This is a genomic window from Chlorobium sp. (assembly GCF_036528655.1).
Taxonomy (GTDB): domain Bacteria; phylum Bacteroidota; class Chlorobiia; order Chlorobiales; family Chlorobiaceae; genus Chlorobium.
The window spans coordinates 111,618-155,738 of the sequence record NZ_JAIGND010000045.1 but is presented as its reverse complement, the minus strand read 5'-3'; the positions used below and the strand labels follow the sequence as shown (position 1 = coordinate 155,738).

Here is a 44,121-nt window from a genome sequence, read left to right as displayed (position 1 = left end):
TCTCTCTGTCTCGCTGAGCATAACATCCTCCTTTTTATAGGGTTACAAAAAGCTGTTCTCCCATTTATTACAACACCAGGATGTTAGTGTTCTTACTCCCTTCTGATTCTCAATTACTATATAACGTTCCTGAAATCATGAACTTGCAATGACCACATTGCAGCGTTAACTTTCTACGATTCTAACCAATCATCAGAGGCATGCCGAGAGGTCCAAGACTCGATTCGCCGGGCACGTTGCATCATGTGATTATCCTGGGGATCGAAAAAAGAGAGATCGTTGCAGACGATAAGGATCGGGGCATATTCGTATCTGCAATGGGGTCGGTTGTCGTGGAGGAGCTTCTCGATCAGGGGATCAATTTCTACCGGGAGTTGTTGATTCAGCATTGGCGTCTTCTATACCGGATTGCTGAGGATCGAGTTTTTATTCTTTCAATCATCGATAGCCGCAGAAACGTCGAGGATATTCTCCTGCATCGTTTTCTTGGTTTGTGACATAGTGCCGGAATACCTGGATGGAGGTGAGGCGGTGGAAGAGGACTTTTTCCCGGCTCTTAATTGCCAGTTGGTGGTACAATTTCCCCGGAATATTCTCAAAACGCGCTCTGATGCAGAAGATGCTGACGGGAAAGTAGCGCGCAAAAAAGGAAGTGGTGAAAAGCTATGAGTGACACCCCTGGGAGCGCGGAGCCCCAGCTCCGCAATAACAACGAATGGAGGTCTCGTGGCTATCTTTCTCATCGGGACCGTATCGGGTTGCTGCAATCCATTACCTTTCGTTTGGCTGACAGCCTGCCACAGGAAAAGCTGCGGGAGTTGGAGGAGGGGATGGAGAGGATGAAAATGAAAGAGGAGGAGGCGGAGCTGGGGCTCCGCGTTCCCGGGAAAGAGGAGGAGGCGGAGCTGGGGCTCCGCGTTCCCGGGAAAGATGAGGAGGCGGAGCTGGGGCTCCGCGATCCCGGGAAAGAGGAGGAGGCGGAGCTGGGGCTCCGCGATCCCAGGGAAGAGGAGGAGGCGGAGCTGGGGCTCCGCGATCCCGGGAAAGAGGAGGAGGCTGTGCATATGCATTGACTGTGAGTTGCAGGAAGGGCGGGTTCTGAAAATGAGGGCGTGTTACCGAGAGGTTGTACCGGGTGCGAACCGGCAGAAGAAGCCGGCAACGGGAACAGCTGACTGAAATGCCGATTCAGCGATGAGTTTGTCTTCGGATTGGGTCGGGGATGTGTGACTGTTATAGATGTTTTTTTTATCCGATAATTTTCTTAACATTGCAAACTGTTCTTTTGTTGTAGCTGGTGCCGGTTTAAAAGCCGGAGAATAGGGAAGTACGTGAGATTCGTACACTGTACCCGCAACTGTACAACGGTATACTGCTGAAGTCGTTCATGGCCACATGCATGAGGGCAGCAGTCGTTTCAGGTCACTGCATCGTTTTCCTCCCGGGAAAACAGCGGGAAGGCCGGAACGGAGACAAGCCGTAAAAGTCAGGAGACCTGCCAGTTATTTTTTGCATTACAAGATCGGACTACGGGTTATAGTCGGGGCAAAGCTGTACTTCATTTGCATTGCATACCGTTTTGATCTTTTTTTGCAGGAAATCGTGATGGATCCGGCTGAAACTTCGCAAGGGGTTTCATGGCTTGCCGTTGTGTTCCGATTACCGGAAACGATTCCTCGAAAGGTCGGTTTGCTCTGCTCGAACTGTTCTGCAGTGCCTTTTTAACCCCTGTCAGTTTATTATTTCTCAAACTGAAAACAGGAAACACATCGATGAACAAAAAAGTATGCCTGCTTGTGATGGCGGGGCTGCTTTGCAGCAAGGGGCTTTTTGCCGAAGAGACGACAAAAACGTATACGACCGGCGAAGTTGTGGTGACGGCCACCAAGACGCTCAATTCCATTGCCGATGCGGGGGGGAGTTCGGTAACGGTGATTACCGCCGAGGAGATCCGGCAGTCGGGTCAGCACTCGGTTGAAGAGGTGATTAAAGGTACCGTAGGCGTTGACATTGTGTCGAACGGGGGTATAGGCACGACGACCAGTGTTTTCATGCGCGGAGCGGATTCCCAGAATGTGCTTGTCATGGTCGACGGGGTTCCGGTGAACGATCCCAGTTCCGCAAACCGGACGGGAAATCTTGGAAACATGATGGTGGACAATATTGAACGGATCGAAGTTGTCCGTGGTCCGGTCAGCGTGCTCTACGGCACCAACGCAATGGCTGGAGCCATCAATATCATTACGAAAAAAGGGGGTCTGAAGCCCGAGGTTCATGCTGGTCTTGAAGGCGGTTCGTACGGTACATCGAGGGTGTATGCCGGCGCAAGCGGCAGGAAAGGATTGCTGAACTACGCTCTTGAGGTGTCGAAGCTGAAAACCGATGGGTTTTCAGCTGTGGATGAAGATAACCACTGCATCAATCCTTCCGGCAGCTCTTATGAAAAAGATGGCTATGAGAACACGACTGCCTCGGGAAGTTTCGGTTTCAGGTTCAATGATCATATCTCGCTTGAAACAACGCTTCGCTATACCGACTCGGTTCTCGAGTATGACAGCGGAGCGATGGACAATCCAGGCACCACGCAGGACTCCGAACTTTTCAGCGGTCGGGCAGCGCTGAAGCTGGATTATGAGCCGTTCGTCTCGACGCTCTACTACCAGATGACCGACCAGGACAGGGTCTATATGGAAAATGGTTCGAAGTCGAGCATCTACAACGGTTATCTCTATGAATTCGGCTGGCAGGGCGATCTTGAAGTCGCAAAAGGCAACACGGTTACCGCCGGGCTCAATTTCCAGCATGAGAGCGCGGAAAACGAGAGTTTTGGAGCTTACGCATCGTCATTTGACGAAGAGGTTGCTTCGCACAGTTTTTTCCTGCAGGATCAGTGGCGTATCGGGGGGCTCAAGCTTGTTGGGGGTATCCGTTATGAGGACAACGAGAAGTTCGGCGGGAAAACAACCTGGCGCGTAGCGCCTTCCTATACCTTTGGCGATACGGTACTGAAATTCAGTTATGGTACCGGTTTCAGGGCTCCTTCACTTTACGAGCTCTATTCGCCTTACGGCAACGAGTCTCTGAAAGCTGAAACCACCAGGGGCTGGGATGCCGGAATCGAACAGCGGTTTGTCGATGGATTGAAGGTGGGGGCAACATACTTCAGAACCGATTACGAGGACCGGATCGACTTCGACCTTACGGATTGGATATATGTTCAGGTTGACGGGACGACAAAAACCCGGGGTGTCGAAAGTTTCATCGAATTGCGTCCGGCAGACGGGCTGTCGCTGACCGGAACCTATACGTATACCTACACTGAGGATGCCGATGGCAACGAGTTGAAGCGGAGGCCGAAACACAAGGCCGGCCTGAACGCCTCGTATGCTGTTTCAGACAAGGCGACTGTGAGCACGAACATGCATTGGGTCGGTTCGCGGAGGGATACCGGTGCGAAGAGCGAGGAGTGTGAGGCGACCGGAAAACTCGACAGCTATTTTCTTGTCAATCTCACCGGGTCATATCGGCTGAACGATCATGTGGAGCTGTATGGCCGGATCGATAACCTTTTCGATGAATTTTATGAAGAGGCCTGGAAGTACGCTACGCCCGGCAGGTCTGCGTATGCAGGTGTCAAATTAACCTATTGAATTTGTTCGGGTCACCGGAAATCTCCGTTTTTCCGGATGGCTCGTCCTTTGGAGCGCAGCTGTGTGTGTGCTGCGCTTCTTTCTCGAATTATAAAGAGAGGGTGCTTACATGAATATGCCAATCACCGAATTGGAACGAGACGCGCTTTACAAGGTCATTTACAGCCGTCGCGACGTGCGGGGGCAGTATCTGCCGGATCCGGTACCGGACGAGGTGGTCGGGCGTCTGCTCGATGCGGCGCACCACGCTCCGAGCGTGGGGTTCATGCAGCCGTGGGATTTCATTGTCGTCAGAGACCCTGCAACCCGTCAGGAGATCAAAGAGGGGTTCGAGATCGCCCACAGGGAGGCTGCCGAACAGTTTAACGCAGAAAAACGAAAACAGTATTGTGGCTTCAAGCTCGAGGGCATCATGGAGTCTCCGCTTGGCATCTGCGTGACCTGCGACCGGTCGAGGAGCGGCGATGTGGTGATAGGGCGCACGGCTAACCCCGAGATGGATCTCTACAGTTCGGTCTGCGCGGTGCAGAACCTCTGGCTTGCCGCACGGGCTGAAAATCTCGGAGTTGGATGGGTGAGCATCATCCATCACGATCATGTGCGCAGGGTGCTCGGCATTCCGGAGCATATCGTCCCGGTTGCCTGGCTGTGCGTAGGCTACGTGAGCTTTTTTCACGAGACTCCTGAACTTGAACAGGCCGGGTGGCTGCCGCGCCTCGAGCTTGAAACGCTTGTCCACCACGAAACATGGTGAACGGCGGGTCGAAGGCCATAGCTGTGTTCGGTACTGCATCGGACGTTGGCAAGAGCGTTATCGCTACGGCGTTGTGCAGGATTTTTCGGGACGCGGGGATCGACGTGGCGCCATACAAGGCGCAGAACATGTCGAACAACTCGGGCGTCACGCCCGACGGCTTCGAGATCGGGCGGGCGCAGATCGCGCAGGCAGAGGCGGCGCGCGTGGTGCCGACGGCCGACATGAATCCCGTGCTGTTGAAGCCGAACTCCGATACCGGAGCCCAGGTGGTGCTGCAGGGGAAGGTGTGCAGCACCGAAACGGCAAAAGGGTATTTCAGGGATACCTCGCTCTGGGCGGCTGCCGCCAGGGAGAGCCTTGAGCGGCTCATGCGGCGCCATGAACTGCTGGTGATAGAAGGGGCGGGCTCCTGTGCCGAGATGAACCTGTACGATCGTGATTTTGTGAATTTCCGCACGGCAAGGGCCGCGGGAGCATCGGTGGTGCTTGTGGCCGATATCGACCGGGGCGGCGTTTTCGCCCAGGTCGTCGGTACGCTGGCGGTGATTCCTCCCGAAGACCGCGTTCTTGTGAAAGGGGTGATCGTGAACCGGTTCCGTGGCGATATCGAGCTTTTCCGCGACGGGGTGCGGATGCTCGAAGAGATGGCAGGCGTTCCGGTGCTCGGTGTCGTGCCGTATTTCAGGGGGTTTTCCATCGATGCCGAGGATGCCGTGCCGCTTGCCTCCATCGTTGATCCGGCTATGGAGCCGGCTGCGGGCAAAACGGGCGTCGCAGCGATCTATTTTCCGCATATTTCGAATTTTACCGATCTCTCCCCGCTTGAAGAGGACACTGCGGTCGAGCTGCATTATCTGCACTATCCGCGTTCGCTCGAGAACTACAGTATGCTTGTGCTTCCGGGTTCGAAGAATGTGCGGGGCGACCTCGACTGGCTCCTGCGTCTCGGTTGGGAGGAGCGTATAAGGGAGTTCAGGGAGCGCGGTGGACTCATTGTCGGTTTATGCGGCGGTTACCAGATTCTTGGCCGATCCATTTCCGACCCGCTGGGCGTCGAGGGAGAGCCGGGTACAAGCGCGGGGCTCGGTCTGCTCGATTGCGATACCGTGCTCGAGAGCGAGAAGTGCCTCTGCAACGCTTCGGGGATACTCGACGACGCAGACGGGGTGAAATGCCGGGGATATGAAATTCATATGGGACGTACGGTACTCTCTCAGGGCCTCAGGCCTTTCATGCGCGTAGTAACCCGAAACGGGTCAGCCGTCAGCGATATCGACGGCGCTGTAAGCGGCGACGGCAAGGTAATCGGCACCTATTTCCACGGCATTTTCGATGAGCCGCAGGTGAGGCACCGGTTTCTTTCCCTTGCCGATCCGGAGTATCGACCGGCGCGACATGAAAATGGCATCGAGGAGAGCTACGACCGTCTTGCGAGCCATGTTGCCGCGCATCTCGACCTTGAAAAGCTCTATTCCATGATCGGCAAGCCGTTCGAAAGCCTATGAACAGTCTCTATCACCACAGGCACGGGGGTCAGGCAGAGTCCGGCGAGGTTATCGGGAACGCGCTGGATTTCAGCGTGAATATCAGCCCGGTTTTTCCCTTCGGGGGATCTCTGCCTGTCGATCCATCGGCATTGCAGGCCTATCCTTCGATAGACGGGCGCGGCGTGAAGGAGTTCTACAGGCGACGGTTCGGGCTTGACGATGCGACGGTACTCGCCCTGAACGGAGCTGTCGAGGGAATCTACCTGTTGCCGAGAGCTCTCGGCATCCGGCGGATGCTTCTTCTTTCTCCGACGTTTTACGAGTATGGCCGTGCGGCTCGCATAGCCGGCGCTGAAACCGGATTCGTGCGGCTCAGCCCATGCGACGGTTTCGCTGTTCCATCGCTTGAACTGCTTGCAGGGCAGCTCGAAGGGTTCGATGCCTTTTTTCTGGCCAACCCCAACAATCCGACAGGCACGCTCTTTCCTCCGGAATTGACCATGGCGCTCGCCAGCCGCTTTCAGGACAAGTGGTTTTTTGTCGATGAAGCGTTCATACAGTTTCTTCCGGATTTTCAGGATGCGTCGCTTATGAAGAGGGTGCAGGCGTTCCGCAATATCGTGGTGGTGCATTCGCTTACGAAATTCTATGCGCTGCCCGGCTTGCGCCTTGGCGCTCTTGTGGCGCATCCCGATACCATCCGGAGGCTCTGCGATTTCAAGGAGCCGTGGACAGTCAATGTCGTTGCCGAGCTTGCGGCAGGCGAACTGGCAGGCTGCGGTGCCTATGAGACGGTGCTCATGGCTATGATGACGGATGAAAGGGAGCGAATCGTTTCGGCGCTTTCGCAGATGCCGGAGCTGCACATGGCAGGAGGGGCTGCGAATTTCTTTCTCATGAAGTGGTGCGGGGAGTGTTCGCTCGACAGGTTGCTTGCGGCTCTTATGCAGCAGGGGATCATGGTTCGCGACTGCCGGAATTTCGAGGGTCTTGAAGATAATTATTTCAGGTTCGCCATACGAACACCGGGCGAAAACGATATTCTGCTTGAAGCGTTTCAGGCCGTCAGGCAACTGAGGGAGAGTTAGCCGATAGATATGGGAACACCCGAATACATGCTTGCTGCGGCTTTTCTTTGCGACCTGCTTTTCGGCGATCCGCGCTGGATGCCGCATCCCGTCAGAGCAATAGCGCAGCTTGCGCACGGAGCCGAAAAAGTGCTCAGGATTTCAGGTCTTCCGTTGAGGATTGCCGGCGTACTCTGCGTTTTCGTGGTTGTGGGCGGAACGGCAGGTGCGGCATGGCTTGTCATCGATACTGCCGGGCGGCTTCATCCCGCTATGGGCGCGATAGCCGGCGTTTATCTGCTTTACACCGCCTTTGCCGTGAAAGATCTCGGCGACCATGCCCGAGCCGTCGGGGATGCGCTTTCTGCGGGAGATCTTACCCTTGCCCGCCTGAAGGTATCCTGGATGGTCGGGCGGGATACCGCCGGACTGACGGAGGATGGGGTGGCGCTTGCAGCTGCGGAGAGCGTTGCGGAAAACACCGTTGACGGAGTGACAGCCCCTCTTTTCTATGCGCTGCTTTTCGGGCCGGTCGGAGCGCTTGCCTACAAGGCGGTCAATACGCTGGATTCGTCGTTCGGATATATGAACGAGCGATACCGTGAATTCGGCTGGGCTTCGGCAAAGCTCGACGATCTCGCAAACTGGCTTCCGGCAAGGCTGACGGTTCTTGCCATAGCGGTTGCCGCGTTTATTCGGAGACTCAGGTTTTTTGATATCTTTGAAGCTGTACAGCAAGGCGCGAGACTGCATGCGAGCCCGAACGCGGGATATCCCGAAGCGGCTTTCGCCGGCGCTCTCGGCGTGACCTTTGGAGGTACCCGAAGCTACGGAGGCGTCGTGCGCGACGTACCGCTGCTTGGGCTCCGCAGGGAGACCTGCTCGGCGGTTACGGTCATGAACGGCGTTTCGCTGATGCGGCTGACGGCGTTTGTATTTCTGGCAGCCGGAACAGGCTTGAGGCTGCTGTTTCAGTTGTTTATGTGATACGCAATCAAATAAGAGTGAGAAGAGTGAGGACGGAAATGAAAAAAAGAAGAATCCTCCTGTTTACCGGTAACGGAAAGGGAAAAAGCACCGCGGCATTCGGAATGCTTTCAAGAGCGCTCGGCCACGGGATGCGTGCCGCGGTCATCCAGTTCGTGAAGTCGGACGACGCTGTAGGGGAACAGCGTTTTTTCAGCGTTGTTGACGGAGTGGACTGGAAGCAGTTCGGCAAAGGGTTCCTTCCCCGCGATCCTGAGAGCCCGGCTATGGAGGCCCATCGCGCGGCCGCCCGGGAAGGCCTCGATGCGGCCCTTGCAGCGCTTTCATCGTCGGACTACCAGTTCGTGCTGCTTGACGAGGTCTGTTTCGCGCTCGGCCATGGGCTTATTCCTGCAGAACCGCTGCTTGAGGCTCTCGGAAGCTGCGAGGATGGAAAAATTGTCGTCCTGACCGGCAGGAGCGCTCCGGAAGCGCTTATCGATGCTGCCGATACGGTTACTGAAATGAGGCTGGTAAAACACGGTTACGAGCAGGGCATTCCGGCACAGCAAGGCGTGGAGAACTGAGCCGCACATGGGATCTGATAGAGTTTGTGCCGATAACCGTTTTACAGGCAAGGAACGGAGCCGCTCGCGTCTGAAGCTTCTGCTGTTTCTGTTCTCAGTACCGCTGCTCTGCGGGGTTTCCCTGCTTTTCGGTCCGTCCGGTATCGGATTGCCCGACGTGTCGCAGCCGGTCGGAGCTTCCATCATGGCGCTGCGGTTCGGCAGAATGCTTATGGGGCTCTGTGTCGGTGCGGCGCTATCCACATCCGGCGTGGTGTTTCAGGCCCTGCTGCGCAATCCGCTTGCCGAACCTTACGTGCTCGGCGTCAGCGGGGGGGCGGGCCTCGGCGCGACCGTGAGCATTCTGGCGGGTTCTTCTCTGGCTTTGCCTTTGAGCCTTCCTGTAACGGCATTTGTTTCGGCCGTACTGACGCTCATGATTGTCTACGGAATCGCAAGCCAGGGATCGGGCGGTTCGCCGTCGGTCTACAGCCTGATTCTCAGCGGCGTTATCGTCAGCGCGATCTGCTCGAGCCTGATCATGTTTCTTGTTTCGACGGCGAGCGTCGAAGGACTTCACAACGTGATATGGTGGATGCTCGGCAATCTCCAGCCGGCTTCCATGCAGCAGCAGGCGTTTTCTTCTTTCCTTGTAGTAACGGGTATCGGCGGCATCTGGCTGCTCGCAAGCCGGTTCAACGCCATGACCCTCGGGCGTGAAATGGCTCATTATCAGGGGATCAATGCCGGTGCGGTTATTGTTTCCGGTCTGCTTTTCGCGACGCTCCTTGCCGCAACGGCGGTATCGATGGCCGGCATGATCGGTTTTGTGGGACTGATCGTGCCGCATGTCATGAGGGCGATGTTCGGACCCGATCACCGTCGTCTCGTGCCGCTCGCGGCGCTTGGAGGAGGCGCTTTTCTGGTGCTTTGCGATGCGCTTGCCCGCACAGCGCTTGCGCCTGTGGAGATTCCCGTAGGGGTGGTAACGGCGCTTGCGGGCGGCCCGTTTTTCCTGCTGATTCTGCAGCGGAGAATGAAGCAGGCGTGGAATTAAGCAGGAGACAGGAGACGGGGGATGAAGAAAAGAGGAAGAGTTGCCCACGGATTTACACGGATTGATTGGTTTATGTGCTATGGGTTATGCTTTCTTGCCATTGATGCTATCGAGCAGTCTCGCTATCCGGCAAGAAGAGAAAGAGCGCGGTTCCCGCTGATTGAAAACGGATTAGGGAGGGATTGAAGAGGAAGAGGTTGCCCACGGATTTACACGGATTGATTGGTTTATGTGCTATGGGTTATGCTTTCTTGCCATTGAGCCATCGAGCAGTCTCGCTATCCGGCAAGAAGAGAAAGAGCGCGGTTCCCGCTGATTGAAAACGGATTTTCACGGATGGAAGACTGGAGACGGGAAAGTCCGTGTCTGTCTGTGGTTATCTGGTTTTGCGACTTGCCGCAAATAATTTTTTTGGTCTTTTTTTCTTATGATCGAGCACAAATCTGCACATAGTCCTGCGCTTTTGTTCAGGGAGGTTTCCTCGGGTTACCGGGGGCGGGAGGTGCTGCATGGAGTGAGCTTTACGGTTGAGGAAGGGGAGTTCGTTTCGCTGATCGGGCCGAATGGCTGCGGCAAGAGTACGCTCCTGAAGACTGCTGCGGCACTTATCCGGCCGTCGTCAGGCTCCGTATCGCTATTCGGCAGCGAAATACGGCAGCTCAAACATGCTGAAAGGGCTTCGCTTGTCGGGGTGGTGCCGCAGAAACTCGATTCACCGATGTCGTTCAGGGTCGAAGAATTGGTAATGAACGGCAGGATAAGCGCTATGGGACTGTTCGGCAGGCCCGGGCCCGATGACGAGGATATCGTCGAGCGAGCGATGATCTACACCGATGTGCTCGGGCTGAAGAAGCGTTTTTTCATGGAGCTGAGCGGGGGCGAGCAGCAGCGCGTGGCCTTGGCCATGGTGCTTGCGCAGGAGCCCCGCATTATTATGCTCGACGAATCGATAGCACATCTCGATATCAACCATCGCCAGGAGGTGCTTCAGATTCTCATGAATCTTAACCGCGAGCGTCGGATTACCGTGGTGCTCGTCAGTCACGATCTTACGCTTTCTGCGCAGATCTCCGATCGTCTGCTGCTGCTGCACGACGGCCGGCTTGCCGCCGAAGGAACGCCCGCAGAGGTGCTGCGGCCGGAACTGCTCAGCCGGATATACAACTGCGAGCTGCAGGTGCGCAAGGATCCCTGGAGCGGAAATCTTCAGGTGAACGGAGATCTTTCCCTTGCCAGGCAGAGGAATACGCTTGGCAGGCGGGTGCATGTCATTGCCGGCGGAGGCAGCGGTATCGAGCTCTATCGCAGGCTGCTGCTCGAAGGGTACGAGGTGAGTACCGGAGTGCTCAACAGGCTCGATTCCGACGCCGAAGCTGCAAGGGCGCTGCATCTCGATACGGCGCTCGAACAACCCTTTTCCGCTGTTTCCGAAGCGAGTCGCAGCGAGGCATCGCTTCTTGCCGCATCTGCGGATGCCGTCGTGGTTGCCGACGTGCCTTTCGGTTCAGGCAATCTTGTCAATCTTTCGCTTGCCGTCGATGCGCTTCGACAGGGAAAACCGGTTTTTCTTGCGGCAGGAATCGCGGATCGAGATTATACAGAAGGCAAGGCGGCGCAGCGGCAGGCTGACGGGTTGAGCGGAGAGGGCGCACGCATCTGGAACTCCGTGCACGAACTGATTCCGCTTCTTCAGCAATCATTGCAATGATGAAACACTTTTTATGAAACAGCGCTTTCCTTTCAGGTTCGGAACGACCTCCTATATCATTGCGGCCGATATCATCCCTAACGTGGAGTATCTTGCCGACAAGGTTGACGATATCGAACTCGTGCTCTTCGAATCAGACGAGTTCAGCAATCTTCCTTCTCCTGAAGATATGCGGCGACTTGCCGACCTTGCAGCAGACAATGACCTCACCTATTCGGTGCATCTGCCTCTCGACGTGTATATGGGTCATCCCCTCGGATCCGAACGGGATCGGTCGGCAGGGAAGTGCCAGAGGATCATAGAACTGACGGAGATCCTTCCGAAGTCGGCTTACGTGCTGCATTTCGAAGCGGGGCCGGGTGTGGATATCAATGGGTTTTCAGAAGATGAACAAGCGCGGTTCGTTGATGCTCTCGGGGATTCGTCGCGTCTGCTGCTGGAGCGCAACGGTCTGCCGCCCTCGACGATCTGCGTGGAGAATCTCAACTATCCGTACGATCTGATATGGCCGGTTGTCGAGGAGCACGGTTTTTCGGTTACGCTCGACGTCGGACACCTCGAGTATTACGGGTTTCCGACTGCCGAGTACCTCGAGCGGTATCTCTCCCGGGCAAAAGTGTTGCATATGCACGGTACGAAGGAGGGCAAGGATCATAACTCGCTTGCCTGCTTGAAACCGGAAGCTCTGGATCTGGTAATGGCCGCACTGGGCGAAAACCCCGACAGGGAGCGGGTGTTCACGCTCGAGATATTTTCGGAAGAGGATTTTATGTCGTCATGCGAGGCAATGCGTCGTTTTCTCCTGTGACGGAATTTTCAGGCCCGCTTTCTGCCGGTGCGTCGTCGAATACGGGAGCTTTGAAAAAGCCGCTCACCGTGATGTCGATATTGAAGAGGTAGTCGTTGCTGATTTCGACGGTTTTTGGCTGTTGCCCCTGAAGGGCAACACCATTGATCGAGATCGCCTTGAGGCTGTAGGTGCCTTTTTTCAGCTCGTCGATACGGTAATAACCGAATTCATTTGAGGTTGTTCGTTTTATCGGAATGCCGTCTTTCCCGGATATTTCGATGACGGCATGTGCCAGAGCCTGTCCTGATGGTCCGGTTATTTTTCCTGCTATGCCGTACCGGGCATAGACGGGAATTGAAAGATGCGTTACCGTCCCGCTTTTTACCTCCACATTCCGGGTGCCCTCTCCGGCGACAAGTTCCACCGGCAGGTTTTCAGGATCTACCGATATGCTGTAGATTCCCGGCAGGAGGCTGCCGACAAAGAACGATCCGCCTATCTGCCGCTGCTGCATGGTTCTTCCGTTGAGAAGGATGCTGACATTGTCGATATCCGAAGACGACAGCGAAGATCCGCTTTCGACGTCGAGTTTGCCGGCAATTCCGCCGCGTGTTGTACTGACTGCGGTACGATTTATGGGATAAAGCCTTTTTCCCGACCATCCGAGGTCCCAGGTGAGGGCGCAGGCGAGATATTGCGCGGGTTCCGACGCCGCGTCGATAAATGACAGCTCGTCGATTCGTAGCGCCTGTGCGTTGTTCATATTATAGCTGTAACGGAGCGCGAGACGAAGTCCGGTGTTAACATAGGTACTCAGTGAGCCGGCAAACCCGAATGCGCCGCCGGAATATGAAAAACCTGCTTCAACCATGCTGTAACCGGTGTTTCCGGGTAACCAGTTGAAATAGCAGGTCGTGACGTTATCGTCGGTTTTTCGCGCATAGGTGTTCAGCACCCGCATACTCAGTTTTTCGTTCAGACTCTGCGCGTATTCGGCAGAAACGATGTCGTTTTCATAGGCGACGCGCAGATTGCCTGAAGCTGATAGCCTGAATGAGGATTCATATCGGTATTGTTCGTCTTCATTGGGGGTTGCCGAGATTTGCACACCGGGAAACACTCCCCAGTAAATGCCGGGCAGAAGGTATTCCTGCGTTCTCTGGCCATCAATGGTTTCTGAAAGACCGTAGAGAGAAACGGTCATCGTCCTGAATGGCCGCAGCGAGAACGAGAGGGCGTTGCGTTCCCGCTGCAAGGCATCATCCTCTCCGTATTGTTTTTCCTGCTGGTTGCTCCATAGAGACGCCTGCCAGTATCTGCCACTTCCTTCGAGTCGGAACTCTCCCGCATATCTGTCGTTCGATCTTGCTCCATAGAGCGCCGCTGCCCAGTTGCCGCCGATCGAGAGTATCGTCCCCCCGTAATAATCGGCCGTGCCGGTATCGATATTGTTGCCGATGCCGGCCTCGATACTCATCCTTCCTGAGAGGCCATACTGAACATGACCGAAAAGGACATTCTCATTTTTTTCATCATTGTCGCTGTCGAGGATATTCCCGCTTTTTCCTGCCCCTCCGCGAATCAGCAGTTCGCCTTTCGGGAGCATCCGTCCCGAGAGTCGCCGGGTAAAGTCGAGTATCGTTGTCGGCGGGTCTGCGAGGGATCGCTCGTAGAGGTAGACCTCGGTTTTTCTCAGGTCGGTAGATATTCTGACATTACGGAATATGAATTTCCCTTCAAGGTTGATCCGTTGTCTCGCAACGACAATGCCGTCAAGCCGCAGTTCGGCAATACCGGCAGGAGGCCCGTCGCCTTCCAGAGTCTGCAGCTGGGTCCGATCGATTGCAAGAAATGTTTCGGAATCGCTGTACCGGTCGAAATCGAGATACCGGATGACATTCCGGTTGCTCCATCCGAACTGCGTACCCGTGAAACTCCGACTGTCGATGATGGAGTAAAGGTCAGGAGTTCCTGTGCCGGCCCTGAATGCAAGCTGCCGGTTGTAGGTGGTCCAGTGGTATTGTGTCGGTTCCATTTCCCTTTCAGGATCGCCTTCCAGCGTCATGTTCCAAGTTCCGCCCAGCAGGCGGCCGCCGGTTTCAAGCAGCAGATTTTTATCGGGGTCAGTCTTGAAATCGTAGAGCAGGTCGCTTTCGATACGGATAAAAGAAAGCGAGGAGCCGGGGGCGAAGATATCGGCCTTTTTTGTTGCTGCGGTACTTCCGATTTTCCGGGGAGCCCCGGGCTGCCATGGAATGGTCAGCATGACAGCATACAATGACTGGTTGAAAGCAGGGGAGACCCTGAAGACCTGTTTCAGTGAAGAAAACGAGATACAGGTTGTGTTTTCGATCGTTTCAAGGGCATCGCTCTCAAATACGATGATTCCGATCGATGTGGCATATCGCGTTTTACCGTTTTCCGTTTCTTCGGGTTTCAGGCCGGACTCATCGAGAAAGAGTTCCCAGGGTATCCAGTATTCATTGTTCCTGAGGTATGCCGTTATCGTGCCACGGTCATTTCCATTGACGTATATGCCGCTGATGATCGATTCCGCATTGTCTGCGGCTCGAACGACGGTACCGGGAGCAAGAGGTTTTGCCGTCGATTCTTCAGGCCTGAATCCCTGTTCGGCATGCAGCACAGTACAGGGGTTCGGGAATAAAACCGATGCCAGCAGAACAATGGCGTATCGCCTTAATGTGTGTAACAGCATTGATGCCATGGGGGGGCACAAAGGGTGTCTGCTCTTCAGGGCAGAAGTTTTTCAACGTTTTTTTCATTGATGGAGCCCGATACGGCAATGGCGTATGAACCGGGTTTGCCCGGAAGGGAGATCGGCGTTTCTATGACCCGGTTCTCTCCCGGCAGCACCGGCAGATTGTTGAGCGTTCCGGAAGTAACCGGTTTGGTTTTGCTCCCGGTTTTTCCGAATCCCGGAAATGTACCTTTCTCCCACACCGTATACGCTCCTTTCAGGCGTGTATGCACATTTCCGCTGTTATTGATGTGTGCTTTTATGGTGGACGATGCAGCATCGAACGAGATGTTCTGCAGCGTTGCCGATTGTCTGACGGGATCCGCATAAGCGTAAATGCCGACACCGATCCGGAACGTTACCTGGACGGCGGCATTTACGTCCTGCTCATCGGGCTGTTCGGTGAAATAGACGATCGCCCGGTGTTCCCCGGGTTCGGGTTTTACGCCGGGTCTGATTGAAAAGCGAACGACCTGTTCCTGTCCCGGATCAATGGTAAACGTCAGGGGATTGATGATCATCCATCTGTCGAGCGACTGCGGGGTTCCCGGAATGATCTGCAGGTTGTTCTGCCGGTCAAGCGTCCAGTTATAGACATCGGTTTTTATGGTGACCGGTTTTTTTTTCATGTTTTTCAGCCGGATCGACTCGTTGACGGGTTTCGATCCTATCTGCAGCTCGAACATCGATGGAAAGATCGCTATCTGACCGGGAGGTTCGGAAGCGAACAGCGATAACGGAACAAACAGGCTGCAGAGCAGCGTCAGGGTAAGGAGGATCTGTTTCATCAGAATGACGCTATTGAAATGAGGGTTGTAATCGTTCCTGCGTAGTTTCCGGATTTCGAAATATCGGCCAGATCCAGAACAAGGTCAATGCCGCCTGTACATATCCACTGGTTGTTTTTCTCGCTCCATGAAAGGGGCAAGGGCTCAATCTGTACATCTATGCTATCCGACGGGTCGGACTGGTTCGAGAGTGCGCCTCTCTGCCCGTTTGCGCCGGTAATGGAATACTCGGCTGTAATATATGGTTTATTGTCGTTTTTATTTTTCAGGATTTTCCATTCCCACAACTCATCGATTCTTCGTTTTACGGCTGTAGTGGTATAGCCCTCCGGATTAATGTCATAGTCGTTGAGCACCGATCCTGATGAACTGAGCTGCAGATCGATCGCGCCTTCGTCGATGGAAATCGATCCGTCCACAGCGTTTCCCATCTCCCTCGGGGATATTTTCTGGAGCGTTATATCTTTTTTATGAAAAAAAACCGGGGGATCGGCACATATCGGAGGAGGAAAAAACAGCAGCGAAGCCAGAAACAGCGGTGCGACAGAAATCTGCCGAAACAGAAAAGCAGGACTCCGTTTCCGGAGTCCTGTCTTTATGTCTGCCTGAGAGTTCATGTCGTCAGATTGTCGATGCGGTTATCTTGTAAACGCCACCCTTGTGCATACCTGATATTGTCGTTTTGCTGAAGTCAAGCGTCATCGTTACTCCGCCTTTTGTTGCATTGGCTGTTGAAATACCATTCAACGGAACTTCGAGTTCTTTCTCGCTCTTGCCGTTTCTGGTTACTTTCAGGTCACTCATGGTGATGACGGATTCATCGTTTGCCATATCGGCCTGCTTGTTTTCTATGGAAATCAGGGCGTTTCCTGAACCTGAAAAGCCTCTTACAGCCCAGAGGTTGTTGAGATTGACGAGCACCTTGTCTTCGCTGTTTACGCCCTTTACATCAGATAACGAGATGTCGCCTTCATAGGTGCCTGTGCTCCATGCAACGTCATCCCAAGCCTTTGCTCCTTCCTTGACCGACTGGGTCGGAGCTGCGAAGTTGAGGGTCAGGTCGGAATAATAATGCAAGATAATGAATTCAGGGACGCTAACCTGCACATTTGTCTCGCCGCTTGTGCTTGCACCTGGGGCTGCCACTACGGCTTGTGCTGAGTTTGATCCGCTGAAAAGCATTGCTGCTGCGATGATCATTCCGGTGATTGCTTTTTTGGTAGTCATGAGGGTTCTCCGATTGGGGTTTTGATTATCTGTCTGTTTTTTCAGGATTTACTTGTTTGAACTTCATGACTGTAATCTGCAATAGCCGTGCCAAATATCTTTTTTGTCCGGTTTTTTATTGATAAGTGTAAATAATGTGTAATATATTGTGTTTTGCGGTTGTCGGTGCAGTGGGCGTGCATCTGCTATGTGTCATTATGTAACAATGTGTTGAGACGGTTATTTTTTCTGATACAGCATATGAGGGAGTGTAGGGGTGTGTGTGCAGGAAGTGAGGAAAAGGAGATACTATCGTGGCGACAGGGTATTATATGGTCGATGCGGTGACGATGCTTCGGCTCGCGGGAGGGATTTTTTCGGCTGTTCCGGGTCTGACGGATCCGGCGCTGCTCACTGTGATGCCGGTGAGGGGCGAGGTGGTGGCGGCCGTGGTGACTGTTTTTCCGGTAGCGGGATCTGTGCAGGTGGCGCTGACCTTCACGCATGCATTTCCGCCTGGCGAAAATCCCTTGACTTGCCAGTAAACCGTTTCAGGGGCTTTGTTGTCTTCAACCGGGTTTGTTCCGGCGGTTGCTGTTCGGGTTGCTTCAGGGAGGGAATTTACGGGTGACGCGTTCTGCCCGGAGCAGTTGAGGATGATAACCTCCGGCACCAGGACGGAAACGGAAACGCCTTCTGCAGCCGTTTCGGCTCCCGGCAGCTGCCGGCTGAAACAGCAGAGCGTGCAGCAGCAAAGCAGGCTTGTGCCCAGGACGCGCCTATTGAGGAGAGCAGGGGAATATCCGTGTTTCATGTCCGTTTCATCCTGGCTGATTTTGATGGGAGTGCCTTGATGATCAGATTATACAGGGACTTCAGGGGGTCCTTTTATACCTTTGAATATACCAAAAGTTCATCGTATTTGTCTTTTTATACCGCTATCTTTCACTCGGCAGCGGGCCATGGCGGATTTTTTGTATGTTCGTTTTTCATTTTCTGAACCTGAGATCATGAACAAGGTTATTTATGTCACCGGCGGCGCGAGGAGCGGAAAGAGTTCCTATGCACTCAGGCTTGCCGGTGTTTATGCCGACCGTATATTCCTTGCGACTGCGGAGCCCTTCGACGGAGAAATGCAGCGGCGTATCGGAAGGCACAGGGAGGAGAGGGGAGACGGGTTTCGTACCGTCGAGGAGCCTCTTTACGTGGAACGCGCTTTAACGTCGCTCCCGCAAGGAACAGACGTCGTGCTGCTTGACTGCCTGACGGTATGGGCCGGCAATCTCATGCACCATTTCGAAACCGACGAAGCGATTTCCTTGCGGGTGGAAGCGCTGATGGAGGCGCTGAAGGAGCCGCCAAGCGACGTTATTCTGGTATCGAACGAAGTGGGAATGGGCATTGTGCCCGAAAATGCCATGGCAAGGAGGTTTCGCGATATTGCCGGGACGATCAACCAGCGGGCAGCGTCGATTGCCTCGGAAGCCTGGCTGCTGTGCAGCGGCATTCCTCTGAGATTGAAATGAGAAAAGAGGAGGAGGAAGGGTATTGGGTACTGGGTATTGGGAATAGCACCAGGAGAGGGGAAAAGGGTGAGTGGAGAGTGGAGGGGGGGATAGGAAGCCAAATAGCTGTCAGGCCATCCAGCCGCTAAAAAATAAACGTTATACAGGTAACTATGATATTGCTTGAACAGTTTGAGGGACTGATGGCCGAAATCAGGCCGGTTGACCGGTCTATGGTTCCGGCGGTGCAGGCGCATCTTGACGATCTCACCAAGCCGCAGGGGAGTCTCGGCAGGCTTGAAGAGATTGCCATGAGTTTTGTGCTTGCGACCGGTTCGACGGTTCCGGTGCTCGAAAAAAAGAAAATCTGCTGTTTTGCCGCCGATCACGGTGTTGCCGCTGAAGGCGTTTCGGCTTTTCCGGCCGAAGTGACGCCTCAGATGGTTTACAATATGGTTGGTGGAGGAGCGGCCATCAATGTGCTCTCCAGGCATGCCGGCGCAGATCTCGATGTTGTCGATGTCGGCGTCAATCATGATTTTCCCGATACGGCGGGACTTGTAAAAAGAAAGGTCGGAAAAGGAAGCGGCAACATCGCCTGCGGGCCGGCCATGAGCGAGGAGGAAGCGCTTCAGGCACTTATGCATGGCGCCCGGCTTGCCCGTGAGGCCGCATCTGCAGGGTATCATCTGCTCGGTACCGGGGAGATGGGAATCGCCAATACGACTCCGGCTACGGCGCTGTATGCGGTGCTGCTCGGCATCGATCCGGACACGATAACAGGCAGGGGAACCGGCATCGAGGACAGCCGCCTGGAACACAAGAAAGCCGTTATCCGCAAGGCGATCGATCAGAACCGGTCGCGATGCACCAGTCCGCTTGGAACGCTTTCAGCGCTCGGCGGTTTCGAGATTGCCGCCATTGCGGGTTTTGTGCTTGGCGCCGCCGCGAGCAGGGTTCCCGTGGTCGTTGACGGGTTCATTTCATCGGCGGGGGCAGTTGCGGCAATGCAGTTATGTCCGTCCGTCAGCGGTTATCTTTTTTTCAGCCATCTGTCCAACGAGCAGGGTCATAAGATCGTCATGCGGCAGCTGGGCGCCCGACCGCTTCTCGACCTCGACCTTCGTCTCGGAGAAGGCACGGGGGCTGCTTTGGCAATGCAGGTGATCGAGGCGTCGGTCAGGCTCTACCGGGAGATGGCTACCTTCAGTTCGGCAAACGTCAGCGAAAAAAGCGATGAACGATCGTAATGCTATTCAGGATACCTCCTCAAAGGGAGACAACCGGTTTATCGATATCGATGGCCTGCAGGTGCATTGCAGGGTGCGGGGCTGCGGTTCCCCGGCTCTGCTGTTCATGCACGGCAGTTTTCTTTCGCTGAGAAGCTGGCGGCTGGTTTTCGACCGCCTGGCGGAACATAATGTGGCGGTTGCCATCGACAGGCCTGCTTTCGGCATGACATCCAGGCCGCTTCCCGTGTCAGGAAAACGGAATCCCTATACGCCGGAAGGTCAGGCCGATCTTGTGGTGGAGCTTCTCGACAGGCTTGGGCTTCGTGATGCCGTGCTTATCGGCAACTCCACAGGCGGTACCATAGCGCTGCTGACGGCGTTGCGCCATCCTGACCGTGTCCGCGGGCTTGTGCTGGCCGATCCGATGGTTTACAGCGGTTACGCAACCAGCGAGTTTCCCCGTTGGCTCTATCCGGTTTTCAGGGCTATTGCGCCGTTTGGATCCCGAATGGCCAGCGTGATGATCCGTCTGTCGTTCGGCAAGCTGCATCGGACTTTTCTCTGCGACGAGAGTCTCCTGAGCCGCGAGATTCTTGAAGGGTATCGCTCCGATCTGATGCAGGGTAACTGGGGGAGGGCATTCTGGGAGCTTCTGCTCGGAAGCCACAACCTGAAGCTTGAAGAACAGCTGCACAACATTGTCGTACCGGCGCTGGTCATGACCGGCGACCAGGATCGCATGGTGAAACCCGGGGAAACCATCAGGCTTTCGCGCGAACTGCCCGGTGCTGAACTGCATATCGTCGCCGATTGCGGACATCTGCCCCAGGAGGAGAAGCCCGATTTTTTTGCAGAGAGGGTCAGCGCGTTTCTCGTTAACCATTTTCAGCAATGATCCCGCAGGCATTGAGCGGTCTGGTGACGGCTGTCCGAACCCTGACCATTGTGCCCATGCCCGGCAGGGATGCCGAACGGTTCAGTACGTCGCTTTACTGGTTTCCGGTTGTCGGGATGTTCATTGGCGGTATTCAGGCCCTGGTCATGTATCTGTCTCTCTTTGCCGGCTGGGCCGAGTTAGCCGGTTTTGCAGCGGTGCTTGCGGGGGTGCTTCTGACGCGCGGCATTCATGCCGACGGTCTTGCCGATTTCTTCGACGGGTTCTGGGGCGGAAAGAACAGGGAAAGCGCGCTGCGGATCATGAAGGATCCCAATGTCGGGTCTTTCGGCGTACTCGCTCTCTTTTTCGCGATGCTGTTGAAATGGCTGGCGGCGACAAGAATCGCCGAGGCGGAAGAATACAGCGTCCTTGTCGCCGGTATTCTGCTTGGCAGGTGGGTTCAGGTGATCCTTGCCTCGACGATGCCGTATGCCCGGGCTGAAGGGGGGACAGCCCGTTCGTTCGTTGCGGGAGCCGGAACCAGCCATCTTGCCGTAACAACCGCCGTTTCGGCTCTGTTTCTCATGCTGCTTCCCGATGCGGGCATGATTTTTATCGTTGTGGCCGTGGGTGCCGCGGCGCTGCTTGCCACAGCCGTAGCCGCGGCGGCAGTGCATAAAATCGGAGGCGTAACCGGCGATGTGCTTGGCGCTTCGAGCGAACTCGCTGAATGCGTCGTATGGGTTGCATGCGTGCTGATAAGCGCTCAACAGGCCTGAATCCCGGCAGAGTCAGCCGCAGGAGTACGCAGGTTCGTCCGTTTTATGCCCGAGTTCCTTTACTTCGAAGCGGTATCTGTCGATGTCGAACGATAAGCGCAGGTTCTCATGAAAAGTGACTTTTCCCTGTTCGAACCTGATTTTCATCGGTACGCTTACCTTTCTCTCGTCTCCGCATACATTGTTTTTGACGCCGGGCCTGAACAGTTCGCTCCGTTCATCAGGAAGCGATACCAGCACGGCATGATCGACGGTGCAGAGCGCTTCGACGCTTCCGTCAGGAGCGAGCTGAACGGAATTGATGTCGCCATGGATGCCGTTCGGTTCGTTATCGTACGCGAGCATATTTCCGATGGGAGTCGGCAATTCGGTTTTTCCGAGCGGTTCGAACGACCGGATTTTTCCCGATTCATAAAAAGCGATCCCTTTTCTTACGGAAATCGTTCCGACAGGAGTCGGAACGCTGATTACCTGCCCCGGCCAGAGGGTTATGCTTTTCAATGCTCCGCTTTCATAAAACTGGATGTTGATGATTTTAGCCGAAATGCTGCCGACCGGCGTGTCGATCGTGGTCGTTTCCGCCAGGGCAAATTCGTTCTGCCACGACCAGAAGCCGCTGAGCTTGCCGTCGAGCGGAAAGACTCGCCGGATAGTTCCGCTTTTATGAAAAGTAACGAGCTCTGCCGGCAGCTGGCCGACCGGGGTGGTAATACGTGTCTGCGTCTGAAGCGCAATGGATTTTAACGATCCATCCTTGAAGAAGTACATCGGTTTAACCGACCTTCTTCCCATATCCTCGGCCTCGTATTGCGGAACCATCTGTCCATAGGGTGTCTCAAGAATATTGTGCCTTGAGACCAGGCAGCCGTCCATCTTGCCATTCGAATAGAGTGTGCGGAATTCGACGCCGGAAAGTTTGCCGTATCGGGTTGTGACGCTGTTCATTGACCTGCCTCGTGTAATGATGGGAATTGCTGTTGCAATTACTATTATTCAAATATCGTGCCAGGTCTGTTTGTCAATGTATATGGTTATACTATCAAACGAGATAGCGGCGTTATCGATGGTTTTGATGAGTGGTAATAATGCTACATGAACGTAGCAATGGTCGAGGAAGCTACGATTTTGTGGGTTTTTCCGGCAGCCATTTGCCCACCATACTGCGTACAGCTTCATGAGTGTATGGTTTTTTGATGAGATCATCGATACCGTACTGGCTGAACCGCTCGCTGATATCTTTGAGCGAGTCTGCTGTCATCGCGATGATCGGGCACGTTGTCGCCCCGCTGCATTGACGTATGGCCGCAGTGGCCTCTATGCCGTTCATTTCCGGCATGTGAATGTCCATGAAAACGATATCCGGATGGTATCGGTCGTAGAGTGTTACGGCTTCGCGTCCGTTGACGGCTTCAAAAATTTCCGCATCCGGGAGAAGTTTCTTGAGAATGGTTTTTGCCAGCAGCATGTTTGTTCGGTTATCTTCTGCGATGAGAATCCTGTAACTGCCGTTAACGATATCGCAGATGCTTTCTGTTTTCTGTCGTGTATCGAAGGCATTGCCGGAAAGGAGGTCGATAAGTTGACGGCGTTTGACGGGTTTGATGATCGATACCGTTGCTCCTGCATGTATGGACCGGGTCAGGAGGGATGGGTCGTCGGTAGCAAGAAACGTCATGATTATGAGGGCTTCCTGTCTCAGGGCTCGAATGCGTTTTACGAGTTCGATGGCATCGGTGTCGGCAGCATGGAAATCGATGAGAAATGCCTCGAACGATACCGCTTTTTCATACGCATCATTAAAGCCGGAAGCACACTCGCAGGTTATCCCTGAGGCGGCAAGGTTGTCGGCAATCACTGTGCGGCAAAGCGGATTGCCGTCGAAAATCAGAATTCTTTTTATTGTCGGGGTGACAGATCGTTCCGGCTTTTTTGTATTGGAGCATTGCAACGCAAGGACGAATGAAAACACGCTTCCTCTGCCGGGAGAGCTGTCAAGCTTCAGTGTTGAGTTCATCATCATCAGCAGTTTGTTCGAGATCGTCAGACCAAGCCCGGTTCCGCCGTATTTTCTTGTTGTGGAGCTGTCTTCCTGAGAGAATGCTTCGAATATCGCTTTCTGATTTTCTTCGGATATTCCTATTCCTGTATCATGTACGGAAAATGTGATATTGCATTTGTTTTCTGTCTCCGGCGATGGGGATGAGGTGATTTTCAGCAGGATTTCTCCCTGATGAGTGAATTTAACTGCGTTTCCCAGAAGATTAATCAGAATCTGCTTCAGATATACCGGATCTGCGCGGACCGGTTCCGGAAGGTCGGCGGGGATATCGAGCAGTAACTCGATGTTTTTGCTGTGTGCCGAAAACGAAACCATATCGATGACCTGGCAGGAAAGCTCTTCAAGCGAAATATCTTCCTCGAAGATATCGAGTTTGCCGGCCTCTATTTTCGACAGGTCGAGAATATCGTTGATCAGACCGAGAAGCTGATTTGCGGAGTCGTTCATGATTTTCACGTAACCGAGCTGCACTTCATCGAGCGCCGTTTTCATGAGTAGTGAGGAGAAGCCGATCAATCCGTTCAGAGGCGTTCTGATTTCATGGCTCATATTTGCAAGGAAGTTGCTCTTTGCACTGTTTGCCGCTTCGGCTCTCTCCCTCATGACCACGAGATCTTCCTCGACTTTTTTTCTGCGCGTGATGTTGCGCAGTACAATGATTCTTCCCGTCATATCCTTTTTTTCATCAGGCAGGGCAAGTATATCGACATCGAACCATGTGTTCATATCGAGCGTCTTTTTCATCAGATCCCGGTGTTCTATTTCCTGCGATCCCAGAACGAGCGCTTTCAGTTCCGGCCAGAACCCCAGCAGGTCGGCCGCCGGTTTGCCGATATCGTCACTGGAAAGTCCGAGAATGTTACGGGCTGCATGGTTGCAGTCGATAATCCTGTTTTCCTGGTCGATAACGAAAACTCCATCCGGAATTTTTTCATAGACGAAGTCTCTTACAACGGGAGAAAGATCGAAAAAACGATACTGTATGAGGCCGATGTAGATGAGAATCCCGCTGAAGGTGAATGTGAAGGGCGTCGTATCGATTCCTGATGGCGTCAGGCCTGCTTTATAGATCAGGTCGCTTGTCCACGGGATGAGCGTTGCGAAAAAAATGATGGCTACCTGTCTGCGATAGATGGATGCGGATCGTTTCCAGAACCTGTAGAACAGTAAGTTGCTGAAAAGGATACATGCCAGGTTGTAGAACTGGATGACACGATACCAGATGCCCTGCCGGAAGGAGACGACCGGGAAGAGATCGCCCTGAACGAAGGCGACCGTTTCATAGAGCAGCTGGTGGCGGTCGAGGCTGAGCGCTAAGACTACGGTGATGATCGGAACGAGCAGCAGAGCGAAAAGCAGGTGCGGGGATATGTTTCTCCTGTTGCCCGTGTAGGCAAGCGCGAACAGTACGAACCCTGGAGGCAGAAATGCAATGCCGATGTATTCGATACGGATAAAAAAGAGCGCTGTGGCGAGGTTGGAAGATGAAAGCTCCAGCCCGTAAAAGAACGAATAGACGATACTGCAAATGGTAACAAGCAGGAAATAGTCCGCTCCGCTTGTATTTATGCGCTTCCATGTGCGATGGGCGATGATACCCAGAAGCAGCGTATTGATCCACAGAGGCACCGCATAAGCGTTGAAGTGGAAACTGCCTGTCAGAAATTGATCGTGCAGAGTCATGATATTTCGTCAGGTTATCAGCAAGGTGTTCCGCGCAGGCCTATCTGCCTGATTTGAGAGCCTTCTCCGATATGATCTGTTCGACGTTAGTGGGGATCGTGAGGCTTCGCATAAGGTCAAGAAGATTCTGTTCGACGTTGAGGTTCAGTTCCACGGGTCGTCCTGACTGAAATTCGGGATTGTTGCCTTTGAGACGGATTGTGATAAGCGATTTCCCATCCGGAGCCATGGATATGGACGAGAGCAGTTCCACATAGAGAAAGTTCGAAAGCGCCTCATACGTGGTGCGCAATCCCTGGTTTGCTGCTGCCCGTTCCTCTGGCGAAGTGGCATAGATGATCTGTCCGTTCGACTCGGCGTTCATGGCTCCGTCATTGATTTCGATGATCTGATCGGTCATGGTAACCGGTATCGATCCGCCTATGGTTCCGGTAGCGTATACCTTTTTCGTTCCCTGCAGATCGAGGAGTTTCTGAAGGGGGATGTTGTTGAGTTTTAGGGTGGTTGATGCTGTTTTTTTTTCCATATCGTAGTCAACCCGCTCGATTTCCACCGTACCATCGAAAAAGCCCGCGCTGAAATTTCTCAGGGTGACCACATCCGGGCGTTTTGTGTCGCTCCACAGGGAGAGCGAACCTTTCGGCAGAAGGAGCTTCAGTTCGCCTCCCGCAGTTTTTCGCTGCAGTTCCTTCAGGCTGAAATCGATATCCGTCGATCCGTTCATGCGTCTTGAAAAACGGAGGTCGGGAGCGCTGAAGGTGTAGTGGGCATCCTGTGTCGGTGCTCCGAAAATTCTTTCTGTTGCAGTTCGTTCGGGCATCGTCGGCGTCACGCTTATCGTTCCGCCTCCGGTCGAATGCAGGCGGGCATTGCTGATTGCAAATCCGTTTCTGTTCACGGTAACGGGCAGAGTGCCGGACATGGCGCCCTTGAGAGATGCCTTGAAATCGCCATGCAGCCTGAAGCGTTCAGGAATATTGACGTTATCAAGTTTTACGGAAAAGGGAATACCGCTGTCGAAGTCCTCCAGGGAAAACGTAAAGGGGGAGACCTGCACGTTGCCGTCGAGGGCAGTGGCGGAAAGAGCATTCAGAACGAACTGTCGGGGCTTTCTGTCGGCTGGTTTGATGGTGGCCGAAGCGTTCAGTTTTTTCAGCAGGTTGCTTTTCGGCGTTCCAAGATCGACGGAGAAGAGTTTGCGATTTTCTTTGTCGTAGAAAAAGAGAGCGGAGCCTTTTGTCGCCGCGATCGTTCCGTTGGTTATCCGAAGAGAGGAATTGGCGTATTCAATCGGAAGCGTGCCGCTTATCGAACCGTCGGCAAAGGGTTGTTTCGGTCGGTTACTACTCATTCCGGGGATGCTTTGGACCGGAATGCCGCTGAAAGATGCGGTTGACGAGAGCCGAAGATTGCCCGGAACAAGACCTTTTTTTCCGTAGGTGAGCGGGATGGTTCCGGAAATTGCACCCTTGAACGCGCTATTCGGGGCATCGTGATAGCGCAGACGATCAAGCAGACGGATATCCTTCATTTCGAGGGAGAGGGAATATTCGCTTTTCAGCGGATCGAACAAAAGGGGCGACATTTCCAGAGTGCCGCCGAAGAGGAGTGTCGAAAGATGTTCGACTCCGATGCCGGCCTGATTATTGTTGCGGCTGTTGAGAACGATGGTCGCATTGAGGTTGTTCAGAATGTTCTTTGATTTGCTCTCTTCTCCGAGATCGATTGAAAACAGCCTTTTTTCCCTTTTGTCGAGGTAGACGATCTGCGCTTCGCGTTCGCCCGCGAGGATGGCATTTCTCACCAGTACGGTCGAGTCGCGGAACTCTATGGGAATGGAGCCGCTCAGCTTTCCGGTTGCACGCAGAGGCTGTACGGGAGAACGGAACCAGGGGAGCGAATCAAGCGGTATTTCCGCAAGCCGGAGCGTGAAGCGGGTTGACTGGTCTTTCAGATCGTATTCTATGGCGTCGGAGTCCGCCTGCATCGCAAAGAGAGCGACCGAGCAGTTGCTCAGCAGGAGCTTGCATGGCTTGAGCGGATCGCGTTTTGAGCCGAACAGGGCCCTGAAATTACCGACAGGCGACGGGTTGCCGTCGCTGTAGAGCCGTGCTATCCGCAGCGTATCCGGAGGTTGCTGCCAGTTCAGTGACCTGGTCAGCAAAATACGGTATGAAATCCCTGAAAGGCTGAGCTTTTCTCTTGTTACCGTGGCGCTGTCTATGGCATAGGCTATGCTTGACGGCATGAATTCCATTGACAGGCCGTTCCGTCGCCGAATCTCCAGCCTCATATCGATCTTCGGTCGGCTGTCGTGAAAAATGTATTGTGCAGGGTCTGGATTCAGTCTCAGAGAGTCAGCGTCAAGCCGAAGATCGGCCTGAAAAAGTGCCGGATCTGTTTTTCCCTCTGGATTTCTGATGCTCCATCCAAGTTTTCCTCCCGAGATGGAAATCCTGTAGGCAGTCGGCGAGCTTACGCAGCTGTCCGCAGGTGCCGTAAATGAGACGTCAAGCCTGCGGAAGCCAACGCCGGATGGACCCGGAATGCCGACGCCGGAAATCCGGACGTGAAAGGGCTTTCCCTTGAGAGCCCGGTCAATGATTGCCTGGGCATACCAGGGGAACGAAAGCCAGACAGAGAGCGGCACAAGCAGGGCAAGAAACGGAAGCGCCGCAAGGATGCGTTCAGGGGCGCTTATCCGCCTTTTTTCTTCCATTGTCCCTTGACCTGTACCCAGGTGCCTGCCGGAAGGCGAACGTAAATTTTTTCGAACATCATCGCTCCTACCACATCGAGGGATAGATTGTTCTGCGCAGCTATTTTGGCATATTCCGCGCGGCGCTGGTTGTTGATGGTGACGACAAGCCCCTCTGCATCGGATGCCGCTCCGGGCGGAATGCCGAGCAGTCCGTTATCCACTTCGCCTGCCAGACCCTGAGATCGTGCGGTTGCAAGGTCAAGCGCGAATGCCGGTATTGCGGCTGCGACAGACAGCATCAGTATGATTATCGTTTTCGCTGCCGTAGTTCTGACGAATGAACCAATCATTGTTATAATCCTCCTGTTTAGAATAACCCTTTTTTCGTGTCGAGCAGCGTATCGAGTTCACGGTCGACCCTGACACGGATCTCATGATCTATCTTGATGTTCATGTTGATGACAATCGGTTTGTCCGGCGCCTCCACCTTGACCGTCGGGCTGCATCCGGCAACACATGCCGCTGCCGAAAGAAGAAGAACGCTGAGTGCGGTTCGTTTGTTCATGGTAGTGATTCTGGTTTCGGGATGCATCATTCTTACAGGTATATCATATTCACGGTCAGTTCGGTCTGTTGCCGATCGAGGTTGAAGACAGCCTCGCTGAAGCTTGGCGGTCCGCGCTTGATTTTCGGGTTGTTGGAAACGCCGAAACCTTCCTTCGGTATGAAAATGGCTTTTTTATCCATTCTGCCGTTGCCGTTTTCGTCGTGCAGCACGCTGATGGCATAGGTCCCGTAGGGAATGTTATCGAATCGGACCTCATGTTCGGTGCCGCTGATTTTTCTGACCCTTGTGGCAACCGCGCGATCCGCTTTGTCGGGAAAACCCTGTTTCGACGAATAGAGCGCGACGCCGAGCATCCCTTCGGGTTTACTGATATTCCGGATGTTCACGGTTATCGTGCCGACCTGCACCGGATCGCAGGAGTTCAGGGCGGATTCGGCATGAGCTTCCGGTAAAGGAGCATAAAAAGCGCAAAGCAAGGCGATGCCGGCAAGACGTTTTTTCATGAATCAGGAGCGCCCGGTTTGATGATATATACTCAACCTGTCAATATCGGCATTGCATCATCTTCATGCAAATTTCGGCAGGGTTTCATCTTGCGTATCTTTCATGTTATCGTCCGAAAAGGCGCATGGTTCCGATTTATTGCAATGGACGCGGGAATTTATGATCTTCAGGTATGAACGCGGATACCGGCCGACTTAATTCTTCATACCCGACGTTATGCACTGGATATACCTTATGACGGCAATTGTTTCCGAAGTCATTGCAACGACAGCCCTGAAATCCACAGAAGGCTTTTCCCGGTTATGGCCTTCTCTTCTTGTCGTTACCGGATATGTTTCGGCTTTTTATTTTCTTTCGCTCACCCTTCGGCACTTTCCAGTGGGAATCGTCTATGCGATCTGGTCGGGGGTCGGCGTCGCCCTGGTCGCTCTTGCAGGATGGTTTTTCTACCATCAGCGACTCGATGCCGGGGCTATAGCCGGTATTGTCCTGATCGTCACAGGTGTGCTTGTGATCAATCTGTTTTCGAAGTCTGCGGTGCACTGAAACGGATTTGTGCGTTTTTCTGTACGTCTCTAAATACGGCAGGATCAGTTTTTCATGTTTCGTTACATATTGCAGCAACAATAAACCACAGGAAAATACAGACAAACCTCACAAGCAGCATCCCGATAAACCGGACTTCGGCGGTTCCGGAGGTTCCGGTGGCCACAAGACATAAATCGACAGTTCTCGTCGCTGCAGATGTGCTTGTATTATTCGCCCGGGGTATTTGTTTTTACGCGAAAGGCAAAACAGTGGCGCCCCGAGTCATGGGTCCACCTGTTGAGGTTTTCAGCATCCGATGCTGCTGAAAAATCCGCGCAGATTCTGTAAGTGTTCTTACCGGTACGTTCATAGAAATAGGGGCGGCCGGTTTCAGGATCATCGATGCTTAATTGCGGTTGCAGTTTTTCTCGAAGCAGCGTCAGGGTTTCAGGCAGATTTCCCTCTCGAGCATGGTAAAGATCGATTGCCTGCTCAATGTTGCCGATTTCGGCAACCCGTTTCCTGTCAAGCATGATTTTTCTCTGTTCGGATGGCGGGCCGGCAAGAAACAGTCCATACGTTATCGCTGCCGCAACAAGCAGCGGCACACTCAAGGCTATCCATCTGCGATGCGGCGGATTATTCATGGTTTTTTTTCCTCCTGCCGCAGTCCGCCGAAATAATAGATGAAGAGCGTGCCTGCTATTGCCCCTACCACAAGCGATTTCAGGATGAAACGCAGGGTCAGTTCTCCTCCGAGAAAACTATACAGAAGAGATATGAGGTCTCCCATGAGGATGCCCGCAGCGATGAACAGTGTCAGATAGGTGAGCCAGCGCCGGATTCCGGATGCCCTCCCGGAAGGGGTGCTGAGCAGTTCCCGGCCGATTTTGATCGACAGGTAAATGAATAACGGGAATGCAACGATCAGTGCGGAAACGGAACCTCTGATCCTCTCGTTGAAATATACCGCGTAATGTTCGCTGAAAGCGGGATCAGGAAGCACTTTGTCGATAAAGGCGAAAAGCAGGTTTCCGAAATTGAATGCCGAGGTATAGAGGGTTGCGAAAAGCAGCAGATAGAAAAACGCTTCACGTGCTGAAAGATAGGGTTTCGGCTTCGGTACGGGCAAAGGGAACTCTATTTCCGCATATTCGTTAAGCGCTTTTTCGATCTGTTCCGTCTGCCATCCTGCAGTCAGGAGCGCGGATGTTATTTCTGTTCGGGATATGCCTTTTTCGAGCGCTCTGCCGATGAATTCCGCAAGATCGCCGATTCCTTTGTCCATACTGCCTTTTCCGTTATAGTGATTTCCGGTAAACCGGCAAAGATCGATCGAACAACGTTTGCTCCTCTCGATTTTATGCCGTACAATAGGTGAACAGTCCGTGCCCCCAGCATGTTCCGGAAAGGCAGGTTTCGGAGCTTCGGTTGTTTTTTATACTCTTATAATAATCATTTGAACAGTTATCAGGTTTGCTATGACCATGGAAAAATTAGATTTTCAGTTCGATGTACTGGAGCAGAGCCACACTCTTCCGGTACTTGTGGATTTCTGGGCTCCCTGGTGTGCGCCCTGCCGAATGCTTGCCCCGGTGCTTGAAAGCCTTGCTGAAAAATATGCCGGATCCTGGGTGCTGGTGAAAATCAATACGGAGGAACATCCTGACATTGCGGAACGATTCGGTATAAGGGGTATTCCGAACGTCAAACTGTTCATCGATGGCGAAGTCGTCGATGAGTTTTCAGGCGCTTTACCTGAATACCAGATCGAACAATGGCTGAAAAAAGCAGTTCCGAGCCCTTTTGACAGAGAGGTTTCGATGGCGGAAGAATTATTTCGACAGGGAAAAAAAACCATGGCGCTTTCTCTCGTCGAGGGTGTTCTTCACAAAGAGCCCGGCAACGCCAGAGCTGCGGCTCTGTCCGTGCGTCTCCGGCTTTTTTCGCATCCGGAGGAAGCTCTTCAGCTATCGACAAGGCTCGAAGGCGATCCGGAGTACGCAGCCCTCATCGAATCGGTTGCCGTTATAGCCCGGATGCTCTCCCTCCAGCAAGATGACCTTCCCGAAGATCCGGTTCGCGAGCGTTATTGCGGTGCCATAGGAAACCTTGCAGCCGAGCGATTCGATGAGGCGCTCGATGGTTTTATTTCGGTTATCCGCGAGAACCGCTACTACGATGATGACCGTTCGCGAAAAGCATGTATCGCCATATTCAGGTATCTCGGAGAAGATCACCAGATAACCGTGAAGCACAGGAAGGTGTTCGACAGGGCGCTTTACTGAGCCATATTCCATGCAGGAAAAACCGAAAATAGTGGTCGGCGTCGATCTTGATGGCGTCTGCGCCGATTTTTACGGGCGTATGCGGGAGATTGCTGCCGAGTGGCTTGAAAAACCGTTGGAAGATCTGCCGAAGGATGTTTCGTACGGCCTTCGAGAGTGGGGGGTTCATGACAGAAGTCAGTACGAAAGCCTGCACCGTTTTGCCGTGACGCAGCGGGAGCTTTTCAGCAGTATGCCTATGATTCCGGGGGCAAGAAAGTATCTTCGGAAGCTTTCGGACGAGGGCTACCGCATACGGATCATCACGCACCGGCTGTTCATACATTATTTTCACGCATCATCGGTGCAGCAGACCGTCGAGTGGCTCGACAGCCACGGCATACCTTACTGGGATCTCTGCTTCATGAAAGAGAAAGAGCAGGTCGGAGCGGACATCTATATCGAGGATACCCCGGATAATGTGCTTCAGCTTCGCGAACGGGGACTCCATACCATTTGTTTCGCCAATAGTACCAATATGCACATCGCAGCTCCGAGGGCGTTATCCTGGGAGCAGACATACGCCATGGTTACCCAAGGGTTTCCGCTCCATGGTTCGAAGATTTCTGGCTGAGCGGTCGTTCACTCTGTCACATAGAAACAGGCGAATTTCAGATAACCGGTTTCCGGCATCGAAAGCAGAACGGGATGGTCCGGAGGCTGTGAGTTTTTGTGAATCATCCTGAGCTGCCTGCCTGCAGAGAGGGCTGCCTGGTGAATCGCATTCAGGAAATCCTCTTCCGATACGTGATGCGAGCAGGAGGCCGTTGCAAGAAATCCGCCGGGTTTTACCAGCTGGAGACCAAGCTTGTTGAGTCTTTTATAGGCTTTAAGCGCAGCCGGCAGATTTTTCCGGCTTTTGGTGAAACTCGGGGGGTCGAGCACAACGATATCGAACTGTTCTTTTGCCTCCGTCATGGTATTGAGCAGGGTAAAGGCGTCCCCCGCGATCAGGCTGAAGTTGTCGAATCCGTTGAGCAGTGCGTTTTTTTCCGCACGTTTGAGCGTTTCTTCGGAGATATCGAGCAAAATGGCCGAATGGGCTCCTCCATGAAGCGCATTGAGAGCGAAACCACCATCGTTGGTAAAAACATCGAGCACATCGGCATTTTCTGAAAAAGATCTGATGAACCGGCGATTTTCGCGCTGGTCAAGGAAAAATCCGGTTTTCTGCCCCTCATAGAGATCCACGTCGAAGCTGATTCCGGCATCATGAATGATCTGTCGGGTGTTCGCCCTTTCTCCTTTGACGATATCCTTGTAGAGAGGAAGGCCTTCGAGCTCGCGGAGCTGCGATTCGTTTCGCACCACAATCGCTTCCGGCTGCAGCAGTTCATCGATTACTTCGCTGACAAGCGGAAGGTGGCAATCCATTCCGGCAGAAAAAGCCTGAAGCACGACGACGCGGTTGAATCGGTCGATAATCAGTCCGGGAAGGCCGTCCGATTCGCCATGCACAAGACGCCAGGCGTTAGTGTCGTCCAATCTGTATATGGCTTCCCTGAGCCTGAGGGCTTCGGTTATTTTCTTTTTGAAAAATGCCCTGTCAGGCAGTTCTCCCTGGCGCGAGAGCATGCGGAAGGCAATGAGCGAGTGGGGATTGTAAAATCCCGTTCCGAGAGGTTTGCCGTCGTGGGTGAGGAGTTGCACGGTTTCTCCTGCGGCTATATCGTGCGGTACGGTCTGAAGTTCATTGCTGAAAACCCAGAGATGGCCTTTCAGCAATCGCCGTTGTTCTTTTGGTTTGAGACGGATGTCATGCATGGATGGGAAAACGGCTTATTGTTTTACGAACGGAGCTTGTTACATTAAAAACAAAAAATTACGGTATTACAATCCCGCATCTTTCCGGCTTTCGGGGTACCGTGGGTCAATGTGTCATAAAACCCGGGATTCTCAAAACGGTAAATGCTCTCGTCTTCTTATTGGAGGAGCGTCTTATCCGGATCTTCGACAGGCTATTCGCATGCCGGGGTTTGTCAATAATCAATAGTATTTATTGTCTTATGAGGAGATATTTCGTCGTTCTGTTCGTTGCGCTGATATTGAGTTTTCAGTACGGATGTGCGGATTTCGAAACCGTTACCAGAAGCGAGCTTCCGGACCGTTCAACTGAACTTACCGGGGAACTTGCCGAACTTTACCGCAGCGTTGCTGAAGCATCGCCTTTCGTGCACTCGCTTGACGGTTATGCCGATATCACCATACAGACTCCCAGGAAGCGCGAGCGAGTCTACTGCAACATTCAGCTTGCGCGGCATAAGGAATCGAGGATGATCGTTTCCGCAGGACTCCTCGGATGGCCGGTCGCCGACCTGTATTTCGGCACGGATTCCCTGTTTGTACACGATATGATGGGCAACAAACTGCTTACCGGCCGGAACAGCGAAGAAAATCTGGAAAAAATCATCGGTATGCCGTCGGGTTATCGTCTGCTGTCCGAATCCATGCTTGGCCTGGTGATTCTTGATGAGCCGGTCGAACGGGCTGCAAAGGTGAGGAAAGGTCATGGCAGGGTCATGTATACGTTCGAAGGCGCCGAAATGGTCAGGGATGTTGTTATCGATCCGGAAAACAGGACGCTCACCGAACTGCTTCTCCGGAATCAGGCCGATGGCATTACCACAAGAATTTCGTTCAGGAATTTCCAGTCTTTCTCGTTTGACGGGTTTACCACGCTCATTCCGGGGCAGATCGAAATGGAGTTATCGAGAAACGGTGCGCAAGAGGGCAAAGCATACCGGCTTCTTATCGATTATGATAAGCGAACCATCAATCCTGAACAGCTTTCCATCCGGTTCGTACGCCCCAAAAAAGCAAGGGTGATAAGTCTTGACGATATTGATGTTCTTCCCTGGATGTGAGGGGAGACAGGAGGAGAGTGGGTAGTGGAGAGTGGAGATGGGAGGGGCTGTCCTTCCAGGTCTTTGATTGTCGGTGTTCGTCTGTGACAGAGCGGTTTTCCGTGTCGAGGGGCAATGCAGTAAAACCAGAATCGGACAGATTGTATCTGTCCGATTCTGGTTTTATGTTCCGGTCCTTATTTCGCGGCCTGGTAGTTGGCTTCGGCGAACTCCCAGTTGAGCAGGTGTTCGATTGTTGCAGCCACATAATCGGGCCTGCGGTTCTGATAGTCGAGATAGTAGGCATGTTCCCAGACATCGACGCAAAGCAGCGGGGTCTGGCCCGCAGTAAGGGGGGTCTGGGCGTTGCCTGTTTTAACCACTTTCAGCGTGCCGTTATCCGATACAAGCCATGCCCATCCGCTTCCGAACTGGGTTGCTGCCGCAGATTTGAGTTCCTCTGCGAACTTGTCGAAACTGCCGAAATCCTCGTCGATTTTAGCGGCAAGCTCGCCAGAAGGTTTTCCTCCGCCGTTCGGAGAAAGGCAGTTCCAGTAAAACGAGTGGTTCCATGCCTGGGCTCCGTTGTTGAATATTCCGATTTTTGCCGGATCGTTTACGGAAGCTGCGATCACGTCTTCAATGCTTTGCGAGTCGAAGGGAGTTCCTGCCACGAGATTGTTGTAGTTGTTGACATATGCGGCATGGTGCTTGCCGTAGTGGAACCCGATTGTTTCAGCTGAAATATGAGGTTCGAGAGCGGTGTCTGCGTATGGAAGGGCTGGTTGCTGATATGCCATGGTTACAGGATTGGTTTAGGTTGTGTGTGATGAGATTCAGAGGTCAGGAAATGAATTAAAATTTTTAAACTTGATAAGCATTGTTTTAGTTTCTTTTCTTGTAAAAAAAACCGCAAAGACATTTTTTTCGATGGATCTTCAATGGTTGTTCCGGTGTTTATCCGCTCGCATTCATGCCGCTCTGCTTTTGCTCGTGCTGGTGGCGCTTTCCTTTTCCGGATGCCATCTGTCCCGCAGTGACGGACTTGACGCGGTCGATATCCGTTTCGCTGCGTTTTACAGCGATTACCTGATTGCTGCCGGTGTGACTTCCCGCGACGAGGAGGTGGTGCTTGCACCGCTCTCGACGGCATCGATGCGGAGTATGCTTGCCAGACATTCCATGACTCCGGAGGTTTTTCGAAAACGCGTGCAGCTCTATGGGGAGCAGCCCGAACGATGGAAAAAGGTCATTGCTCTGGTTCGCTCCAATGTGTGGAAAAAATCGCCATGAGGAGAGCCGGGCCGTTTATCGTAGGCATCACCGGCGGCATCGGCAGCGGAAAATCGACAGTCTGTCGTTTTCTTGCCGAAATGGGTTGCGCTCTGTTCGAAGCCGACAGGATTGCCAGGGAATTGCAGCAATCCGATCCGGTTATCGTATCGGGCATAAGAGAGCTGTTCGGTTTCGATGTCTATACCATAGACTCTTCGGGCGTTCTGGTGCTCGATCGTCGCCGGGTGGCCGCCGAAGTGTTTTCGGACAGGGAAAAGCTCGATGCATTGAATTCCCTTGTGCATCCGAGGGTGTACGAGGCTTTCGAAACAGCCCGTCGGCAGGCAGCCGGTCAGGGTATAGGGGTGCTTGTCAAGGAAGCGGCCATACTTTTCGAGAGTGGCATGACCGGAGATCTCGATCTGATAGTTGTTGTTGCCGCAGATATTTCGCTCAGGATACAGAGGGCAGCGGCAAAGGGTCTCGGAAGCCCCGAAGAGATTCGGAGGAGGATTGCCGCTCAGTGGCCTCAGGAGCGACTTGTCGAAAAGGCGGGGTACGTCATATACAATGAAGGTACGATCGATGACCTGCACAAGGAAACCGAAAAGCTCTATGGATTCATCATGCAGAAGATTTCGGCCGGGGAGCGATAACCTTCGATAGTTCAGGCAGTGAAACGGCGTAACGGTAAGACGTATCGCTGTGAGAATCCGCGAACTCTTCGTACCGGTGAGTTATGCCGAATTTTTTTGCCTTTGCAGAAAACTGCCTGTGGCCGAACTGAAGATTGTACTCGTCGAGAGAGCCGCAATCGAGGTAGAGCAGGCTCAGCGAGCGCAACGCTTCGCGGTGGCTTTCAAGATCAAGCATTGCAAGAGGATCGAAAGAAACCCATTTTGTCCATACATCATCGATGATTTCGCAGGTAAATGGATCGAACGGAAGCCTCATGTTTTCAGGTGCCGACTTGCCGCTCTCCGGAGAATAGGCGGCCGCCATGGCGATTATATCGAGCAGCACGAATTCATGTCGCGGTTTTTTCAGCGCCGATGCGTAGGCATCCATAAATGCCGGAATGCTTCCGCCATAGCGCTCGAGCACTCTGGCCGCAAGCGGAAAACTCGGCTTGTAGCAGAGTTCGAAATTCATGTCGCCGCTGTGGCATGCCGCTGCGCCAAAGCACTCAGGATGCTTCATGGCAAGCCTGAGCGCGCCGAATCCTCCGGACGACTTTCCGGCAATCGCGCGGTGTTCCCTCTCCGGCATCGTTGCGAATGTGCTGTCGATGCAAGGAATCAGCTCATCGACCAGATAGGTTTCGTATGGTCCAGTCGCCGCGGAATCGACGTATTGTGATCCTCCATACCTCGTCATGCAGTCAGGCATGACGAGCACACACTCCCGCATCCGGCCGGAGGCAATAAGCTGATCGGCCATTTCCGGAATCGTCGGTCTTCCGAAGCTGTAGTTCATGAAACTTGTGCCGGTAGACGCAAAGCCCGAAAGCAGATAAATCACCGGAAACCTTTTTATGCCGTCGTATGACGGTGGCAGATAGACAGGTACGTACCGTTCGGCAGGGTCGCCCGCAGGATTTCCGGCGAGAGTGACGCCGGGAACGGCAGCAAAGGTAATCTCGGGGCGGCTGCGTGGTCGATGGTTCATGTATATTTCAATGCGTTGTTTTTCCGGTTCACGTATGAAGAGATCCAGATACTGAGCTCATAGAGCAGTATCATCGGAATGCCGATGACCAGCTGGGTTACAAGGTCTGTCGAAGGGGTAACGATAGCGGCTACAATCAGAAGCGTAACGATAGCGTGTTTGCGATAAAACCGCATGAACGCCGGCGTCAGCAGTCCGATTTTTGAAAGGATATAGGAAATGAACGGCAATTCGAAAACCAGGCCGGTTGTAAGAAGCGCTCCCATGACGAAGCTGATATAGTCCTGAACGGCGATATTGTTGGCTATAAGCGTCGAGCCGAATCCGGCAAAAAACGTCAGGGATATCGGAAGAAATACGAAGTATCCGAAAGCGATACCCGAAAAAAAACAGAGCGAAATGAACAGGATCACGAAACGCGATGCCCGTCTTTCGTTTTCATGAAGTCCGGGTTCAACGAATTTCCATATCTGATAGGCAATGATGGGGAACGATCCCACGAACCCGGTAAAAAAAACCACCTGCAGATAGAGCGATATCTGTCCGTACGGCACAAGGTTCTGCAGGGTAATGGTATCGCTGCTCCTTTTGAGCGGACCAATGAGTACTTCATTGACCAGGGTGTCGGAAAAAAAGGCTGCCAGCGCAGTGACTGCAAGCAGAGCTATGCCGGCTTTGATCAGTCGCGCACGGATTTCGTCGAGATGGCCGATGAAGTTCATCTCGCCTTCATCCGTTGAGACCTCTTCGGCATCTTCGTTTCCGCTCTCTTCTCTTGTAAGATTCTCGCGATGAGCGGATGGTTCCCCAGGGTAAGGCGGGGGATTTTCGTGATCCGTCTGTGCGGGCAATGAGGTGTTTTCAATAGAAGGATCGGAATCCCGGCCCGTATTTTTTGTCGATTCGAGTTCGAGCGTCATATTTCAGCGTGCATGAGGATAAAAAGGTTCTGTCATGCAAAAAAAGGGAAGTGCCACGAGAAAACATAGCAACAAAGCTGCAAGTACCAAAAATATTGATCTTTTTAACTTCAGTCAAACAGTCGGAGCCGGTTTTCGGCAGTGTTTGATTGGTTATTTCATACGCTACGGTTATACTTGTTGATATACAGGCGATTGTTTTTCAGGAAAAGGAAATAATCTCTACATTTGCCTGTTGTTCAAGACAGCAGACAGGCAGATAAACAAGCATGGTATCGTATACTGAGTGAATATCCAGGATGTAACAGCATCGGTAGCCGATGAGATAGCTGTTTTTCAGCAGAAGTACAAAACCGTTCTGCATTCGAGCAATACGCTCGTCGATAAGGTCAGCCGTTACGTGCTGCGTCAGCAGGGCAAGCAGATCCGACCCGCCCTTGTGCTGCTCTCTGCAGCTGCATGCGGTGGTATCGGCGAATCCACCTATCGTGCGGCCATCATGGTGGAACTGCTCCATTCCGCCACGCTCATCCATGACGATGTTGTCGATGGCGCCGAGATGCGGCGGGGAATTGCATCGATCAATGCTTTGTGGAAAAACAAAATATCGGTTCTGATCGGCGATTTTCTGCTCTCAAAGGGTCTGCTTTATTCACTCGATCACAGGGACTACACTTCGCTGCATACGGTTTCGGAGGCTGTTCGCAGGATGAGCGAAGGCGAGATTCTGCAGATACAGAAGACCCGGAGTCTCGATATTTCCGAAGAGGACTATCTCAGCGTTATTTCTGACAAAACAGCCTCGCTCATAGCCTCTTCCTGTGCCATGGGAGCGGCCAGCGCAACCGATGATGCGTCGAAGATCGCGGCCATGAAAAATTACGGTGAGTATCTCGGACTGGCTTTCCAGATACGTGACGATCTGCTCGACTATACCGGGGATTCGAAAAAAACCGGAAAGCAGATGGGAATCGATATCAAGGATAAGAAAATAACCCTGCCCCTTATTTATGCGCTCCGCAACTCTCCGCCTTCGGAACAGAAAAGAATCCGGTCAATTCTGAAGAGTTCGAAAAAGCGGGCGTTCAGAAGTGACGATGTGATTGCATTCGTCAAGAGCAAAGGCGGGCTTGAATATGCTGCCGATGTTGCTGAAGGATTCGCTTCGAAAGCCGTCGGGTCTCTCGGGGGGTTTCCGGAGAGCGAGATAAAGACATCCCTTCTGAACCTTGTGGATTTTGTTATGAAACGGCAGCATTAGCCCTCCGCCTGAGCTGACAGAAAACCCGAATAGCCTTATAACAGAATTATTACATCCAGTCGCAATGAAGAAAGTCGTATTGATGGTTCTTGCCGCATCAGCTCTGCTCGTGCTGTTCGACAGGATACTTATGCCGTTGTATATTTCGCAAGGAAGGACGAATACCGTTCCCGAAGTTACCGGAATGTCTTATGAGGACGCCGAGCGCGAGCTTCGCAGAGCGGGATTCGAAGCAAAGAAGAGTTACAATGTCAAATATCTCAGCAGGGTCGATGCAGATGAGGTGCTTTCCCAGATGCCTCTGGCCGGTTCGGAAGTAAAGCCGGGCAGAACGGTCTATCTTGTTGTGAACAGACAGGATAGGCCGACTTTTCAGATGCCGGATCTTTATGGAAGGCCAGAGTTCGATGTCCGTCAGGCGCTTAGCCGCCTCGATATGACGCTCGATGATGTGCAGATCGGGACGGTCACAAGTCCGGAAGAAGACGGACGGATTATCAGTCAGTCGATTCCTGCCGGTACTCTCGTGAAATCTGGAGCTTCTGTTTCCGTCATCGTCGGCAAACTCGAGGTTCCGCCCGAAGGTCTCCGGAAGATCGCCGTTCCCGATGTGCTCGGGATGTCGCTCTCTGATGCGCAGCAGATAATGGGCGGAAACGGACTTTCGACAGGAAAAATCACCTATGAATATTCCGCGATTCTGGTGCCTAATACCGTTATCAGTCAGAAACCCGGTGCCAATGCTTATGTTTCGCCGGGAATGCCTGTCGATCTGACTGTCGTCACCACATCGGAGTGAACTTGCATGAACATGAACGAGGGACTACCGGTAATTGGCTTTTCTGTATTCTTCCCTCAGGTCTTTTATTCCGGTAGTTCTGTCGTTTCCATCGCTTATGAATCCGAAATATTCAAGAATGATACGGATAACCAGCCATAGGCCGGCAAACAGTATCCGGATCGATCCTGTCAGATCGCTTATCAATGCTTTCATTCTGCTGGTTTATACTGCTGACGTAAAGGAGGTGGTCTCATAAGCCGTCAGCGCCGTTCCGGAAGTTTTGGCACGGCGCCTTCAGTAAAGCAAACATGAAAAGGGATCGAGCCCGCCTTTTCATTGCTTTTGAGACAGCTTTTGTAATAATGCTTCTTTCCGAATCGATGCTCAGTCGGTCAGGGAGTCTTCCGCTTCCTTCCAGTCCTCTATATCGGAGCCGTGCGGACGTCCTTTCTGTTCCCACTTGAAATAGGCCGCCAGTCTGATCTGCTCCTCTCTTGCCAGTACATCTTCCACTTTGGGCTGAACGGCAGATTCATCGGTTTTTTTCTTTCTCGAAGGGGCTTTTTTTACCGGTTTATCTACTTTTTCAACGGTATCCGGGCTTTTTTTTGTAGTTTTTGCAGTGCTTTTTTTTGCTGCCGGTTTATCCGTTTTCTCCTGTTCTGCTGCTTTTTTGGCCATGGTCAATGATCCTCTTGAGTAATGGTTATGTGTATGACAATATGATGGTTGCCGGAACGCAATGTCGAAAATGTACAAAATATTTTCCTTTCACGCCGGCACGGTCGTTATCTTTTTCCTGCTTGGAACAATACCGCTTCCTAAAAGATTGCAGATATGAAATTATTCGGAGATGGCGATGCAGTCCGGCGTCGTATCAGGGGCATTCTTTACGCTCTTTTACGCAGGACGACGTTTTCCGGAGGTGGCCCGCAGCAGTTTTTCAGATTGACCCTCGACTCTTTTCAGGCGAAGCTCAATCTGAATCAGGATATTCCGTTTCTTTTCGTTGCGGTGTTCGTGGGACTTATTACCGGTTATGTCGCCGTCGTGTTTCACGAATCCATTCTGTTTATCAGTTCCCTGCTCTTTTCCGGTCGGTCTTTTTCGGCCGTGCCCGATTTCAGCAGCCCGCACGATATGCTGCTGCTGCCTCTCCTTCCTGCAGCGGGCGGTCTTTTTGTGGGTCTTTACAATGCCTTTGTCGTCAAGGATAAGCCTGCGCACGGGCTTGCGTCGGTCATCAAGGCGGTTGCCCAGAAAGACGGCATATTGGGACGCCATCTCTGGATTCACCGGACCATTACCTCGGTCATCAGTATCGGTACGGGCGGTGGCGGCGGCAGAGAGGCTCCTATTGCCCAGGTTGGTGCAGCGCTTGGTTCTTCGCTTGCCCAGAAGATGAAGTTCAATGCCGGCAGGACGAGATCGCTGCTTGGTTGCGGAGCGGCCGCAGGACTTGCCGCGGTCTTCAACGCTCCTCTTGGCGGCGTGATGTTTGCCGTCGAGGTCATTCTCGGCGATTTCAGCGTCCATACTTTCAGTCCGATTGTCGTTGCCGCCGTGGTCGGTACTGTGATTTCCCGGAGCTTTCTGGGCAACAATTCGACTTTTGAGGTTCCCGAATACAGCCTCATATCGAATATGGAACTTGTTCTCTACTTCATACTCGGGGTACTGGCCGGTCTTTCGGCTGTCCTGTTCATAAGGATATACTATATCATAGAGGAGGGATTGGCTCGTATCGAAAACCGTTTCGGTATTCCGGCCTGGGCAATGCCGGCCTTTGGCGGACTGCTATGCGGCATTCTGTGTCTCTGGCTTCCCGCGCTTTACGGATTCAGTTACGAGGTGATCGAGCGGGCGCTGAACGGAGATGTCTCGTGGGAAAACATGGTTGGAGTCTACCTGCTCAAGCCGGTCGTTGCCGCTTTTACAGTAGGATCGGGTGGCTCGGGAGGCATGTTCGCTCCGGCAATGAAGATGGGAGCCATGCTTGGCGGTATGTTCGGGAATATGGTCAACGAAATCTTTCCCGGCATGACCGCGGCATCGGGGGCCTATGCTCTGGTGGGTATGGGCGCATTGACCGCAGCTATCATGCGTGCGCCCATTACAGTCATTCTCATTCTTTTCGAGATTACCGGCCAATATGAAATCGTGCTGCCCATCATGTTCGCAGCAGTGACGGCTTCGATCGTGGCACGTCTGACCTATCGCCATACCATGGAAACCTATGTACTTGAAAAAGAGGGCGTGAAAGTGGGCTTCGGCATTGCGCTTTCCATTGCCGGCAATATCAGCGTTCGCGATATCATGCGAAAAAATTTCATTCGGTTTACCGATGTTACCAGAGTCGAGCAGATTCTTGACGTGTTTTACAATACGCCGGAATCCAACTTTTTCGTCATTACAGAAGATGGCCGTTTTGTAGGCATGATCCGTCTCGAAGAGATGGGCATTCTTCTCGGCGAGGGTCCATTTGCCGGCCTTATCGCTGACGACGTGGTGAAAAAGGACGTTCCCGTGCTTTCCTCCAATGCGAAACTCGATGAAGCGCTTAAGCTCTTCGAGATCTCCGATTATACTGTCCTGCCTGTCGTCGATCACGAGAGCGGACGACTGCTCGGAATCCTCAAGCAGGATGAGGCATTTTCATATTATCGCAAACAGATGAACATCTACGGCTCCGATCGAATGGAGTCGTCCGCTGGTTGATATTCAGGTTTTACGCGCAGTACCGATAATGACCAGAAGAATGGTGATTGCCTGAATGATCATGAAGATGTCTTTGGGTACATAGGCCCCGACGGCCAGTCCACCATACTCGAGAAATCCGAAGAAGAGAGCGGCCGGCACGATCCAGAGCGGGTGGGCTCCGGCCAGCAGTGCCACCGCAATGCCGCTGAATCCGATTCCCGCGGTCATGCCGGTTTCATAATAATGCTTGTAGCCGGAAACGAGATTCATTGCGCCAAGACCGGCAATGGCGCCTGCCGCTCCCATTACCGCCAGAATATAACGTTCACTCCCGATGCCCGCATACGATGCGGCATCCGGTTGCGCGCCAACGGCTCGAAGCTCGTATCCCGCGCGCGTGCGGAACAGGAAGATCGAGGAGAGGATCGCGACGGCAAGGGCGCCGAAGATGGATACGTTCAGGGGAGAACCCCGGAAAACTCCCGCGATTTCGTCCAGTCCCGGCAGCATGGATGCGCTGCCTGTTTGCGCAGTGTGTTCCGTAGAAGGAACGGCAAAATGGCTGGTGAGCAGATATCCTGTCAATGCCTGTGCGATGAAGTTCAGCATGATGGTGGAAATTACCTCGTTTACGCCGAAACGGACCTTGAGAACGCCGGCCGAAGCGCCCCATATTCCTCCGGCTGCCATGGCTGCGCATGCCGTAAGCGGCACGGCCGCAATCGGAGGCAGTGACGACGGAAGCATCGCACCTGTAACGGCTGCCGAGAATGCCGCAACCTGCAGCTGACCTTCGCCGCCGATATTGAAGAGCCTGGCCTTGAAGGGTAGCGCAACGGCAAGACCGGTAAAAATCAGGGTGGTTGTTTTGAAGAGTACCTGACCCGTGCCGTAGCCGGATCCGAGCGTTGCGTTGAAGAGCCTGCCGACAATCTCTGACGGATCGCGTCCGGTCATGAAGATGATTGCCATACCGGACAGGCCGGCAGCGGCTACGGCGGCGAAAGGAATGAAAATGCGACGGATTCTGGTGTTCATGCGGCAGGCAGGGAATCAGGTAATGTACAATCCGATTTCATGTTCGAAGGCTTCTTCATCGGCTCTTCCTTC

45 protein-coding genes and 1 riboswitch (1 of these 46 cut by a window edge) are annotated in these 44,121 nt (G+C 53.2%); of the genes, 24 read left to right on the top strand and 21 right to left on the bottom strand.

Going from position 1 to position 44,121, the window contains the following annotated elements:
- Nucleotides 1-200 precede the first annotated feature (200 nt).
- The 11 genes from K4305_RS12085 (at nt 201) to cbiR (ending at nt 12,066) form a co-directional block, all read left to right on the top strand.
- Nucleotides 201-497 (top strand): plasmid stabilization protein, encoded by a 297-nt coding sequence (locus K4305_RS12085; protein WP_331562731.1) that lies wholly within the window; start codon nt 201-203, stop codon nt 495-497.
- Between the two features lie 285 nt (nt 498-782).
- Nucleotides 783-1,073 carry a hypothetical protein gene (locus K4305_RS12080; RefSeq protein WP_331562730.1) on the top strand — a complete coding sequence of 97 codons (291 nt, stop codon included), beginning with the start codon at nt 783-785 and terminating at the stop codon, nt 1,071-1,073.
- Between the two features lie 205 nt (nt 1,074-1,278).
- Nucleotides 1,279-1,517: riboswitch (cobalamin riboswitch) on the top strand.
- A 255-nt stretch (nt 1,518-1,772) separates the two neighbouring features.
- Nucleotides 1,773-3,650, top strand: a complete 1,878-nt coding sequence (locus K4305_RS12075) for a TonB-dependent receptor plug domain-containing protein (RefSeq protein ID WP_331562729.1) — start codon at nt 1,773-1,775, stop codon at nt 3,648-3,650.
- Between the two features lie 109 nt (nt 3,651-3,759).
- Entirely contained in the window at nt 3,760-4,404 is a 645-nt protein-coding gene (bluB, locus tag K4305_RS12070) for a 5,6-dimethylbenzimidazole synthase (protein WP_331562728.1), read from the top strand.
- Nucleotides 4,398-5,912, top strand: a complete 1,515-nt coding sequence (locus tag K4305_RS12065; RefSeq protein ID WP_331562727.1) for a cobyric acid synthase — start codon at nt 4,398-4,400, stop codon at nt 5,910-5,912. Before bluB ends, K4305_RS12065 begins: the two co-directional genes overlap by 7 nt.
- Nucleotides 5,909-6,982: a threonine-phosphate decarboxylase CobD gene (gene cobD, locus K4305_RS12060; RefSeq protein WP_331562726.1), complete on the top strand. Its 1,074-nt coding sequence runs from the start codon at nt 5,909-5,911 to the stop codon at nt 6,980-6,982. The genes K4305_RS12065 and cobD overlap by 4 nt, the downstream gene beginning before the upstream one ends.
- Before the next feature lie 9 nt (nt 6,983-6,991).
- Nucleotides 6,992-7,948 (top strand): adenosylcobinamide-phosphate synthase CbiB, encoded by a 957-nt coding sequence (gene cbiB, locus K4305_RS12055; RefSeq protein ID WP_331562725.1) that lies wholly within the window; start codon nt 6,992-6,994, stop codon nt 7,946-7,948.
- A gap of 38 nt (nt 7,949-7,986) precedes the next feature.
- Nucleotides 7,987-8,514, top strand: a complete 528-nt coding sequence (gene cobO / locus K4305_RS12050; RefSeq protein WP_331562724.1) for a cob(I)yrinic acid a,c-diamide adenosyltransferase — start codon at nt 7,987-7,989, stop codon at nt 8,512-8,514.
- 7 nt (nt 8,515-8,521) lie between these two features.
- On the top strand, nt 8,522-9,550 hold the full coding sequence (locus K4305_RS12045) for a FecCD family ABC transporter permease (RefSeq protein WP_331562723.1): 1,029 nt from the start codon (nt 8,522-8,524) through the stop codon (nt 9,548-9,550).
- A 427-nt stretch (nt 9,551-9,977) separates the two neighbouring features.
- Nucleotides 9,978-11,258 (top strand): ABC transporter ATP-binding protein, encoded by a 1,281-nt coding sequence (locus K4305_RS12040; protein ID WP_331562722.1) that lies wholly within the window; start codon nt 9,978-9,980, stop codon nt 11,256-11,258.
- Between the two features lie 13 nt (nt 11,259-11,271).
- Complete coding sequence (gene cbiR, locus K4305_RS12035; RefSeq protein ID WP_331562721.1) at nt 11,272-12,066, top strand: cobamide remodeling phosphodiesterase CbiR; 795 nt, start codon at nt 11,272-11,274, stop codon at nt 12,064-12,066.
- Here cbiR and K4305_RS12030 read toward each other — a convergent pair.
- The 5 genes from K4305_RS12030 to K4305_RS12010 all read right to left on the bottom strand — a co-directional run bounded on the left by K4305_RS12030 (nt 12,026) and on the right by K4305_RS12010 (nt 17,614).
- Nucleotides 12,026-14,692, bottom strand: a complete 2,667-nt coding sequence (locus K4305_RS12030; RefSeq protein ID WP_331562720.1) for a carboxypeptidase-like regulatory domain-containing protein — start codon at nt 14,690-14,692, stop codon at nt 12,026-12,028. The two genes, cbiR and K4305_RS12030, sit on opposite strands and share 41 nt — an antisense overlap.
- A gap of 107 nt (nt 14,693-14,799) precedes the next feature.
- A complete protein-coding gene (locus K4305_RS12025; protein ID WP_331562719.1) occupies nt 14,800-15,594 on the bottom strand; it encodes a fimbrial biogenesis chaperone in 795 nt (264 codons plus the stop codon).
- Nucleotides 15,594-16,025: a hypothetical protein gene (locus K4305_RS12020; RefSeq protein ID WP_331562718.1), complete on the bottom strand. Its 432-nt coding sequence runs from the start codon at nt 16,023-16,025 to the stop codon at nt 15,594-15,596. Before K4305_RS12020 ends, K4305_RS12025 begins: the two co-directional genes overlap by 1 nt.
- Nucleotides 16,026-16,215: 190 nt before the next feature.
- The gene (locus K4305_RS12015) at nt 16,216-16,821 is read right to left on the bottom strand and encodes a hypothetical protein (protein ID WP_331562717.1); all 606 of its coding nucleotides are present in this window, start codon (nt 16,819-16,821) and stop codon (nt 16,216-16,218) included.
- 307 nt (nt 16,822-17,128) lie between these two features.
- The gene (locus K4305_RS12010; protein WP_331562716.1) at nt 17,129-17,614 is read right to left on the bottom strand and encodes a hypothetical protein; all 486 of its coding nucleotides are present in this window, start codon (nt 17,612-17,614) and stop codon (nt 17,129-17,131) included.
- 196 nt (nt 17,615-17,810) lie between these two features.
- On the opposite strand from K4305_RS12010, the gene cobU reads away from it, so the two are divergent.
- The 4 genes from cobU to cobS all read left to right on the top strand — a co-directional run bounded on the left by cobU (nt 17,811) and on the right by cobS (nt 21,193).
- Nucleotides 17,811-18,326: a bifunctional adenosylcobinamide kinase/adenosylcobinamide-phosphate guanylyltransferase gene (gene cobU, locus K4305_RS12005; protein WP_331562715.1), complete on the top strand. Its 516-nt coding sequence runs from the start codon at nt 17,811-17,813 to the stop codon at nt 18,324-18,326.
- A gap of 158 nt (nt 18,327-18,484) precedes the next feature.
- Nucleotides 18,485-19,555, top strand: a complete 1,071-nt coding sequence (gene cobT / locus K4305_RS12000; RefSeq protein ID WP_331562736.1) for a nicotinate-nucleotide--dimethylbenzimidazole phosphoribosyltransferase — start codon at nt 18,485-18,487, stop codon at nt 19,553-19,555.
- Nucleotides 19,542-20,432 carry an alpha/beta fold hydrolase gene (locus K4305_RS11995; protein WP_331562714.1) on the top strand — a complete coding sequence of 297 codons (891 nt, stop codon included), beginning with the start codon at nt 19,542-19,544 and terminating at the stop codon, nt 20,430-20,432. The genes cobT and K4305_RS11995 overlap by 14 nt, the downstream gene beginning before the upstream one ends.
- Nucleotides 20,429-21,193, top strand: a complete 765-nt coding sequence (gene cobS, locus K4305_RS11990) for an adenosylcobinamide-GDP ribazoletransferase (RefSeq protein WP_331562713.1) — start codon at nt 20,429-20,431, stop codon at nt 21,191-21,193. The genes K4305_RS11995 and cobS overlap by 4 nt, the downstream gene beginning before the upstream one ends.
- A gap of 12 nt (nt 21,194-21,205) precedes the next feature.
- Here cobS and K4305_RS11985 read toward each other — a convergent pair whose 3' ends face one another.
- The 6 genes from K4305_RS11985 to K4305_RS11960 all read right to left on the bottom strand — a co-directional run bounded on the left by K4305_RS11985 (nt 21,206) and on the right by K4305_RS11960 (nt 28,707).
- Nucleotides 21,206-22,138: a hypothetical protein gene (locus tag K4305_RS11985; RefSeq protein ID WP_331562712.1), complete on the bottom strand. Its 933-nt coding sequence runs from the start codon at nt 22,136-22,138 to the stop codon at nt 21,206-21,208.
- Nucleotides 22,139-22,310: 172 nt separating this feature from the next.
- A complete protein-coding gene (locus K4305_RS11980) occupies nt 22,311-24,935 on the bottom strand; it encodes a histidine kinase N-terminal 7TM domain-containing protein (RefSeq protein ID WP_331562711.1) in 2,625 nt (874 codons plus the stop codon).
- A gap of 40 nt (nt 24,936-24,975) precedes the next feature.
- Nucleotides 24,976-27,654 (bottom strand): intermembrane phospholipid transport protein YdbH family protein, encoded by a 2,679-nt coding sequence (locus tag K4305_RS11975; protein ID WP_331562710.1) that lies wholly within the window; start codon nt 27,652-27,654, stop codon nt 24,976-24,978.
- Complete coding sequence (locus K4305_RS11970; protein ID WP_442880485.1) at nt 27,633-27,935, bottom strand: YdbL family protein; 303 nt, start codon at nt 27,933-27,935, stop codon at nt 27,633-27,635. Before K4305_RS11970 ends, K4305_RS11975 begins: the two co-directional genes overlap by 22 nt.
- Nucleotides 27,936-28,003: 68 nt before the next feature.
- Complete coding sequence (locus tag K4305_RS11965; protein WP_331562708.1) at nt 28,004-28,201, bottom strand: YnbE family lipoprotein; 198 nt, start codon at nt 28,199-28,201, stop codon at nt 28,004-28,006.
- Nucleotides 28,202-28,233: 32 nt separating this feature from the next.
- Nucleotides 28,234-28,707, bottom strand: coding sequence for a DUF2141 domain-containing protein (locus K4305_RS11960; protein ID WP_331562707.1), 474 nt, complete (start codon nt 28,705-28,707; stop codon nt 28,234-28,236).
- Between the two features lie 217 nt (nt 28,708-28,924).
- Between K4305_RS11960 and K4305_RS11955 the strand changes: the two genes are divergently transcribed.
- Entirely contained in the window at nt 28,925-29,254 is a 330-nt protein-coding gene (locus K4305_RS11955) for a DMT family transporter (protein WP_331562706.1), read from the top strand.
- 209 nt (nt 29,255-29,463) lie between these two features.
- On the opposite strand, the gene K4305_RS11950 is transcribed toward K4305_RS11955, so the two are convergent.
- Both K4305_RS11950 and K4305_RS11945 read right to left on the bottom strand, forming a co-directional pair.
- Nucleotides 29,464-29,883 carry a hypothetical protein gene (locus tag K4305_RS11950; RefSeq protein WP_331562705.1) on the bottom strand — a complete coding sequence of 140 codons (420 nt, stop codon included), beginning with the start codon at nt 29,881-29,883 and terminating at the stop codon, nt 29,464-29,466.
- Complete coding sequence (locus K4305_RS11945; protein ID WP_331562704.1) at nt 29,880-30,524, bottom strand: DUF5671 domain-containing protein; 645 nt, start codon at nt 30,522-30,524, stop codon at nt 29,880-29,882. Before K4305_RS11945 ends, K4305_RS11950 begins: the two co-directional genes overlap by 4 nt.
- Nucleotides 30,525-30,717: 193 nt before the next feature.
- Between K4305_RS11945 and trxA the strand changes: the two genes are divergently transcribed.
- Together trxA and K4305_RS11935 are read left to right on the top strand one after the other, a co-directional pair.
- A complete protein-coding gene (gene trxA, locus K4305_RS11940; RefSeq protein ID WP_442880482.1) occupies nt 30,718-31,524 on the top strand; it encodes a thioredoxin in 807 nt (268 codons plus the stop codon).
- Between the two features lie 10 nt (nt 31,525-31,534).
- Nucleotides 31,535-32,137: a 5' nucleotidase, NT5C type gene (locus K4305_RS11935; protein ID WP_331562702.1), complete on the top strand. Its 603-nt coding sequence runs from the start codon at nt 31,535-31,537 to the stop codon at nt 32,135-32,137.
- 8 nt (nt 32,138-32,145) lie between these two features.
- Here the strand turns inward: K4305_RS11935 and K4305_RS11930 are convergent, their stop codons facing one another.
- Nucleotides 32,146-33,327 (bottom strand): class I SAM-dependent rRNA methyltransferase, encoded by a 1,182-nt coding sequence (locus tag K4305_RS11930; protein WP_331562701.1) that lies wholly within the window; start codon nt 33,325-33,327, stop codon nt 32,146-32,148.
- 242 nt (nt 33,328-33,569) lie between these two features.
- Between K4305_RS11930 and K4305_RS11925 the strand changes: the two genes are divergently transcribed.
- Complete coding sequence (locus K4305_RS11925) at nt 33,570-34,427, top strand: DUF4292 domain-containing protein (RefSeq protein WP_331562700.1); 858 nt, start codon at nt 33,570-33,572, stop codon at nt 34,425-34,427.
- 176 nt (nt 34,428-34,603) lie between these two features.
- Here the strand turns inward: K4305_RS11925 and K4305_RS11920 are convergent, their stop codons facing one another.
- Nucleotides 34,604-35,206, bottom strand: a complete 603-nt coding sequence (locus K4305_RS11920; RefSeq protein WP_331562699.1) for a superoxide dismutase — start codon at nt 35,204-35,206, stop codon at nt 34,604-34,606.
- Between the two features lie 130 nt (nt 35,207-35,336).
- Between K4305_RS11920 and K4305_RS11915 the strand changes: the two genes are divergently transcribed.
- Both K4305_RS11915 and coaE read left to right on the top strand, forming a co-directional pair.
- Entirely contained in the window at nt 35,337-35,699 is a 363-nt protein-coding gene (locus tag K4305_RS11915) for a hypothetical protein (protein ID WP_331562698.1), read from the top strand.
- Nucleotides 35,696-36,337 (top strand): dephospho-CoA kinase, encoded by a 642-nt coding sequence (gene coaE, locus K4305_RS11910; protein WP_331562697.1) that lies wholly within the window; start codon nt 35,696-35,698, stop codon nt 36,335-36,337. Before K4305_RS11915 ends, coaE begins: the two co-directional genes overlap by 4 nt.
- Here coaE and K4305_RS11905 read toward each other — a convergent pair.
- Nucleotides 36,306-37,349, bottom strand: a complete 1,044-nt coding sequence (locus K4305_RS11905) for an alpha/beta hydrolase (RefSeq protein ID WP_331562696.1) — start codon at nt 37,347-37,349, stop codon at nt 36,306-36,308. The two genes, coaE and K4305_RS11905, sit on opposite strands and share 32 nt — an antisense overlap.
- Nucleotides 37,346-38,269, bottom strand: a complete 924-nt coding sequence (gene tatC, locus K4305_RS11900) for a twin-arginine translocase subunit TatC (protein ID WP_331562695.1) — start codon at nt 38,267-38,269, stop codon at nt 37,346-37,348. The genes K4305_RS11905 and tatC overlap by 4 nt, the downstream gene beginning before the upstream one ends.
- A gap of 286 nt (nt 38,270-38,555) precedes the next feature.
- Here tatC and K4305_RS11895 point away from each other — a divergent pair, with 286 nt between their 5' ends.
- Entirely contained in the window at nt 38,556-39,530 is a 975-nt protein-coding gene (locus K4305_RS11895; RefSeq protein WP_331562694.1) for a polyprenyl synthetase family protein, read from the top strand.
- A 64-nt stretch (nt 39,531-39,594) separates the two neighbouring features.
- The gene (locus tag K4305_RS11890; RefSeq protein ID WP_331562692.1) at nt 39,595-40,329 is read left to right on the top strand and encodes a PASTA domain-containing protein; all 735 of its coding nucleotides are present in this window, start codon (nt 39,595-39,597) and stop codon (nt 40,327-40,329) included.
- Nucleotides 40,330-40,353: 24 nt separating this feature from the next.
- On the opposite strand, the gene K4305_RS11885 is transcribed toward K4305_RS11890, so the two are convergent.
- On the bottom strand, nt 40,354-40,524 hold the full coding sequence (locus tag K4305_RS11885) for a hypothetical protein (protein ID WP_331562691.1): 171 nt from the start codon (nt 40,522-40,524) through the stop codon (nt 40,354-40,356).
- Nucleotides 40,525-40,695: 171 nt separating this feature from the next.
- The gene (locus K4305_RS11880) at nt 40,696-40,992 is read right to left on the bottom strand and encodes a DUF2934 domain-containing protein (RefSeq protein ID WP_331562690.1); all 297 of its coding nucleotides are present in this window, start codon (nt 40,990-40,992) and stop codon (nt 40,696-40,698) included.
- A 156-nt stretch (nt 40,993-41,148) separates the two neighbouring features.
- On the opposite strand from K4305_RS11880, the gene K4305_RS11875 reads away from it, so the two are divergent.
- Nucleotides 41,149-43,029: a chloride channel protein gene (locus tag K4305_RS11875; RefSeq protein WP_331562689.1), complete on the top strand. Its 1,881-nt coding sequence runs from the start codon at nt 41,149-41,151 to the stop codon at nt 43,027-43,029.
- A gap of 3 nt (nt 43,030-43,032) precedes the next feature.
- Here the strand turns inward: K4305_RS11875 and K4305_RS11870 are convergent, their stop codons facing one another.
- Both K4305_RS11870 and K4305_RS11865 read right to left on the bottom strand, forming a co-directional pair.
- The gene (locus tag K4305_RS11870; RefSeq protein WP_331562688.1) at nt 43,033-44,049 is read right to left on the bottom strand and encodes an ABC transporter permease; all 1,017 of its coding nucleotides are present in this window, start codon (nt 44,047-44,049) and stop codon (nt 43,033-43,035) included.
- 15 nt (nt 44,050-44,064) lie between these two features.
- On the bottom strand, nt 44,065-44,121 hold the final stretch of the coding sequence (locus tag K4305_RS11865) for an ABC transporter ATP-binding protein (RefSeq protein WP_331562687.1). The gene runs 1,488 nt beyond the window's last position; 57 of the gene's 1,545 nt are visible here — the last part of the coding sequence; its start codon lies beyond the right edge, outside the window — the gene reads right to left on this strand; it ends in the stop codon at nt 44,065-44,067.

Coding starts and splice junctions, on each gene's coding strand:
- K4305_RS11925 (WP_331562700.1), top strand. CDS start 33,570: ATGAGGAGATATTTCGTCGTTCTGTTCGTTGCGCTGATATTGAGTTTT.
- K4305_RS11955 (WP_331562706.1), top strand. CDS start 28,925: ATGCACTGGATATACCTTATGACGGCAATTGTTTCCGAAGTCATTGCA.
- K4305_RS11970 (WP_442880485.1), bottom strand. CDS start 27,935: ATGCTGTCTGTCGCAGCCGCAATACCGGCATTCGCGCTTGACCTTGCA.
- K4305_RS12045 (WP_331562723.1), top strand. CDS start 8,522: ATGGGATCTGATAGAGTTTGTGCCGATAACCGTTTTACAGGCAAGGAA.
- K4305_RS11920 (WP_331562699.1), bottom strand. CDS start 35,206: ATGGCATATCAGCAACCAGCCCTTCCATACGCAGACACCGCTCTCGAA.
- K4305_RS11980 (WP_331562711.1), bottom strand. CDS start 24,935: ATGACTCTGCACGATCAATTTCTGACAGGCAGTTTCCACTTCAACGCT.
- K4305_RS11915 (WP_331562698.1), top strand. CDS start 35,337: ATGGATCTTCAATGGTTGTTCCGGTGTTTATCCGCTCGCATTCATGCC.
- K4305_RS11965 (WP_331562708.1), bottom strand. CDS start 28,201: ATGAACAAACGAACCGCACTCAGCGTTCTTCTTCTTTCGGCAGCGGCA.
- K4305_RS11880 (WP_331562690.1), bottom strand. CDS start 40,992: ATGGCCAAAAAAGCAGCAGAACAGGAGAAAACGGATAAACCGGCAGCA.
- tatC (WP_331562695.1), bottom strand. CDS start 38,269: ATGACGCTCGAACTCGAATCGACAAAAAATACGGGCCGGGATTCCGAT.
- K4305_RS12040 (WP_331562722.1), top strand. CDS start 9,978: ATGATCGAGCACAAATCTGCACATAGTCCTGCGCTTTTGTTCAGGGAG.
- K4305_RS11935 (WP_331562702.1), top strand. CDS start 31,535: ATGCAGGAAAAACCGAAAATAGTGGTCGGCGTCGATCTTGATGGCGTC.
- K4305_RS11905 (WP_331562696.1), bottom strand. CDS start 37,349: ATGAACCATCGACCACGCAGCCGCCCCGAGATTACCTTTGCTGCCGTT.
- K4305_RS11975 (WP_331562710.1), bottom strand. CDS start 27,654: ATGGAAGAAAAAAGGCGGATAAGCGCCCCTGAACGCATCCTTGCGGCG.
- K4305_RS11890 (WP_331562692.1), top strand. CDS start 39,595: ATGAAGAAAGTCGTATTGATGGTTCTTGCCGCATCAGCTCTGCTCGTG.
- K4305_RS12015 (WP_331562717.1), bottom strand. CDS start 16,821: ATGACTACCAAAAAAGCAATCACCGGAATGATCATCGCAGCAGCAATG.
- K4305_RS12010 (WP_331562716.1), bottom strand. CDS start 17,614: ATGAAACACGGATATTCCCCTGCTCTCCTCAATAGGCGCGTCCTGGGC.
- K4305_RS11870 (WP_331562688.1), bottom strand. CDS start 44,049: ATGAACACCAGAATCCGTCGCATTTTCATTCCTTTCGCCGCCGTAGCC.
- coaE (WP_331562697.1), top strand. CDS start 35,696: ATGAGGAGAGCCGGGCCGTTTATCGTAGGCATCACCGGCGGCATCGGC.
- K4305_RS11995 (WP_331562714.1), top strand. CDS start 19,542: ATGAACGATCGTAATGCTATTCAGGATACCTCCTCAAAGGGAGACAAC.
- K4305_RS11945 (WP_331562704.1), bottom strand. CDS start 30,524: ATGGACAAAGGAATCGGCGATCTTGCGGAATTCATCGGCAGAGCGCTC.
- K4305_RS12085 (WP_331562731.1), top strand. CDS start 201: ATGCCGAGAGGTCCAAGACTCGATTCGCCGGGCACGTTGCATCATGTG.
- K4305_RS12075 (WP_331562729.1), top strand. CDS start 1,773: ATGAACAAAAAAGTATGCCTGCTTGTGATGGCGGGGCTGCTTTGCAGC.
- K4305_RS11950 (WP_331562705.1), bottom strand. CDS start 29,883: ATGAATAATCCGCCGCATCGCAGATGGATAGCCTTGAGTGTGCCGCTG.
- K4305_RS11960 (WP_331562707.1), bottom strand. CDS start 28,707: ATGAAAAAACGTCTTGCCGGCATCGCCTTGCTTTGCGCTTTTTATGCT.
- K4305_RS12025 (WP_331562719.1), bottom strand. CDS start 15,594: ATGAAACAGATCCTCCTTACCCTGACGCTGCTCTGCAGCCTGTTTGTT.
- bluB (WP_331562728.1), top strand. CDS start 3,760: ATGAATATGCCAATCACCGAATTGGAACGAGACGCGCTTTACAAGGTC.
- K4305_RS12020 (WP_331562718.1), bottom strand. CDS start 16,025: ATGGGAAACGCTGTGGACGGATCGATTTCCATCGACGAAGGCGCGATC.
- K4305_RS11930 (WP_331562701.1), bottom strand. CDS start 33,327: ATGCATGACATCCGTCTCAAACCAAAAGAACAACGGCGATTGCTGAAA.
- cobU (WP_331562715.1), top strand. CDS start 17,811: ATGAACAAGGTTATTTATGTCACCGGCGGCGCGAGGAGCGGAAAGAGT.
- K4305_RS12065 (WP_331562727.1), top strand. CDS start 4,398: ATGGTGAACGGCGGGTCGAAGGCCATAGCTGTGTTCGGTACTGCATCG.
- K4305_RS11885 (WP_331562691.1), bottom strand. CDS start 40,524: ATGAAAGCATTGATAAGCGATCTGACAGGATCGATCCGGATACTGTTT.
- cobS (WP_331562713.1), top strand. CDS start 20,429: ATGATCCCGCAGGCATTGAGCGGTCTGGTGACGGCTGTCCGAACCCTG.
- trxA (WP_442880482.1), top strand. CDS start 30,718: ATGACCATGGAAAAATTAGATTTTCAGTTCGATGTACTGGAGCAGAGC.
- cobD (WP_331562726.1), top strand. CDS start 5,909: ATGAACAGTCTCTATCACCACAGGCACGGGGGTCAGGCAGAGTCCGGC.
- cbiR (WP_331562721.1), top strand. CDS start 11,272: ATGAAACAGCGCTTTCCTTTCAGGTTCGGAACGACCTCCTATATCATT.
- K4305_RS11875 (WP_331562689.1), top strand. CDS start 41,149: ATGAAATTATTCGGAGATGGCGATGCAGTCCGGCGTCGTATCAGGGGC.
- cbiB (WP_331562725.1), top strand. CDS start 6,992: ATGGGAACACCCGAATACATGCTTGCTGCGGCTTTTCTTTGCGACCTG.
- K4305_RS11985 (WP_331562712.1), bottom strand. CDS start 22,138: ATGAACAGCGTCACAACCCGATACGGCAAACTTTCCGGCGTCGAATTC.
- cobO (WP_331562724.1), top strand. CDS start 7,987: ATGAAAAAAAGAAGAATCCTCCTGTTTACCGGTAACGGAAAGGGAAAA.